Origin of the sequence: Arachnia rubra, from assembly GCF_019973735.1 — a bacterium.
Lineage (GTDB): Bacteria > Actinomycetota > Actinomycetes > Propionibacteriales > Propionibacteriaceae > Arachnia > Arachnia rubra.
On the sequence record NZ_AP024463.1, the window covers coordinates 1,992,264 to 2,047,788 of the forward strand.

Here is a 55,525-nt window from a genome sequence, read left to right on the forward strand (position 1 = left end):
GAGCAGGTCGCCTATCAAGTCAATGTCGTGACTTTCGTCGTCGGCAAGGGAAATGGCCAGGTTCCTCTGGATCGCTTGGCGGACGAGATCAAGAAGCTCCCGAAGGTCCTGAGCGCGGCGAAGATCACAGATCTGGAGGCCCGTTTGAAGGCCCTCGACGCAATGCGTCCGAAACTGCCCATGCCGAAGGGGCCCATGCCCACGGGCAAAGGCGGCATGAAGGGTGCCCGGCAGGCAATCCGGGGGCGTTGACCGGCAACTCGCTGTCATGTGCTGCGGACGACCCGAGCGGGATTGCCCACCGCGACCATACTGGCAGGGATGTCGCGAGTGACTACTGAGCCTGCGCCGATCACGGTGTGGTCGCCGATGGTGACACCAGGGCAGACAATCACTCCCCCACCCAGCCACACGTTCTCACCCAGGGTGACGGGTTTTGCCGCTTCCAGTTTGTCGCGGCGAGGCTGGGGGTCTATGGGGTGCGTGGGTGTCAGGAGTTGCACGTTCGGCCCTATCTGACAGTCATCCCCAATGGTGATCCGGGCGACATCGAGGGCGGTGAGTCCGCTGTTGATGAAAGTCCTTGCTCCGATGTGGATGTTCTCGCCATAGTCCACTGAGATTGGAGGCTTGATCCAGGTTCCCTCGCCCAGGCTTCCCAGCAGCTGTCTCAGGATCTCATGCGAGCGGGACTTGTCATCTGCGATCACGGCCTGGTGATACTCGTGGCACAGTCTCATGGCTGACTTGGCGATCCTCGCGTTCTCTGGGTCGTCGGCGATGTACAAGTCCCCTGCCAGCATGCGTTCCCGGTCCGTGCGAGAATCGCCTGCGAAGTAGTCCGTCCTCATGCCCCGGATCCTACGTTTCACTGGTAACTTTCCGGGCGTGGCACATCTGGTCAACCTGGAATCGGTCCTGCACGCATTCGGCGCCCATGCCCTGCCGGATGGTCCGTGCCTCCTGGGCCCACCCCCGCGAGGATGCGCATCACAGCTTCCCCAGGGCTCTAGACCACAGGGCCTTTCCTTGCCAGCACATAGCTGGGGTGTGCTGCGGCGCATGAGAGGCGGCTGCTGATGGCCACGCCGCTGCTCGGTGCTGAGTCGCTACACCTGGAATACCCAACCCGGGTGGTGTTCGACTCCGTGAGCCTGGGGATCGAGGAGGGTGACCGGATCGGCATCGTTGGCCGTAACGGCGATGGGAAGTCGAGCCTGCTGGGGATGCTCACCGGCATGATCGAGCCACAGAAAGGCCGGATCACGCGGCGCGGGAATGTGCGCTTCGGCGCCTTGACGCAGCACGATGACCTGGATGATGCTGCGACGGTGGGCTTCTCGATCGTGGGGGATCGTCCTGACCATGAGTGGGCAGGGGATCCGAGGACCCGCGATGTGATCGGCGGTCTGGTCGCTGATGTTGCCTGGGACGCAGGGATCGGTGAGTTGTCGGGCGGCCAGCGGCGCCGTGTCGCTCTTGCCGCGCTGCTGATCGGCGACTGGGAGTTGCTGGCGTTGGATGAGCCTACGAACCATCTCGATGTGGAGGGAATCGCATGGCTTGCGAGGCACCTGAACTCACGCTGGACGAAGAATTCTGGCGGCTTGATGGTCGTCACGCATGATCGCTGGTTCCTCGACGAGGTCTGCACCGAGACCTGGGAGGTCCACGACGGCATCGTCGAGCCGTTCGAGGGCGGCTACGCGGCCTATGTGCTGCAGCGGGTCGAACGGGACCGGATGGCTGCAGCGGCAGAGGCGAAACGCCAGAACCTGATGCGCAAGGAGCTGGCGTGGCTGCGCCGGGGCGCTCCGGCCCGGACATCGAAGCCGAAGTTCCGTATCGACGCGGCGAATCAGCTGATCTCGGATGTGCCTCCGGTGCGGAACCCGATCGAGCTGCAGGCGATGGCGGTTGCCCGGTTGGGCAAGGACGTCGTCGACCTGGAAGACGCCAGCGTCTCCTACGGCGAGAACCAGGTGCTGCGTGGTGTGACATGGCGGATCGCACCAGGGGAACGTACCGGAATCTTAGGGGCGAACGGAACCGGCAAGTCCACTTTGCTCGGCCTCATCTCCGGTGACATCACTCCCTCCTCGGGACGGGTGAAGCGAGGCAAGACAGTGCAGCTGGGGGTGCTGGATCAGCAGTTCTCCCAACTCGCGGACATCGGCGAGGACAGGGTTCGTGAGGTCCTGGCCAGGACCAAGACAACATTCATGGTCGACGGGAGGGAGCTGACCCCAGCACAGTTACTGGAGCGGCTGGGTTTCGCCCGTGAACACCTATCGGCTCGTGTCGGTGACCTCTCCGGAGGGCAGAAACGCCGTCTCCAGCTACTGCTGATGTTGCTGAGCGAACCCAATCTGATCTGCCTGGACGAGCCCACAAACGACGTCGACTCTGACATGCTGGCCGCCTTGGAGGATCTGCTGGATTCTTGGCCGGGAACCCTGATCGTGGTCTCCCATGACCGATATCTGCTGGAACGGATCACTGATCAGCAGTACGCCATCATGAGCGGTCAGCTGCGACATCTTCCAGGTGGGGTTGACGAGTATCTTGCCCTGGCGGCGGGACGGAAAACCAGCAAGGCTGACTCACCCTTGGCCGCCACAGGGAGGGGTGCTGCGAAGATGTCATTGCTGGGTGGTGCGCAGGAGCGGGCACTACGCAAGGAACTCGCTTCTGTCGAGCGGCGCCTGGACAAGCAGGCGGATGTGATCAAGAAGATCCACGAGAAGATGGCTACCCACGATCAGACTGACTACGCCGGCCTCCAGAGGCTGACAGAAGAGCTCCAGAATGCGGAGTCGGAGAACCAGGCCCTGGAGGAGAGCTGGTTGGAGCTTTCTGAGCAGCTTGGTTGACAACAGGCTAGGTCCGCCGCCACTTCGCGTGAAAGAACAAAACGCCACACATCAGCCAGGGCATAGGTATGGGAAAACCTGACACGATAGGGTACCTGGAGGCTTATTCATAGACTGTAGGCGAAGATGAGTCCTGTGACGGCTTGTATTGTGGTTTCGAAGGTGTTGTAGGGGCGGCGGTAATCGGTGTGTAGAACACGCCAGGTTTTGACGTTCGCGATGACACGTTCGATGAGGTAGCGGACGCGGTTGATGGTCGTGTTGTTTCTTTTGTCGCTGTCGGTGAGTTCACCATGGGCGGGTTTCTTCGCGGGGGTGATCATCCCCAATCCGATGTAGCCTTTGTCTCCAATATGACTTTGACTGTCGAGGGCTGCGAGGAAGCCGGATTCCTTGATGGCCTTTGCATCATGCACACTACCCGGCAGGGGCGGGGAGATCCAGGCGAGCTGTCCGGCCAGGGTGCAGGCCACTTGCAGGTTCACCCCCGTCGTGTGGTGCTTGCCTGAGTACAGCTCGGGACGGTCGTGCCACGACCAGCAGGACACCAGAGTACCGTCGATGATGTACTGACGGTCCGGGTCGAGGTCCCCCACACTGGGCACCCAGTTCTGGAGGGCTTCGGCGATCAGGGGAGTGTAGACCGCCACCACTCGTGAGATGGTGGCTTGGGAGACTGTGTGGATGTCGGCCAGCAACTCCTGGGTGAGATTGTGCCGCAATATCAACACAGTGACCTGGATACAGCGGAACAAGCCCAGGACACGGGACCCTGCCGGGGGAAGGTTTCCGGAACGGGATGTGTGGATCAGTTCGCACAGGTTGAGGATCTGGTCACGGTCAAGGCTTGTGGTAGTATTCACGGCGGCGGCTTGTCTTTCATCTGAGGGTTTTCTTTCTGCATTTTGAATTATCTCAGATCGGGCAAGCCGCCCTCACATCCCCCTCGGGTAAAGTGTTAGCTGGGGAAAGCCAAAACACCCCTATGAATAAGCCTCCTGATGTGAGAATAATGCTATGCTAGCCTCAAACATATCTTTATGACTTCGCTGGCTCCAAGCTCAATCGACTACTTCTGGAACATCTTGCAAATATCGGTAGTCAATGCCTCGCCATAACCCCCCTGCGCGGAGAGGACTGGCGGCAGGGGCGAGAAGCGCTCTTCGAAGACCTGATCATCCTGGGGATCTCCGGGATAAGGGAAGAGGTGGGCTGTGTCATGTTCGACTACAACGACGTCGCGGTGAATGCTATCGCCTGGGAAGGAATCCGTAGCCGCATTGAACAATCCATCATCGCGTGGCATCCCGACGTCATCATCGTCTCCGACGAGAACTCCGCCTTACTCTCGGCGGCTCTCGGGAAAGGAGTCCCGGTAGTCCACGTCACCCACGCCCTCCTATTCCTCCCATTCGGCCCTCTCAGTGATTTCCCAAGCGAAAAAGAGCACGATTTATTGCGGCACGTTGACCTATCGCTGACCGTCAGCAATTTCGCGGCAAACTACATGAAAAGACATGGCGGACTGAACACCGAGGTCCTTGGCTTCCCCGCCTTCGGACACGGACCCTGGCCGGTATATGACAACTTCAGGGACGGCTATATCACTCTCTTCAACCCCTCAGCCATGAAGGGTATCGGGGTATTCATTGACCTTGCACACCAACTACCAGGAAGACGGTTTGCAGCTGTCCCGACGTGGGCCACGACACAGACTGACCTTGACGCTCTGACGGATATTCCAAACGTCGATCTACTCCCACCCTCACGCAATGTCGACGACCTGCTAGCCAAGACCTCTGTCCTCCTGATGCCATCATTGATCGAAAGCATGTCGGTCCTAACAATCGAGGCAATGCTCCGCGGCATCCCGGTGGTCGCTAGTAGGACGGGGGGACTCCCCGAAGCGAAACTGGGAGTCGAATATCTCATTGAACCTGACGGGAATCCGGAATTCAGGCGCGCGAACCATCGACTGGAGGTCATCGCACCGCCACAGAACATCGATCCGTGGGTCAACGTGATCGAACCGCTGTTCACTGACAAAAAGCTCTACAAAGACATCTCCCACCGGTCCTGGCAGAAAGCAGTCACTTACAGCTCTAAAGATTTCACGGGCGCCTGGTTATCGAGGATAACAGACTTGATTGACCGGAAATAAAAAGAAAGACAACTGCCCAGAGAACGGATGCTAAGAAGATTATTCATAGCCACAAGCAATTCTGCATTAACAAGGATATTTGCCAAGATAAAATCTCGTGGTAAGTAAGAGGCTTATTCACGAGGACTTCAGTCAGACAAACACCCTGCCAACGCGGGGTTGCTCGTAGTCATGAATAACCTCCTAAGTCCCTAAACCCTCAGGGTTGTGCAATGCAAGCTGGCCTGTGATGTACGCGCCGAACTTCCACCCAAGCCCAGGTCGCTGCGTAGAGACTCGTTTTTCAGTAGCACCCGCACCATCGTCCTTCCTCAATCAGGGGATGTAAGCATGGGACTGCTCGCACCTTCCCCAGCTCGTCTCGGATGATCTGGGCGCAGGTACCCGGGCCATCACTCCCCTCGAACAGCCGCGCCATGCTGGCAGCGGCCTTACGCATGGCCTCGTTGGCGAGCAGATGGGTAACGAGTTGAGCCCAGTCCACGCGCCCGGCCTGCCTCCGGCTGATGAGCTGCGCGTTGCCGAATTCCACACACCGGGTCACGTTGTACCGCTGTTCGAGCTGTAGCGGTATGCCGATGAAGGGCCACCCGCTGGCGCAGCTAGTCTGGACGGTGCCCTCGCCGCCATGGGTGATAGCCACGTCCACAAGGTTCCCGAGCCTGTGCACTGGGATCCAACCGGTGACGTGGACGTTGCCGGGCAACGCGGCCCGGTCTGCCTGCGACAGGTACAAGGCACTGGGAGAGACGATCTCGACATCCGCACGGGCCGCGCTGTGCAGCACGTCGAGAACCAAGCTACGGCTGGCGGAGCTGCCCATTGCGACCAGTACCACCGGACGCCCCCGCTTCCGCAGCAGCGCGAAGTCCTCTGGGATGGACGCGTCAAGCTGCGCATACACCGGGCCGACCGCTCGGTAGTTTCCGGGCAGCCGGCACCAGTCGGGGATCAGCCTGGGTGGGGAGGCCACCAGGTTCATGTCCGCCTCGATGAATCCCACCAGGGTGTGAGGTATCTGGACCCCGCACTCCCTGGCAACCTGACGGAATCCTTTGGGAACGGGAATGGCCTTGGCCAGCACGGTCCGGGAAAGCCACGCCACGCCTTTGTCAATGGTGCGCTGCGCAGGGGTTGCGGTGGGAAGGAAGCCGGTGCGGCGCATCTGTGTCATGTGCGGCGCGGAATAGGCGAAGGGCTTCACATAAAACAGTGGCACACGCTCGGCCCGCGCGGAGATCAGTTGGCTGAGGGTGGTGCCGATCACAACGGCTGCTGCGTCCAGCTCACGAATGAGCGCCCGCTCGCTAATGACACGTTGCCGCACCATGCCAGCAGTGAAGGGATGGCGGATACTTCTGCCTTGGTCGAAGGCGATGGCCATCTTCCCCTCAGCATCTGTGAGCACTGGTTTGAGGGACCGATATTCAAACCCGGCTTCTCTGATGGGTGAGGTGAAGCGCTCAGAGAACCCGGCGAAGACACACCGGATCCCAGGGAGTCTGCGAGCCACTTCAATGCAACGGGTGACCTCTGCGAAATTGAAGGTTTCCGGCGCGAACAACAGGGTTTTGAACATCAGCGGACTCCATCCACGAGACGAGAACCCCATCTTCTCGCACCAGTCTGAAGGAATCAGCCGTTTCGCCTTCCGGTGACGATGGCATAGAGTGAACCGCGGTTGATGAGAGGAGGTGCCTTCATGCTGCGAACCGCTGCCGGCCCGCAAGTCATTATGGGCATCCTCCTGACTGCGCGCCTGCATGTCGATCTGCTTCGTATCGCCGCCATGGCCTGTCATTCCTGACTTATACGGCCGACCCCGGCCACATCCATCACATCCCCAAGCTCAGGAATACTCATGTCTGTTTTCTTTTCCCATGCCTCAGGTCTGTTACTCGGTGCCTTGCTCGGCTTCGTGCTGCAGCGTGGACGCTTCTGCGTCACGGGTGCCCTCCGAGACGTCTGGACCTCTGGCCGCACCCGCTGGCTCACAGCTTTTCTGATCGCCATCGCGATCAGTTCGGTCGGTTTCTTCAGCCTGCTAGAACTCGGGCTGGTCAATCACTCGGCCGAACCCCTCACTCCCCTGGCGACCATCACCGGAGCGCTCATATTCGGCGCTGGGATCGTGCTTGCCGGAGGCTGCGCCACTGGCACCTACTACCGGGCGGGTGAGGGCCTGATCGGTTCCTGGCTCGCCCTGATCACCTATGCCGGCTCGGCGGCCGCCATGAAGAAGGGCATTCTCAAGCCCCTCAACGAAGGGGTACAGGACCTCAACAACACCGGCCTGACGACGGTGTACGACACCCTCGGTGTGTCTGCGTGGCCTCTGGTCGTCCTGATGGCTGCCGGAATTGGCTGGCTGGCCTGGCGTCATCTCCGGGCCGAGCGCGGTTTGAAGGTCGCCACTCTGCCTCCCGCACGGACCGGCCTGGCCCATCTGCTTTTCGAACGCCCGTGGCACCCATTCTTCACCGCGGTACTGGTGGGCCTCATCGCCATCGCCGCCTACCCATTGAGCTACGCGGCGGGCCGCACGTCGGGACTGGGAATCACGGGCCCGTCATCGAACCTGGCCTACGGCATCATCGCCGGAGACGTGACGGCCATCACCAACTGGGGTTCCCTCATGGTGGTGGGGATCATCATCGGCTCCTACATCGCAGCTAAGGCCTCCGGCGAGTTCCGGCTGCGGGTTCCCGACGCACCCACCATGGTCAAGTCGCTGATCGGCGGCATCGCGATGGGGGTCGGCGCCAGCCTGGCGGGAGGCTGCACTATCGGCAACGCCCTGGTGGGTTCTGCGGAGTTGAGTCTCAACGGGATTCTCGCCTTCGCAGGGTTCTTCCTAGGCGTCGGGGCAGCGGCCAAGATCTTCCTACGGCCCCAGTCGAAGAAACTGACCACCACCCAGACCACCATTACCACCGCCGTCTGAATGCCTCAGCAAGACGAGGAGTCCATCATGCCCACAACTCACATTCTCGAAACCGCCGGCGAAGTCTGCCCCTTCCCTCTCAACGAGGCAAAGGCGGCCATCGCCACCATTCCCAGCGGGGACCTGCTGCGCATCGATTTCGACTGCACGCAGGCCACCGAGGCCATTCCCCGCTGGGCGGCGGAGAACGGCTATCCGGTTACCGCCTTCGAACGAGTAGGGGATGCCGGCTGGACGATCACCGTCGCCAAGCCCTGATATCACAGATACCCCGCCAATGGGGGCCGTTTCCCACGGCGGCCAATTCCCCCAGGAAGGCCGCCGTGGGAAACACGGCCGCTGAGGAGACCGCTTCTGTCCAACCCCAGCTAAGATCCCTCGTGTGTCCTCAGAGCCGTCCCCCAAATACCTGACGATGCGGGAACGGCTACGTCAAAGAATTCTCGAACTGCCGATCGGCGCGGCAATCAGTTCTGAACGCGACCTAGCCCTGGAATATGGGGTCTCCCGGATGACGGCGCGGCGCGCTGTCATCGAGCTGACACGGGAAGGCCTGCTGGACCGCCATGTCGGACGGGGAACGTTCGTCTCCCAGCCACGCATCGAGCTGCGGCTGTCCCTGAACTCATTCAGCGAGGACATGCGCGCCAGGGGAAAGGAGCCGGGTGCGATCGTGCTCGATTTCAGCAGCAAGACCGCCGGCCAAGAGGACCCCTTTGCCCCCGGCACCCCGCTGATCACGATGACCAGGATCCGCACCGGCGACGGCACTGCGCTGGCGATCGAGGAAACCCACCTGGATGCCTCGCTGGTGCCAGGTTACTGCGCCGACGACGCCAGGAACTCCCTCTATGAGACGCTCAGCAAGCGTTATGGCTTGCGGCTGGACTCCGGTGAGCAGCGGATCATAGCCGTCGAATGCCCCGCTGAGATCGCGGCCTCACTAGGCACCAGGGCGAGTTCCCCGGTGATCTGCATGGACCGCAAGACCCTTGTCCAGGATCGTCTCGTCGAGCACACGATCTCCTGGTACCGGGCGGACTCCTACCAATTCACCGCGCGTCTGCTTCCCGCCCAAGAGTGACGGGTCACAGTTCCGGAATCCGGCTCCGCAGCTGCTCGGTCAGACTCTGATTGAAACCGTCGTTGCCGTCCTGGTTCGCGCTGCGCCACAGCGGCATCGTGGGGTCGAGCTCCACCACGGCGGCGAGGATCTCCGTCCACAGCGCACAGCAGCTGAGCGTCGACAACGGACTGGTGACCGGCTCCCCGGGCGGCCGGGAAACATCCCCGACGGGCGTCCAGGTGTCCAGGATGATGTCCGCCACTTCATAGAGCCGCCGCGTCGCCCGGGGATCGCTCTGTCTGCTGGCCTCAACACTCGTGAAGGCGATGACGGCCGCTCCATGTCTCCGTGATTCCTCCGCGATTTCGACGGGATACGGATTGCGCCCTGAATTCGAGAAGACGATGACCGAGTCTCGTGGTTCTGGGCCGGCTGCGGTAACCAGCCCCCTGCCTATCCCCACTTCTCGTTCTACCTCCGTCGCCCTCAAAGCCCCGTTCAAGGGCAGTAATTCAGGCCGGAACAGAGGCTTGACGATAGCCAGGCCGCCGGCACGAAAGAAAGTCTCCATCACCATAGCCAGGGAATGCCCTGAACCTGCCGTATAGATGAGACCTCCAGCCTGGTGGGTCTCAGCCAGCCGGGCAGCTGTTGCCTCGATTGGCCCCCGGTTATGGGTTATGACCCCGTCGATCCAGGAACCGGCTGAGCTCATCTCCTCGCCACCTCCGCCAGCAGCCCGGGCAGCTCCTCCGGCGCAGCCTCTCGGAGCCTGGTCTCCAATCCATCGGCCATGGCCAGTGCGAATGCCCTGAGCCCAGCCATATGAGCCTCATTGTCCGGGGATGCGAGGCAGAACACCAGATCCACCGGGTCGTTGGTGTCATGACCGAAGGCGACCGGTTTCTCCAATCGGAGCAACGAAAGCCCTGCAGCCTGGCACATGTCGTCGGCACGGGCATGAGCCAGGGCGATCCCGGGACTGAGCACAAAGTAGGGACCCAGCTCCTCAGCCGACTGGACACAACGTGGGCCATATTCCCGGCTGGTTGCTCCAGACTGCCCCAGCAGCGCCGCCGCCTGGAGAATCGCAGTCCGCCAATCTGTCGCAACACCGGTCGCGGCTGCCGTCAGCATCCTGACCACCCGGCCTCGGCAAATCCCGCCCGCAGTTTCTGCTCAACAGCACCGTCGTCCAGGAAGTCGTCCACTGCCACGATGACAGGCGCAATTCCCTCCAGTTCCTCAGTGTGCATGCCCTGTCCCACCACGACGTCAGGCCCCATGCTGCGCGCTGAGGAGAGGTCGGTGTGGTCGATCTCAGCTTCCAACCCCATCCGGTTAACAGCAGTCTCGACTGTCATGTGAAGGATCAGGGAGGTTCCCATTCCCAAACCACAGACGCACAGGATCTTCATCGGTTCTGGCATAGTCATTTATCCGCCACTTTCTGTTCAACATCCCCAGCGGGAGCCTTGGTCTTTTTATTGATGAGTAGTAGGACAGCTGCCGTGATGATCAGCGTCACAACACCTAGGGCCCACAGGCCACCTGAGCCGAGGTGTCCGAATGCTTTACCGCAGCCGAGGAAAAGCCATCCGACGGCATACCAGTCAGGATCGGCCAACGTGGCCAGTTCAGGGGCGGTGGAGCTGTAAAACCCCCAGCCGATCCACTGCCCGAGTGCCAGGATCAGACCATTCAGAGCACCGCCGAACACTGCGCCGCGCCAACCCGCGGTGGCATTGCCGAAGACGCCGCCCGCTCCGCCACCGAAGAACAGCATGATCATGGGCGGGACAAGCGCAAACCATCCGGCCGCGGCGAAGATTCCCATGCAGATCAGGAACACACTGATCGAGGCCAGGAAACCGATCATGACCGCTGTTGGCGCCTTCGGGAAAACCGTCGGGATATCCAGGGCAGGGCGGGAACCTGGCAGCAGTTTCTGTGAGATCCCGCGGAAAGCCGGAACGATCTCGGCCAAGAACATGCGGACGCCGTAGAGCAAGATGGCTATGCCGCCCGCAAATCGCAGTGCCTGGACGAATCCCCACATCATCGGAGCCATGTTGCTGTCACCAAGCTGCTTCACCACAACGCTGTCCTCAGCAAACAGGATCGCAACAATCATGATGACACCGATGACAAAAACCGTGGAGACATTGATGTCTTTGAAAAATGCCACTGCTTTCGGCATGCGGATCTTCTCCGTGTCGTGTTTCCCGGGGTCTCCGAGCCGCAGGACCTTGGCGCCATATCCGGACAAGAGCGCGAGTGACGATGTGGTGTGCCCCAGCCCAAAGTTATCCCCGCCGACTGCCCGCTTCATCAATGGCTCCATCCACAACGGCTGCAGTGTCCAGTAGCAGGCCACGACTATTGCTGCTACCACGATCAATGCGACTCGGTCCACACCGGGGACCGCCTCCACCAGGGTGGCCACCAGGACCAGGGACATCCAGTACATGAGATGTCCGGTCAGATAGACATAGCGTGCTGCCTTGAACACCGACACCAAGACCAGATGGATGAGAAAACCCAATGCGATCACCAAAGGGACCACTGCACCGCTACCCTCCAGGAACGTCTTCATGGTGCTAGCACTGGTTGGTGGTGTGATCCGGAAAGCACTGGAGACAATGGCCTGGAAAGCGACCAGTCCAGCGACGAAGATGTCGACGCCAATATTTAGGATCACGACACCAAGGGTGGCTCGGACAGCGCCACCTATCACCTGTTCAAAAGGTTTGCGCTGGAGCAGCAGACCGATCAGGGCAATCAGTCCGATCAGGATGGCCACCTGCGAGAAGAGGTTATTCGCCAGTGCTGCGGCGATATTGGCTAAGGATTCCACGGGTCCCTCCGAGTGATGTTTCAGGCTGGTTCAGCCAGGCGTGAGCGAAGGAAATGGCAGGCCGGGGCAGCTGTGCTCCCCGGCCTAGCGGGTCAGCGGGGTATGTACAGCTGCACGTCGTCGATGCTTGCTGTCCCCTCATAGAAGTTCATGTGGGGAATTCCCATCATGAAATAGTCGGGATAGGCCGATCCAGCCGGCCAGATGTCCGGGTCCACGAAGGTACGCTCACCTGCCGTGTAGGTCCAGTCCTGGTTGTAGCGGCCGTCGTACTCATCGGCGCTCTGGTTGTAGTGATAGATCGGATGTTTACCGTCGTCGAAGGGCTGGCTGTAGCGGTAGGTCGCCCATCCGACATTGCGGAAGTTACCTGAGACCTCAAGTGTATAGTGTCCATCCAGCCGTTCGATGGCGAAGGTGTAGGTGAGCTCAGGCATCATCTCGGGAATCAGATCAGCTTGGCTCACGATGGCGCCACCGTATTCAGTGCCGCACTCGGACTGCATGAAGTATTGGGTTCCCGGTGAGCTTCTGTACCGGCGTTCCGGTGTCATAAAGAGCATGTTCACACCATTACCACTGCCCCACTCATAGGGCTGGAACCCGCCACTGCCCGGATCGCAGTAGCGTAACCCGGTACCGGTGTACTGGTAGCGGTTGTAGCCGTCCATCACGACCTTGCGACGCTGGTGCACGAAGACGTTGTTGTGAGGAGCCGCCGGGTAGTCCATGATCGACAGGAAGTAGTAGCCATTGGAGTCCGTGGTCACATCGAACCAGTCACACTCCGCTGGCCTGTAGTCGGCATCCGGCGAACCGGGCCACGGGTAGATAGTCTTACAACCGTCAGGCCTGTAGCCGTTGGTCTTGCCGTCATAGTCCCAGGTTCCGTTGCGCTGGCCGCCGAAATCGATGGCGCGCAATGTGACCTCGATGCGGTACTCCGCGGGCAGAGGATCCGTGGAGCGCAGCACGACCGCCGAGTTGTGGTCCGGGACGTTGAACGTGCCGACAGAGCCCAAAGCCCGCGATCTGGTTCTCCGGAAGGATGGGACGTTGTCGGGCCTGCCATCACCATCACGGTCACGCGCGGCGAGTTCAACCGTCAGCCAGCCCTTCTTCCCCACGGTGTAGGAACGCCGGTAAAGACCCAGACCCGCCAGATGTTCCCGGAAGGCATCGCCGCCGAAGGTCTGGAAGAACTCCCCGTCGTTGTCATAGGCGTCCACGTCATAGCCGGTGCCCTTCTCGTCCTTGTTGGGAAACCAGCCTGTGTCATTCCCGGCCCTCATAGGCCGGTTGAATTTCTCAGATCGAATGAGCCGCCAGGCATCGTGTAGGCCGTCCCCATCCCAGCCACTCCCCTGGGCTCGCTGACTGCTCGGCGGCGCCCCAACTGCCACACCCGCGCCGAGGACCAGGGAAGTCAGCACCGCGATGACCATCGCGGTCTTTCTGTGAGACATCCGCATCTCCTCTCCGCTCCTCCTTGAGCGACTATCAAATGGTATAGACCATTCTAAAGCGCAGACTGAGAGAAGGTCAATACCAATAGGCATCAGATGCGAGATGGCCAACCAGCGACAAGCGTCTGGGCAAGACTGTCCTGGAATCCCGGGCGGCACCGGTCCGGGGCACACCGCCAGGACCGGCGGCCAGTCAGACAAGAATCGGGAGCAGCACAGTTGCAGGAGAGGGGTCTGTGACCAGCCGCCCGTAGGTCAGCACGTCGACTCTTTCCCCAGCGACTAGGAATTTATCCCGCTCGACGCCCTCCTGGATGAACCCCGCCGCCAGCGCCACACCGCGCGAGGCGGGGTTGTTCACGCGGTGCCCTAGCTCAAGACGGTGTAGACCAGCAGCATTCAATGCCCAGTCCGCGACTGTCGCGGCGGCCCGGCTGGTCCATCCGCGGCCTCGCCCTTGGGGATGGGTCCAGTACCAGAACCAGGCATTGCGGTTGGCAGTATCAATGCTCAGAGCCACGATCCCGAGCAGCTGGTCCTTCTCACCCACCATCGCAAAGGCGCGGTGAGGACCAGTCACGTCGATCAGCCGGGAAACATAGGCCTCCGCCTCCTCAAAGGTTGTCACCTCGCCCTGACGAGTCATGCCAGATCCGGCGGCGAAGGCATCAAGGACCCGCGGAGCGTCAGACAAACCCAGGGGGCGCAGCCGGGGCCCGTTCACAACCTTGCCTCCAGGAATCCCAAGGTCTCAAACACGAACAACAACTCCTATCTCGGCTTTCAGATCGGCATGGCAATGCTATGGGCAGGCCAGCATCAATTCACTGCCTCGCGACTGCAGCCACGGCCCGCAGACTAGACAGTCTTCCTTCTCTGATCTGTCTTCTCTGATCTGTCTGACCACGCGTAACCGCGAGTATAATTCACCATATGATGAAATCATCAAGCGATGGAAGTTCTGTGGATGTCGATCAGCTGGTCGTTAGGCGCGGCCGCAATGAGGTGCTCCATGGGCTCTCACTGTCTCTGCCACCTGGCTCGGTGACAGGTCTCCTGGGCCCTTCGGGATGCGGAAAGACGACTCTGATGCGTGCCCTGATGGGAGTGCAGCGCATCGCTTCAGGATCCGTCAGGCTGTTGGGCCTACCTGCGGGAAATCCCAGACTGCGCCGGGCGGTGGCATACACATCGCAGGCTGTCAGCATCTACACCGACGCGTCCCTGTGGGCCAATGTCACCTATTTTTCCCGCCTACTGGGCGCCGGAGGCGACTCCGCGCGCCAGGCCATCGAGAGGGTGCAGCTGAAAGGCTTCGAACGCCGGAGAATCGATCAGCTCTCTGGCGGCCAGGCGAGCCGGGCCTCGCTGGCCTGCGCCCTGGTCGGCCAACCCCAGGTGCTGATCCTCGACGAACCCACGGTGGGTCTTGATCCGCTGACCCGGCAGGCCCTATGGGAGTTGTTCCGCGATTTGGCAGGGCAGGGGACGACTCTTCTGGTCTCCAGTCACGTCATGGATGAGGCTGCCCGCTGCGATTCCGTACTGTTCATGCGGGATGGCTCTTTTCTTGCCCACGAGCCCGTGGCCTATATCCAGCAACGCACCGGAACCAGCACCCCAGAGGATGCTTTCCTTGCCCTGATCAAGGAGCAGAAATGATGGAGCAGAGTCATCAGACCACTGTGAAAAACCGTCAGTACCCATTCGCGACGACGGCCCGGATCGCTGCCCAGCTGAAAGGCGACCCACGAGCCATCGCCCTCATCCTGGCGGTCCCTCCCCTGCTGCTGACACTGCTCTACTACGTCTTCCACGACGTGCCGGTGCCACCGGGACAACCTCATGTCTTCGACACCACCGGACCGATCATGCTGGCGGTGCTGCCGATGTTCATGATGTTCATCGTCACCTCGGTGATCATGCTCCGCGAGCGAGCCTCCGGGACCTTGGAGCGGATCCTCACCACACCACTGACCCGTTGGAACCTGCTGGCCTCCTACGCTGTGGTCTTCGGCCTGCTGGCTGTCCTACAGAGCGGTATCCTCGTCGTCCTGCTGCTTGGTCCCCTGGGCATTGAGCTCGAGGGTCCTGCCTGGGCGTTGCTCCTGCTGGCCTTCCTCGACGCGGTCATCGGGGTTGCTCTCGGGCTGCTGGCCTCAGCCTTCGCTAGGACTGAGTTCCAGGCAGTGCAGTTCATACCGGTCTTCATCGCGCCTCAGGTGTTTCTCTGTGGCTTGCTCGTCCCGAAGGAGCAACTCCCAGACATACTGGAGGCCATAGCTGACTGGCTCCCGATGACCTGGGCAGTCGACGTCGTTCGTGATGTGCTGGCCAACTCGGACCTGAGTTCAGACAGCTGGTGGCGTCTCGCTGCCCTGGTCGGAGTGGTCATTGCCGCTTTGTCCATCGCCGCGGCTTCCATGCCGAGGAAAACGAGGTGACCGAACGTGCCAGGAGAATCAAAGTCAGGGCGCACCAAAATGCGTCTCCTACAGGCGGCCGCCGGATTGTTTGCGTCCCGTTCGTTCGAGACGGTGAGCACGCGTGCGATTGCGAAGGAGGCTGGGGTGGATGCGGCGTTGATCCACCACTATTTCGGCTCGAAGGAGGGGCTGTTCCAGGCAGTGCTGAAATCGATCATTAGACCCGAGGACATCGAGGCAGAGATCTCCATCAGCTCACGAAACAGCTGGGGCCGGGAGCTGGTGCATGCAGTCGACAGGCTCTGGGCCTCACCTGCCGCTCCAGCGATGAAAGCCCTGTTACGGCGGTCGCTGGCGGGACACAGCGATTTGATCCGCGACTTCGTCACAACGACCATTCTCAACCGAATCATCCCCCATCTCGACTGCTCGGAACCAGAACGCCATCTCCGGGCATCCCTGGCAGGATCGCAGCTTTCAGGGTTGGTGGTCGCCCGCCACATCGTCGGTGTAGAGCCCCTCGCCAGCCTGCCCAGCGAAGAGGTGACAGAACTGATCGGCCCGGTGATCCAGCACTACCTGACGGGACCACTACGAGTTCGGGATGTCCTGAAAATCGCTGAGACAACATCTTCCATCACTGAGTCATCAGGCAAACGACCATCGAATCAACCACACACGTTGTAACACCGCCGTTACGATGGCGGAAGATGTGGGCAATCTGGGACCCATAGAGTGGTCCCAGATAACAAAGACAACTGGAGGGTTCATGTTCCAAAGCGCCGAGGAGCTCCTGGGCTTCGTCAAGGAGGAGGGTGTTGAGACGATCGACTGCCGCTTCTGCGACCTACCGGGTGTAATGCAGCACTTCACCGTTCCGGCCGGCTCCTTCGGCCCCGAGGTCTTCACCGAGGGATTGAGTTTTGATGGCTCCTCGATCGCGGGATTCCAGAAGATCCATGAGTCCGACATGGCTCTGATGCCAGATCCGGCCAGCGCCTTCATCGATCCCTTCCGCAAGTCGAAGACCCTGAACGTGAACTTCTTCGTCCACGATCCCTTGACCAAGGAGCCCTATTCGCGCGATCCGCGGAACATCGCGCGCAAGGCTGAGGCCTATCTGGTCTCAACGGGTATAGCGGAGACGGCCTTTTTCGCGCCAGAGGCAGAGTTTTACGTCTTCGACGACATCCGCTTCGACTCCACCCCGAACGCCTCCTATTACCACATCGACTCTGAGGCGGGAGCCTGGAACTCTGGTCGCGTTGAGGACGGCGGCAACCGGGGTTACAAGGTCAAGTACAAGGGCGGCTATTTCCCCGTCGCCCCTGTCGACCACTTCGGTGATCTCCGCGATGACATCGTACGGCACATGGAGAACGCTGGGCTCGTGGTTGAGCGCGCACACCACGAGGTGGGCACAGCTGGGCAAGCCGAGATCAACTGGCGTTTCGACACCATGCTGAAGGCTGCCGATGATGTGATGAAATTCAAGTACCTGGTGAAAAACACTGCCTGGGAAGCGGGCAAGACCGCCACCTTCATGCCAAAGCCGATCTTCGGCGACAACGGGTCCGGTATGCATGTCCACTCGTCGTTGTGGAGCGGCGACAAACCGCTGTTCTACGACGAGAACGGTTACGCGGGACTCTCAGACATGGCCCGCTGGTACATAGGAGGTGTGCTCAGGCACGCCCCGGCGCTGCTCGCTTTCACCAATCCGAGTGTCAACTCCTTCCACCGCCTGGTCCCCGGGTTCGAGGCGCCCGTGAATCTCGTGTACTCGCAACGCAACCGGTCGGCCTGCATCCGTATCCCGATCACGGGATCCAATCCCAAAGCCAAGCGCATCGAGTTCCGCTGCCCGGATCCATCGAGCAACCCCTACCTGGCCTTCGCAGCCATCCTGCTGGCAGGGCTCGATGGCGTACAGAACCGGATCGAGCCCCCGGCTCCCATCGACAAGGATCTCTACGAGCTGCCCCCCGAGGAGCACGCCGAAGTCCCCACCGTGCCTGCCAGCCTGAGCGCGGTATTGGAAGCCCTGGAGACAGATCATGAGTTCCTGCTGGCAGGAGACGTGTTCACACCCGACCTGATCGCCACTTGGGTTGATCTGAAACGCACGGAGATCCAGGCCATCGCGGTCCGCCCGCATCCCCACGAGTTCGAGCTCTACTACGCGCTCTAATTCTCCTATGCAGGCGAGGGAAACGAGCCTAGGCTCTTTCCCATGAAAACCCGAGCAGCCCGCGCACTGACACCGATCGCGCTGATCCTGGCATGGCTCCTGGTAGGCGCGATCGGCGGGCCCTATTTCGGCAGGGTGAGCGAGGTTGCGCGCAATGACCAGGGAAGCTTCCTGCCCACCAGCGCAGAGGCAACGACGGTCGGGCAGCGCTACCGCGACTTCGTCGGGAACGACCAGGTCCCGGCCATCATCGTATTCACCACGCAGCAGGCACTGGCAGACTCCCAGCGCCAGGCTATGACGACTACCGCCCAGAGCCTTGGGGCACTGGAGGGGATAGCCACCGTCTCCCCGCCGATCAACTCCGAGGATGGCCTAGCAGCCCGGGTTTTCATCGGTATCGACACGACAGCGAACGTCTCTAAGACGGTCTCCTCCGTCAGAGAGCACATCGCGAGTCAGGACCTGGGAGGCCTGGAGTTCCATGTGACCGGTCCAGCTGGTTTCGCCAGCGACCTGTCGAAGGCTTTCAGCGGAATCGATGGGCTTCTGCTGCTGGTTGCCCTCGGTTTGGTGCTGGTGATCCTGCTGATCGTCTACAGAGCCGTGATCCTGCCCTTGGCTGTGCTGCTGACCAGCGTCTTTGCGCTGGCGGTGGCTCTTCTGGCCAATTGGTGGCTGGCCAAGTGGGGGGTACTGACGATCACAGGCCAAACCCAGGGAATCCTGTTCATCCTGGTGATAGGGGCTGCCACGGACTACTCGCTGCTCTACACAGCCCGCTACTTCGAGGAGCTGCGGAGGCACGAGTCGAAGGCAGAGGCCACCCGGGCCGCGCTGCGCGGTGTCCTGGAGCCGGTCCTGGCCTCCGGGGGAACCGTGATAGCAGGGCTGCTGTGCCTGCTGGTGAGCGATCTGGGTTCCAACCGTTCGCTGGGGCCGGTGGCTGCCATTGGGATCGCCTTTGCCATGCTGGCTTCGCTGACCCTGCTGCCGAGCCTGACCTATCTGATGGGGCGGGCATCCTATTGGCCGCGCGTGCCTCAGTTCGATCCTCAACGCACTGATGAGGAGCAGGCCCACACCGGTGTCTACGCGAGGGCTGGAGCCTTGGTGGCACAGCGCCCACGCCAGGTCTGGATCAGCTGCATCATCCTACTGGCCCTGGGCGCCGCCTTCGTCCCGACCCTCAAAGCGGACGGAGTGCCCTTGAGTAGTTTCGTGCTGGGAGCCTCTGATGCGCGCACAGGCCAGGAAGTGCTCTCGGAGCATTTCCCAGGTGGGGCAGGATCTCCGGTGTATGTGCTGACGGCTGAGACCAGCCTGCAGACAGTGGCCAACCGGCTGTTGAGCAACAGCGGCGTCGCATCCGTCAGCGTCGTCTCCAAGGATTCCCCATCTGGTTCAGCTCCTGTCACAGCATCAGGGGTGCAGTCGTCCGGAAGGCCCGGAACACCACCTCCGGCACCCACGGTGGATGATGGCGAGGTCATGCTTCTCGCCACCCTGACCTCGACGGCGGACAGCGATGAGGCAATCAGCACCGTGCGTGATCTGCGAACTGAGTTGTCGGGAACGGCTCAGCTTGGCGGGACCACAGCCACAGATCTGGACACCCGGACCACCACGGAGCATGACCGGGCTCTGATCATCCCGCTGGTCCTCGCGGTGATCCTGGCAATCCTGGTGCTGTTACTACGCAGCATCCTCGCTCCCCTACTGCTGGTGGCGACGACGGCCCTCAGCTTCGGCACTGCGATGGGAACGGCAGCGATCGTCTTCAACCATGTCCTGAACCTTCCCGGCGCGGATCCGTCAGTTCCGCTCTATGGGTTTGTCTTCCTGGTGGCACTCGGCATCGACTACAACATCTTCCTAATGACCCGGGTACGAGAAGAGACGCTAACGCACGGCACCCACGAGGGCATGCTACGCGGGCTCGCCGTAACCGGCGGCGTGATCACCTCCGCAGGCCTGGTGCTGGCAGCAACCTTTGCGGCGCTCGCTGTCCTTCCGATCCTGTTCCTACTCCAGATCGCTTTCATCGTCGCTTTCGGCGTACTGCTAGACACCTTCGTGGTTCGCACCTTGCTGGTGCCGGCCCTAGTACATGACATCGGGCCAGCGGTGTGGTGGCCATCCCGGCTAGGACAAAAAAGGTCCTGAAGGGCGTGCATCAGGCTGGGCGCATCATCCTGATCGGCTCAGGCACCACCACCCTTTCCATGGCCCGGCTGCTGCCCACCGATCTGAGGCTCGCAGTGGTCACCAACTCGATTGCGATAGCCGCTGTGCTCTCCAATCACGAGGACATCCAGCTGCATCGGCTCGACGGGAAGATCCGGAAAGCACCGGGGCTGGAGTGGGGTCTTAGGTAAAGTGAGCCTTTGAGGAGACGTGCATCGATGTGGCTTTCCTGGGCACCAATGGCTTCAGTCTGGACCGGGGTATGACAACACCGGATCTGGCGGAGGCCAACGTCAAACGGGCCATGGTTAAGTCCTCCCGGCGCCGGATTGTGCTGGCGGACTCCAGCAAGGCTGATCTCAGCCATTTCCAGCATTTCACCGGCATCGATGAGATCGCCCTCCTGATTACGGATTCAGGCCTTGATGAGGAAATCTCCGAGGCGCTCGACAACGCAGGGATGGAAGTGCTCAGGACATGATCGTCACCCTCACACCGAATCCAAGCATCGACCGGACTGTGCTGGTCGAGGATCTTCTGCCTGGGGAGGTGAACCGGGCTTCCAGCAGCCGTATAGACCCCGGCGGCAAGGGCGTGAACGTGGTCCGTGCCTTGGTGCGCAACAGTCATCCGGCCCGCGCGGTGCTTCCGCTCGGCGGGCCGGATGGAGAGCTGCTGAAGCGGCTGCTCGATGATTCCGGGGTTCCCTTCGACGCGGTCCCGGTCGCTGGGACGACACGCACCAATATCGCCATCGTCGACCCCGCCGGGAACACCACCAAGATCAACGAACCCGGGCCGTCGCTCACTGGGGACGAGACCCAAGCCATGCTGGATGCCGTGCCTGGGGACGCAGAGCTGGTGGCGCTGTGCGGCAGCCTCCCCCGGGGGGTTGACGAGTCCTTCTTCGCGAAAGTGATCAGGCATCATCCGGGCCGGGTGGTAGTTGATACCTCAGGGGCAGCATTGGCCACCGCTGTGGCCGCGAAACCATGGCTCATCAAACCAAACCGGGAGGAGCTGGCCGAACTGGCCGGGCGGAAGCTTCCGGCCCTCCGGGACGTCGTGGACACTGCTCGCAAGCTGATCAGCTCCGGAGTGGGTATCGTCGTGGTCAGTCTCGGCGCTGATGGCGCGCTGTGGGTGGATTCCGAGATGGTCCACCACGCCCGCGCCACCGTCGAAGGGCCGCGGTCCACCGTCGGGGCGGGCGACTGTCTCCTGGCTGGGGTCCTCAGCGCTCTAGTTGAAGGCCACGGCCCGGCAACTGCCCTGGAACATGGAGTCGCCTGGGGAGCGGCCGCGGTGTCCCTGCCTGGCAGCGCCGTCCCAGGCCCAGCAGAAATCGATGCTGTCAGGGTCACTAGCATCTCCACACCAGACCTGGACACCAGGCTGAGCAGTTAGCAGCGCCTACTCGTCGTTCTCAACCGCGGACACCATCGAAGGCAGGCTCGGTATCGTAGACAGCACGGTCGAGAATGCCCTCCCGTTTCGCGACGACAGCCGGCACCAGTGCCTGCCCTGTCACATTCAGTGCGGTACGTCCCATGTCGACTATGGGCTCGATGGCTAGCAGCAGTCCGACTCCCGCCAGTGGCAAGCCCAGGGTGGAGAGGGTAAGGGTCAGCATGACGGTTGCCCCCGTGGTGCCGGCCGTTGCCGCGGACCCGAGGACAGAGACGGCGATGATAAGCAGGTACTGACCCCATTCGAGTTCCACACCATAGAACTGGGCCACGAAGATGGCCGCTAGGGCGGGGAACACCGCAGCGCAGCCGTCCATCTTGGTGGTCGCGCCGAGAGGCACTGCAAAGGCCGCATAGCTGCGTGGTACGCCAAGATTACGTTCTGTGACCTGCTCGGTGACCGGCATCACACCCATAGAGGAACGAGTGACGAACCCCAGTGTGATGACCGGCCAGATGTTCCGGTAGAACTGGGCGACAGGCAGGCCGTTGAACTTGAGCACCGCCGGATAGACAACCACCCACACCAGGAGCAGCCCCGCGTAGAGCGCCACGACGAAAACCCCAAGGGATGCGAGTGAGGCCCAGCCGTACGAGACAATCGCCTTGCCGATCAGGGCCGCTGTCCCGATGGGAGCCAACCGGATCACCCACCACAACACTTTCTGCACAACGGCTAGGGCTGACTCAACGAAACTCACGAATCCATCGGCTGCTTTACCCACCTTGAGCGCGGCGATTCCAAGCGCGATGGAAAGCACCAGGATCTGCAGCACATTGAAACCAGGGGTAGCGGTCACCGCATCCCCCTTCGCGGTGAGATCGACCTCAAGGCCAAGGAAGTTGCTGGGAATCAGCCCTGTGAGGAAAGCCGTCCAGGAACCGACCCGGCCCGGTTCAGCGGCCGCCTCGCCGCTCACCCCGGCGGCAAGCCAGGGCCGCGAGAGCACACCGACCAGAATGCCGATCACCACAGACGCGAAGGCGGTGATGGCAAACCAGACCAGGGTGCTGACCGCCAGCCTGGCCGCATTGGTAACCTCCCGTAGCCGGGCAATGGATGAGATGACAGCGGTGAAGACCAGCGGAACCACCAACAGTTTCAGCAACCCGACATAGGAGTTCCCGATCTGAGTCAAGGTGGCTGTCAGCCAGTTCGGTTCTGTTCCATTCGTGCCGATGGTGATGGCAACTCCGCCGAGCACTACGCCCGCAAGCAGGCCCAGGACGATCTGGAAACCGAACCGGGACAGTAGCCCCTGCGTTTTCGGCGTATCAGTATCGGGGGTGGATTCAGAGATTGTCTGTGACAAGGTTCACTCCTGGGAAATGTCGTCAGGAAACCGGCAGAAGACGCAGAAAACCGCAGAGCCGGCGGCCGGGAAATGGACTGGACTGGAGCGTACGGGCTCAACAGACACAGCTTGCCTGCAGGCGCAGATCAACCCAGACGCGGGCGAAAAGCGGCAGGAACATGCCGAACAGAGTGCCACAGAGTGAACCAGAAGCCAAAACAGGAGTCTCTGGCATGCTGTTCAGCCAGAGACCCTAATCCACGTTCAGAATCATGGCTGCGGGGGCGGCCTCGATAATCTTCGTCCGGGTGAGGAATTCACCCATGCGTGTGAAATTCTCCTGGTCGGCCTTGATAGACACTTTCCCATCACCCGCCGTCCAGAACTTGGTAGTCGCTTCCAGCACCGCCTCAGCCTGCTTGCGCTGGGCCTCATCGGCGAGCGTCGGAACATAGTTCTCGGTGGCCTTCAAAGCCAATGCGGGATCCTGCAGAATCCGGTTCTCGGCTTCGAGAATGGCGTTGGTGACCGAGTTGAGCTGCTCAGCCGGTACTGCATCCTGGAGGGTGATCAGTCCAGGACCTACGAGATCCGGGGCTGCAGCGTCAACCACCTCGAACTGTTGATAAGAGAAGCCGGAGGTGGCCAGCTGGATGGCTTCATTGTTGCTGAACCCCACAACGGCATCTGCCTTGCCTGCGGTGAGCGCAGCCACCTGCGTCCAGCCGATCTCCGTGATCTGCACCTGACTCTCGTCAAGTCCGGCGCGGTCGAGGGCAGCCTTTGTCGTGAACCAACCCGAGCCATAGCGCCCCTGGACTCCGAGGGTGTGTCCTGCGAGCCCTGCGAGGTCGGTGACTGCGGCAGATCCCAGCACGACCCCTGGATATCTCTGGTAGCAGGTCGCGAAGGTACGCAACCCGGACATGCCCCCAGCAGCGGCGACAACCGCCTCGTCGCTAGACGCGAAAACCACCTGCTCATCGCCTGCTGTGAGTGCGGTGAACAGCCCCTCCTGGGTGCCATGATGCCGGAGTGAGAGCGTGAGCCCGGCATCTTTGAACAGTCCCTCGGACTCAGCGACGTAGAAGGGACTGAACTGGATGTTGGGGATATAGGTCAGTCCGACCGTCATGGCTGGCCCAGTTGACGTCGCCTGTCCCGTTGTCTGTCCCGCACAGCCTCCGAGGGTCATCCCGCCGAGGGCCGCGGCACCGAGCAGGAGTGACCGGCGGTTCAGGTTCATGAGTGTTCTCCTTGTAAATTACGGTTGGCCGCGCGCTCAGCCACTCCCAGCAGAGAGACGAGGACGGCCGCGATGAGCGCGAGAAAAGCCAAGACGGCGAAGACCCCGATTGTGTCGGCCGCTTCCCGGGACAAAGTCAGCAGCGTCCCGAGACCCTGCCCACCCATGACGAATTCGCCCACGATCGCCCCCGTCATAGACAACACGACCCCTCCACGCACCCCTGCCAGGACGGCGGGGGCCACCATCGGGGCCTCAATGTGGATGAGTCGTTGCCAGGCCCCTGCGCCGTCAAGCCAAGCGGTCTCGATGACCCGCATGTCCAGGCTGCGCAAACCCACGATGGTGGTGGTGACCATGGGAAAGAACGCGATGACAGCACATAGGAGCGCGATCGGGAAGGTCCCGTAGCCGACCCACAGTACGAGGAGAGGGGCGATGGCTACTAGCGGGACTGTCTGGGAGAAGGCAATGAAGGGTTCGGCGACGGCTGCCAGCAGCCGTGAGTGAGCGACCATGACTCCGAGAGGCAGCGCGACGGCTACGGCCAGGCCGGAGCCCAGCAGGGCTGCGGCCAGGGTTGGCCAGGCATAACGCCAAGCGACACCGGATCCCAGCCAGCGAATGACCCGGGCGAGCACATCGACCGGGTCAGGCAGCAGAACGGTGGGGGTGATCGTGGTCAAGGACCACCAGATGAGCACGAGGAGAGTTGCAGCCACGAGTGGAGGCAGGATGCGCGCGGCCAGGGAAACCGGCCGGGTGCGGGCGGGATACGCAGACCAGATTCCTGCGCGGGCCGCGAGACGGCCTCGTCGCGTTTGGTGCTCGGTCAAAACCCCGGTCCTTCCTCAGCCCGGGGTGCACGCACAGCACTCACGCTCGTAGCCGCGTGAGCCGTCGACGCGCTCCTCCCATCCAGACTTTCACTGTCGGCACCGGAATTCCACCGGATCAACCTGTTGGCCACTTTTCTGGGCCGCGAGGGTCGCGGGCTGTCACCGCCGGTTCGGACTTTCACCGACCCCGGATGCGTCAGAACCACCCTAGCGTATTGCCTCGTGCCAGTAGTGACCGGAGGAGTCAGGACCCTACCTGGCGGCCGTCGGTGGTGGCGTCCTCCCAGAAAATCTGATTCACCACTCGCAAGGCATGACGCATGACTTTGATAGTGTCCTCAACCAGCTGAGAGTGCTGGCCAGGGCCGTAACCAGCCAGCTCGGCGACGGCCGCCTGCTCCTGATAGTCGATGGGTAGGACGTCGCTCGGACGGCCTCTGACGAGCATGATGGCATTCCGGACGCGACTGACGTGCAGCCAGGCCTGCCGTAGGCTGGCAGCCTGTTCACCGGTGAGCAGTTCCAGACCCTCCACCACGTCAATGGCCTTCAGCGTGGATGGGGTGCGCAGCGCGGGTGAGTTGCCGGCATGCTGCAGTTGAAGCAGCTGAATAGTCCACTCGATGTCTGACAGGCCGCCGGGCCCCAGTTTCAGATGGCGTTCCTTGTCCGTTCCCCGGGGAATCCGTTCCGTCGCCATGCGCAGTTTCAGCCTCCGGATCTCTGCGATCTGGGTGGCATCCACGCCCGCCTGCGGGTAGCGCAGGCCTGCCAGTTCGTCCAGCACGGCGGCAGCCAGCTCCTGTGCACCTGCTGCTGGCCTGGCACGCAGCAGGGCTTGGGCTTCCCATGCGGAGGCCCACTTCGCGTAGTAGGTAAGGTAGGAGGACTTAGTCCGCACGAGCGGGCCGCCCTTTCCCTCTGGGCGCAGATCAGCATCGACCACCATCGCAGGATCGGGCCCAGGCCTGCCGACCAGGTCGCAGGCCAGGCGGACGAGCCTGGCCGCGGCTACCTGACCATCCGGGCCAGAATCATCCGGGATGACGAACATGGCATCGACATCGGAGGCATAGCCCAGTTCACAGCCACTCCACCGGCCCATGCCGATCACTCCAACCTGGGGTGCGTCCACTTCGTGCCGCGCAATCTCCAGTGCAGCGTCCAGAGTGGCTCCCGCCAGATCACTGAGCGCCAGACCGACCGTGGTGACATCGGCGGATCCCAACACATCGGCCAGCGCCACCCGGCACAGTTCGGAACGCCGCAGTGCCCGCACCGATGCCACGGCTGAGGCCTGGTCAGATGCGCGCCCGATATCTCTTTTCATGGAGTGTGATAGCAACTCGCGGGGACGAGGCTCCAGCCCCTCACGGTTGGCGAGCATCTGGACCATCTGGGGAGCTCGCATCAACAGGTTCACCACATAGCGGCTGGATGATGCGATGCGGGCCAGCCGTTGGGCCATCCAGCCTTCATCACGCAGCGCCCGCAGATACCAGGAGCTGGCTCCGAGTGCCTCCGAAAGCTGCCGAAAGGCCAGCAGCCCGAAGTCGGGGTTCGGACCTTCAGCGAACCATCCCAGCATGACGGGCATGAGCTGGCGCTGGATCTCGACAGCACGCGAGGAGCCGTTTGTCAGAGCCTGGATATGTCCCAGCGCGGCGCGGGCATCCTCGAAGCCGAGTACCCGGAGCCGTTCCTGGGCAGCGTCCGCGGACAGCCGCAGTTCAGCTGTGGGAATGGCAGAGACGGCGTCGAGCAGGGGCGAGAAGAAGATTCGCTGTTGAAGCCGCTCCACCGCGCGGGTGCTGGAACGCCACAGCCCCTTGACCTCGTCAGTGGTGCGCCCGGTGCTACGAGCCAGGTAGGCCCAGCCTGAATCGTCATCCGGCACAAGATGGGTACGCCGCAGGCGCCGGAGCTGTACCCGGTGTTCCAGGACCCGCTGTGTGCGGTAGGCCTCGGCCATAGCTGCACCATCGACACGGCCGATGTAGCTGAAGGCGATCAGAGCACGCAGAGCGTCGAAGGTTCCGCGGGCCCTGACCCGCTCGTCACCGCGGCCGTGAACGAGCTGCAGAAGCTGCACCGTGAACTCGGTGTCCCGTAGTCCCCCGGCCCCAAGCTTTATCTCCCGGCCAGCCTCCTTGGCGGGAATCAGCGATATCACCCGGTTCCTCATGGCCCGCACCTCTGAAAGGAAACCCGGACGCTGGGCGGCTTCCCAGACGAGCGGGGAAACAAGATCGCAGAAAGCCTGTCCCAGCTCCTTGTCCCCCGCCGCCGGACGTGCCTTCAGAAGGGCCTGGAACTCCCAGTTCTTCGCCCACTGCCTGTAGTAGGCGGCGCAGGACTCAAGACTGCGCACCAGAGGCCCGGCGTTACCCTCAGGCCGGAGTGCCGCATCTACCGGCCAGATAGTCCCCTCTGCGGTATGGGCGGAACAGATCCGCGCCACCGCTGCCGCCACCTTCGCTCCGGCGCACATCGCCTCCTCATGCCCGGCGTCTCCGGCAGGCTCAGCAACATAAATCACGTCAACATCCGAGATGTAATTGAGCTCTCGCGCTCCGGTCTTGCCCATCGCGATAACGGCAAGCCGCACCGAAGTAGACTCAGGCACGCTGGCACGAGCACAGTCGAGGGCACATTCAAGGATGGCATCGGCGAGGTGGCTCAGTTCCGCGGCGATGTCGTCAACCAGGGCGATGGGATCGTCACAGGCAAGATCCCTGGCAGCAATCTCCACCAAAGCAGCGTGATTGGCGCGCCGGAGCCGGTCCGCATCGGCCTGCCCTGCCTCATCGACTACCCGTAACCGGATGTATTCCAGCCAGTTGCCTCTGCGTGGTTCCGGCTCCGAGGCCAGGACTCTAAGTTCTTCGGGGTTCTTGACCAGGAAGCGCGCGAGTACCGAGGACCCTCCCATGACAAGCAGTACCCGCTCCAGCCAGTCTGGGGTGGCTGCGATCCGCGACAACAACGCCGGATCCCTCTTCCCGATGTTCGCCAGGCACTCCAGGGCTTGGTCCCGGTCGGCGGCACGGGTAAATGCCTGCAATGGCACGGGAGGGTCCCCACCGAGCTGCGCACACCAGTCCTGCCATACCCTCGCCGCGCTGCTGGGGAACTCAAAACCACGCCGCGCGAACTCACCCGCAGCGGTGCTGACCCTGTTCACGTCTCCACCCTAACGAGCACAACGCCAGTCTCCCGTCTACACGCTGAGCCTCTAAGATTGCCGCATGTTCAGCGCTGACGAGAAGACCATCGCGGAGTTGCGGAACCTATTTACATGCCTGGCCGCCATCGATCCCGCAGGAGCCGCAGCGCTGGGTATGGCCCTAGAAGGGAAGCTCGCAAGGCGGAACCCAGACCTGACCAGGGTGCTGTGGGATGCCGCAAGTTCCGCGGGGAAACATGAGCTGGATTTGGGCCGCACCCTCACGGCGGCCTGCTGCCGTGCCTTCTGCGCCAGGCTGGGTGAGCTTCACCCGGGGTCCGCGATCGAGGTTCGTGTCCCGCCTTGGGCAGCCGTTCAGGTTGGCTTTGGCGACGGCCCGAGACACACCCGTGGCACACCGCCCAATGTCGTGGAGATGTCACCAACCGCGTTCCTGGGGCTGGTCACAGGGCAGCTGTGCTGGGGCGATGCAGAAATGAAGATATCCGGTGCACAGGCTGAGCGGCTGGCGGCTGCCTTCCCAATCAGAGAACCTTGATGTGGCGTTCGACCTCCCACGGGGTGACCTGCTGCTGATAGGACTCGAACTCAGCCCGTTTGTTCCTCATGAAGTATTCGAACACATGCTCGCCGAGAGTCTCAGCGGCGAGTTCAGAGTTCTCCATCAGGCGCAGCGCCTCATCAAGACTGCTAGGTAATGACTTGATGCCCAATGCACGGCGCTCCCGCTCACTCAGCTGCCAGACCGCGTCCTCAGCCTCCTCCTGAAGCGGGTATTCATTCTCAATCCCGGCCAGCCCCGCATTGAGTATCAACGCGAAGGTGAGGTAGGGGTTGCAAGCCGAGTCCGGGGCGCGGTATTCGATGCGGGCTGAACTCGCCTTGCCGGGCGAGAACTGGGGTATACGGATCAGCGCGGAACGGTTGGCCCGGCCCCACGAGGCGAAGGTGGGGGCTTCAGCTCCACCCATGAGACGCTTGTAGGAGTTGACCCACTGATTGGTGACCGCAGTGATCTCGGGGGCGTGCCGCAGCAACCCGGCCACGAATTGCCGGGCTGTCTTCGACAAGCGGTATTCGTCTGCGGCGTCATGAAAGACGTTGGTGTCCCCCTCGAACAGCGACATATGGGTGTGCATACCGGACCCCGGGTGCTGGGAAAATGGTTTCGGCATGAACGTGGCGTGAATACCCTGGGATACCGCCACCTCCCGGATCACGACCCTGAAAGTCATAACGTTGTCCGCCATGTTCAGCGCATCGGCGTAACGCAGATCGATCTCATGCTGGCCGGGGCCAGCCTCGTGGTGGCTGAATTCCACGGAAATACCCATCTGTTCCAGCATCGTGATGGCGTCGCGCCTGAAATCCGTGCCGTTCCCCAAGGTGGTGTGATCGAAGTAGCCACCCTCATCGAGAGGCACCGGGGGGTTGAGATGGCTGAGCACGAAGAACTCAATCTCCGGGTGGATGTAGAAGGTGAAGCCCATGTCAGCTGCCTTCTTGAGAGCTCTTTTCAGCACGTGCCGCGGGTCCGCGAAACTCGGGGAGCCGTCGGGAAGCTGGATATCGCACAACATGCGGGCAGTGCCTCGCTCGGTGTGCCGCCAAGGCAACACCTGGAAGGTCGAGGGGTCGGGGTGGACGACCATGTCCGACTCGTAGACCCGCGCAAACCCCTCGATGGCAGAGCCGTCGAAGCCGACACCCTCCGCTATGGCCCCCTCCACCTCAGCCGGGGCGATCGCCACCGATTTCAAAGACCCCAGCACATCGGTGAACCAGAGGCGCACGAACCGGATGTCTCGTTCCTCCATCGAGCGCAGCACGAACTCTGTCTGCCTGTCCATGGCACTAGTGTGCCGCAGTCCGCACGGATCCAGCAGCAGGCCTTGCCAAGAACCCTCATCCGGATGGTCCGCACATCAGCTCATAATGGGGTTCATGGCTAAACCCGGCTGGTATCCCGACCCCGACGGCTCCGGCACTCCCCGTTACTGGAACGGCGAACGCTGGGAGGACCCCGTCGACGGGAACCGGCCCCGCCGGAAAGGACCGTGGGCTCTTGGCACAGGCCTGCTCACATTGATACTGGTGGTCGCCGTGATCCTCTGGCAGCCCTGGAAGAACAATCCGTGGTCCCTGCCCACGGACGGCAATTCATCTCGTCCCACCGGATCCCAGTGGGACGAGACCGAACCCACGAACACCCCGACCTCGCCCGGTCCGTCTGACGGTGGGGGCCGCCCTGTGGCATGCCCCATCGTCCCGGAGGGCGCCGGTCCCCAGTCCCAGAATGGCTGGTTCTCCTCCGGGGGGATGAAGTACCAGGGGGTTCCCGGCTGGCGGGAGAACAGCGGTCATTTCATCGACTTCGCCTCGGAGAGATCAGGGCAGGATGATCACGTGGCCGGCTCGTGGGTTGCCGTGACAGCCATCGGCCAGCTGTCCAAGAAGGACTATAGCCCCGACCCGAGGACAGCAGCCCAGCAACTCGTCAGTTGCCTGTCCACCTCCTACTATTACAGTCATCTGAGCCGGGTTGAGGTGCTGGAGGACAAATCCTTTCGCACCAGCGATGGGGTCAGCGGCTGGCTGATCCGGGCCAATTTCTGGAACGAGCCCGGCTACTACGAGGTCCTCGGCGACGAGGCGGTGGTGGTCATCGTGGATCAGGGAGCCGGTGACACCGTCACCTTGTTCCACACGCAGGCACCCATCAATGACTCAGATCGCCAGGCGCTGGTGAAGGCGAGCCTGGACAGTCTGGGACGGGCATGAGAGTTTCCGCGGCGTCACGTCGACCTTTGCGACGACACCGGCTATCTTAGAGACCTCTAATGCCCGATACCTAGCATGGAACTCATGGCTGCTCCTCCCGGTTGGTACCCAGATCCTCAGAACCCCCATCGCAAACGCTACTGGGATGGGGCTCAATGGACGATTCATGTACAGAATCCCCCCGCCCACCAGGTCCCCACCACTCCCGCTGAGCCCCAGCAGGGCGGCTACCCCACTCCCTCTCCAGAGCAATACGACTCCCTGAAGGAGAGCAGGGATTCACGGCCCGGCGGACCACGCCACGTCGTGTTGTGGATAGCGATCGGCATGGTCGTCACCATGCTCGCCGGAGGCGGCCTGCTGCTAGCGCTGAACCCCTCTCGCCCTCCCGCGGAACAGCAGAGCAGCCAGGGTTCCCAGAACGCATCCCCTTCCCCCACCGCCGCGGACAGCCCGGGCTCATCCAATGCGGGAATCAAGGTGGGGGACGTGCTTCGGGGTGAGGACAACTGTCCCACTACTGCGAAAGATGCCCAAGGAGTGGTCGGTGCTGATGGCCGCGTCACCTCTGCCGGTGGGTTGAGCTATCCTGTCATCCCGGACTTCGTTGCGTCACCGATCGACTACGGGTTCATCCATCAGTCGAACTCCACAACCAAGGCTTACCAGGGCCAGGAGGGGCAGGCCGCCGTCACCGTCGGAACCTTGAAGTCCGAAGACGGCTTCAAGGACCCGCTTCCCAGCACGGTCCGGGTCGTACAGTGCGTGATAGCCAATCCGAGGTTCTACAACTCCAAGCCAACCGCCGAGGTGACCCAGGTCGCCGTGAACGAGAACGATGGAACGGTTGTGCTTCAGGTCCATGTTCCAGCTGAGGGCAGGCCAGGAGGCCAGGGCGACAGGCTCGCTGTCGCGGTCTATTCAGGAGGATCCCGCAGCAAGCAGGTGGTCGTCTCCCTCGCACCCCAGAACGACTCCGCGACCTTAGATGCGGTCAACACGGCCTTGGCAGGTCTGCGCCTGAATACATGAACACGCGTGCAACCTTGGAAGTGACAACGGCCTGGGCTCTACGATGAAAGGCATGTCAGCACCAGGTTGGTATCCAGACCCGCACAATGATGGCCAGAAACGCTTCTGGGATGGGAGTCAGTGGACAACGCAGGTTGAGACCCAGCCAGAACCCGGTGAGCAGCCCGCAAAGATTGAGGCGGCTCCCTCCGAAGCCCTGCTTCCCCCACCGGCCAAACAAAACAATGCCCTTCTTTGGGGAGTGGTGGTGCTCGTGCTTGCCCTCATGCTCGGGGGCGGCTGGTGGCTGTCGGTGAACAACGGCTCAACCAGTTCAGCACAGGCAACAGCGGGATTCCCTGTGGGGGGCGGCAGGCACCATAAGCCCTCCCAAGCAGCCAGCCAGGTTCCCTCACCTACCGGTCCCGACGTGGAGGGCATAAGGGTGGGCAGTCTCATCAGTGGCACCGCTGACTGCCCGCGAACTGCGACCGACGCCATCGGCGAGATCGGCGAGGACGGTCGCATCACTTCCCCGGGAGGCCTCAGTATTCCCGCCGTCGACGGCTTCCAGCCTGAGCCGGCCGCCGCGATGCACCTTGGTTTCATGCACCAGGCCAACAGCGCCGTTAAAACCTTCAGCGATATTAACTGGGCGGCATCGATTGCGGTGGGGACCCTGGATCCTGCCGAGGGTTTCACAGAGGTGGTGCCCGCAGCCAGGCGGGTCGTGAGCTGCATGCTTGGCAACCCCGAACTCTACCCGGAGGGTGCTCCCACCGCGGAGATCACCGGCGTCGAATACCGCCCCGATGCCCAGGCAGCCTGGCTGGGTGTCTGGATTCCACTCAGCGGAAGTCATAAGGTGCAGGCAGACTACTTCTCAGTGACCACGATCAAACGCGGCGATGTCATCCACGTGCTGCTCGTGACCACACCAGACCGTAGCGACAACGTCGACAACAACTATGACGATCTCTGGGCCGCAGTCGAGAAGACCGAGCTGCATTAACGATCCAAGCGGAATCCCGCCGATCCGGCCTGGCCACTACACTGTGACCGCGTGAGCCCAGTACAACCGTTCCAGGTCACCCCGCGCCGGGAGGTCCCGGCGGGAATCGCACGGCCAGCGTATGTCGGTAAGCGAGCCCCGAAAGAATACGTGGGTGATGACGTCCAATCCCCGGAGATCATCGAGGCGATGCGCGAGGCAGGGGCCATTGCCTGCGAGGCTATGCATGAGGCGGGAAGGGCCGTCCGCCCCGGGGTCACCACCGACGAGCTGGACCGCATAGTCCACACCTACATCCTGGACCACGGTGCTTACCCATCGACCCTCGGTTACCGGGGCTTCCCGAAGTCGTGCTGCACATCCGTGAACGAGGTGATCTGTCACGGCATCCCGGACCTTCGCCCCTTGGAGGACGGAGACGTGGTGAAGATCGACGTCACCGCCTTCAAGAACGGGGTTCACGGAGACAACTGCTACACCTTCTTCTGCGGTGACGTGGATGAGCAGTCGCGGCGTCTCACGGAACGTACCCAGGAGGCCATGAACCGAGCCATCAAGGCTGTCTTGCCGGGCCGTTCAACCTCGGTCATCGGCCGTGTCATCGAGTCCTATGCGAAGCGTTTCGGTTATGGCGTGGTCCGCGAGTACACCGGGCACGGAGTACACACCGCCTTTCATTCGGGCCTAGTGATCCTCCACTACGACGAGCCCCGGTACTCGGCCAAAATCCGTCCTGGCATGACCTTCACGATCGAGCCGATGCTGACCCTCGGCTCCCCGGAATCGGAGGTCTGGAAGGACGGCTGGACCGTCGTGACTCTCGATGGCTCCCGTTGCGCTCAATTCGAACAAACCATTGTGGTCACCGATACCGGAGCTGAAATCATCACCGCACCCCGCAGCTGAAATCCATGCTGGGAATGAGCCGGCCTGTAAGCCGGATTCTGTCTAACGATGATCATCCATCTGAGGCCCGCCGTCGCCGGCGGGCTCCTGCGACCTACCCGGAAACCTCGCACGAGCAGCGCTCAGGTGGTTTCCGCGGCTAGCAAGGCTAGCCTTCTTGGTCTTGCTCCAGGTGGGGTTTACCAAGCCACACCGGTCACCCGGTGCGCTGGTGGTCTCTTACACCACCGTTTCACCCTTACCCGGCAATGCCGGGCGGTCTGTTCTCTGTGGCACTTTCCCGCGGGTCACCCCGGGTGGGCGTTACCCACCACCCTGCTCTGCGGAGTCCGGACTTTCCTCAGCCTGGTTTCTCAGGCCGCGATCACCCGGCCGGCTCATCCGGGAGATGATTCTACCTCAGCCGGACTGCCGGAACCGACACCGCACCCAGGAGGCCACACGGAAAGTCCGGGCCGTCTCGCCACTCCAGGACTCGACGCCGGTCACTTGACCGCGGCTGGACCTCAAAGCCCCGAATCTGCCGTCCGCACGAGGATGCGGTCGCACTCGACGCACCGGAGCACCTCATTCTCAGGAGCCTTGCGGTAGCTGTCCAAGTCCGAGACCGTGATCTCCAGCTGGCATCCGGTGCAGCGTCCGCGATGCAGCTTAACCGCTCCCAGGCCACTGTGTTCGCGGAGCCTCTCATACAACCCCAACAGCGGGGCAGGAACCTTCTTCGCCTCGCTGGCCCTGGAGGAGGAGATGATCTTCGCCTCGCTGCTCAGCTTACCCACCTGGGTATCGCGCGCCGCCACGTCAGCACGCAATTTGTCCTCGATGTCGGTCTTGCTGGCGGCCAGCTCATCACGCTCAACCACGGCAGACTCAAGCTGCCCCATGAGGTCGAGCTCGGCATCCTCGAGCTCGTTTATCCGCCGCTGGATACGCTCCACCTCTTCCATGAGCCCACGCAGCACCTTCGGATCGGTGACGGAGCCATCCTCCACGCGTCTGCGTTCCCGCTCTAGGCGAGCCCGCACAGGCACCAGGTCGGATTCAGCCCTGCGCACAGCGAGTTCCAAGTCACCCACCCTGGTGGTGGCCGCCACCAGATCATCGGTGACAGCCTGCCGGGACTTCATGAGCTCTGCGATGGTGGCGTGCTGCGGCAGGCTTCTCGCGGCGTGCTGCAGCCGCCCGAGCTCGGAGTCAAGTTCAGCCAGGGTGAGCAGGCGTAGCTGGTCAGCGGGGTCGGCAAGCATGCGATTCCTTCCAACGTTCTGGAAAGCAAATCTACCGGGGAATTAGACTCTTAGCCCATGAGCACAGAGCAGGTAGAAAGCCACGAGGCGAAGGATCGCACTGACAACCGGAAAACCCCCTACTCCGAGGCATTCAAGAAGTTCATCGTCTCGGGCTGGGCTCCCTATTCGGAAGTCCCACCCGCACGCTTGGCGGCAGCCGACTGGACCCCGGCTCGCTGGGCGGCCCTCCGGGAGGCTTTCCCCGGTGCCACTCTCGTGATTCCTGCCGGACCGTTCAAAGTACGTTCCAACGACTGCGACTACCGATTCCGCCCCCACTCCACCTTCGCGTGGATCACGGGACTGGGAGAGGACAGGGAACCCGACGCAGTCGTGGTGGTCTCCCCCACCGAGGTGTGTCTCTACTTCCGTCCCCGCTGTCCCCGCACCGACGAGGAGTTTTACGCCTCAAGCAGATACGGAGAGATGTGGGTCGGCCAGCGGGACTCGCTGGAGGAGATGACCGCCAGGATCGGTCTGCCCTGCCGCGACCTACGCCAGTTGAAGGACGACCTGTCAGGAGCTGTCGGGCTACGTGTGGTCCGCGAAACTGACCCCGCGATCACCGCTCTCGTCGACGAGTTGCGTGGTGGCCAGGCGCAGGACGCCGACGCGGAGCTATTCCAGGCGTTGGCTGAGCTACGCCTGGTAAAGGATGATTTCGAACTCGATGAGCTGCGCCGGGCCTGCGACGCCACCCGGGTGGGTTTCGAGGCAGTCGCCCGGGAGCTACCGAACGCAATCGCGAACGGGCGCGGTGAGCGCTGGGTCGAGGGCGTCTTCAGCTTGCACGCTCGCCACCTGGGCAACGGAGTCGGCTATGACACGATCTCAGCGGGCGGAGACCACGCCAACACCCTTCACTGGATCCGCGATGACGGCGACGTCCTAGACGGCGACCTGCTGCTGCTGGATGCCGGAGTCGAGGTGAATTCGCTCTACACGGCGGATGTGACACGCACGCTGCCGATCAACGGTCACTACACCGATGCGCAGCGGCGCGTATACGAGGTGGTTCTGGCAGCCCAGGAGGCTGGCATCGCAGCCTGCCGGGCCGGCAATGGTTTCCTAGATCCGCATCGTGCCGCCATCCGGGTCATCGCCGAGTTCCTGGCTGAGATAGGGGTACTGCCCTGCTCGGTCGAAGAGACCCTGGCTGAGGACGGTGGCTACCACCGGCGCTGGATGGTGCACGGCACATCGCACCATCTGGGACTGGATGTCCACGACTGTGCGGCCGCGCGGCGGGAACGCTACCGCGACGCCGAGCTAGTGCCGGGCATGGTCATCACGGTCGAACCGGGACTCTACTTCAAGTCGACCGACCTGCTCGTGCCTGAAGAATACCGCGGGATCGGGGTGCGCATTGAGGATGACATCCTGATCACCGATGGCGATCCTGAGAACCTGTCAGCCTCGCTACCCCGCAAGAGCGAGGATGTGGAGGCCTGGCTGGCCCAGTTGCAGGGCTAGGCCAGACCCACCCAGACCTTGCCATCCTCTCAGTCGTCAGGAAGTCCTGAACGCACAGGGCGGGCTACTCGGTCGATGAAGGCGCGTAGCAGATTTGCCGTGGTGTCCGGGGCGGCCACTGTGACCTGGTGGGCCGCCTCAGGGATTACGGAGAGCTGCGCTCCCGGCACAGTCTCCGCGACGAGCTCCTGGTTCACGATGGGAGTGGAGGTGTCACGCTCCCCTGCTATGAGGAGCAGCGGGCAGCGGATATCCGCCAGGTCGGCACGCATGTCGTGATGCGCCAGGCAACGGCACAGCTGCGCATAGGAATGGTCATCAGCCGCCGCGAGCCCTTCCATGATGGTGGCGGTCACCTTCGGATTGGCGGCCTTGAAGGATGGTGTGAACCAGCGTTTTGAGGTTTCCTCCACCAGCTGCTGGGTACCGGAGGCCTCCACCTGTTCCGCTCTTTCCAGCCATCGTCGCGATTCACCAACCGTGGCAGCCGAGCAGAGCACTGCCACGCCTGATAGCTCGTCAGCGTGATCCCGGGCCAGGTGGAGCCCGGTGGCACCGCCGATCGAAAGGCCGGCGAACACCACGGGCAAATCACCCAGCTGTTTCCGCATCTTGCGGATCACGTCGACGATGGCAGCGGCAACCACGTCCAGCGTCGGCTCGTCTGTGTCCTCCCAGACCCCGTTTAACGCGTGTCCGGGATAGTCGACGAACACCACGCGGGCATCATCGGTCAGGAGCTCAGCCACTTTGGCCCACTGGTGCGAACAGTTGCCACCAAGGCTGGGTGCCACCACGAGGATGCGGTCGGCACGGCTGGCGGGGTTGTATAGATCCCAGGTCAAGTCCATGTCTAAACCCTACTCAGTGAGGTTCGGCTACCTTGGCTGCGGCACGGTTGGCAAGCAGTTCGCGTGCCTCGGCCGCCACCTTATGCTCACACAGGACCTCATACCCAGTTGCCACCACCTGCTGCATTGACTCGAAGTCACGCCGGCCACCACTCAGCGCATAGGCCAGTGCAGATGACAGCATCCCGAACGTGACGCCGAGCCCGAGACCCGACAGGATCAGCGTGAGAAAGGTGTTCTCGCTTTGAAGAAACATGTAGAACATCAACCCCACGACCACGCCAGTCCCAAAACCTGAGACTGCCCCCTGGAGCAGGACAGACCCCCAGGTACGCCTCCCTGTCACACGTTCAACGGACCTCAGGTTGGTTCCCACGATCATGAGATTCGCCACCGCGAACCTCGAGTCCGAGAGGAAGTCAACCGCCTCCTGGGCCTCGTCATAGGTCGCATAGGAACCGACGAGTTGAGGGTAGTCAAGCTCGAACAGCCGGCTGGCGGCAGCGGAATGGGGAAGTCTCCTGATGGATACAGAAGGGGGCATCTCGGCTCCTGATCGGTGTCCAGCAAGCGCTCACGCGCTGCTCAAGTGTAAATTCGTGCCCATGAGCGCCAAAGACTCCGCGGTTTTCATCTCCCGGTTGATCGGCCTTCCCGTAGTCGACGCCGCCGGCGATCAGGTAGGCCGCGTGAAGGACGTGGTCTTCCACTTACGCACAGGAAACCTCGCTCCCCGAGTTCGAGGGCTGGTAGTCGAGCTTTTTGCACGACAACGAATCTTCGTGCCCATGATCCGGGTACATAACATAACAGTCAACCAGGTGGCCATTCTCGGACAGGTCGACACCCGCCGGTTCAGCAAGCGAGACACGGAGTGGCTGGTGGCCAAGGACCTGTTCGACCGCGCTGTGCCGCGCGACGTGCCCACCCACATCTACGACGTGTCGATGGTGCAGGTGCGCAACCGTGAGTGGGAGCTGTTCCAGATCGCCATCACGAGCCGCACCAGGGTGAGCCGCTTCGGCTTCGGAGGACGCCGCACCACCGACATCGTCCAGTGGGACCAGGTCCCAGACCTGGTCCTGGCCAAGGGCCGTTCCCCAGAACATCTGGTGGCCAAGTTCTCGGACATGAAGCCAGCTGACATCGCCCAGGAGCTCCACGACCTGGACCCGGACCGCCTGGTCGAGGTCATCGAGGCCCTCGACGACGAAACCCTGGCTGAGGCACTCGAGGAGTTGCCCGGGGACGAGCAGATCCACCTGATCTCGAAACTCGACACGGAGAGGGCAGCCGATGTCCTCGGAGAGATGGATCCGGACGACGCCGCCGACCTGATCAAGGACCTGCCCGAGGCCGTTGCGGAGGATCTCCTCGAACACATGGAGCCCAAGGACGCCTCCGACGTGCGGCGGCTGTTGGTCTACGGCGAGTTCACCGCCGGCGGCATGATGACCCCGGAGCCAGTGGTGCTGGGGACGGACGCGACAGTCGCGGAGGCCCTGGCGCATATCCGTGAGGAACACCTGACCCCGGCGCTGGCGTCCATGGTCTTCGTGGCCCGCCCCCCGCTGGAGACCCCGTCCGGGCGCTACGTGGGCGCGGTGCACTTCCAGCAGCTGCTGCGCGCCGCTCCCACCCTGATGGTGGCGACGATGCTGGACCACAACCTTGAACCCCTGAGCCCGGAGTCGCCCCTAGCTCAGGTCTCGAGGTTCTTCGCGACCTACAATCTGGTGGTGGCCCCGGTCGTGGACTCCGACGGGGCGCTCGTCGGGGCGGTGACGGTGGATGATGTGCTAGACCACATGCTGCCCGATGACTGGCGCGGCACCCAGATGGACGAACCGGTGGAGGTGAGCCATGGCTGAGCGTGAATCCTTGTCCGAACCGCGGTCGCGGCGGCGGCGCCTGCTGCCCAAGGTAAGCCTTGACTCGGAGGCCTTCGGCGAGTTCGCTGAGGCCGCCGCCCGGTTCATGGGCACGGGCAAGTTCATCGCCTACATGACGGTCTTCGTCGGAGCCTGGGTGATCTTCAACGTCGTGGGGATCTACGGTTTCACCTGGGATACGTACCCGTTCATCCTCCTGAACCTGTTCTTCTCCACGCAGGCCTCCTACTCGGCTCCACTGATCCTCCTCGCGCAGAACCGCCAGGAGGTGCGGGATAAGCTGAGCCTCGACGAGGACCGCCGCCTGGCGGCCCAGTCACGCGCTGACATGGATTTCCTGGCACGTGAGATCGCCGCCATCCGGATGCATCTGGGCGAGCTGGCCACTCGCGACTTCGTTCGTTCCGAATTGCGTTCCGAGCTACGGGAGCTAACAGAACGCCTAGAGCAGGCCGTCACCGAGAAACGGGAGGAACCATGAGCGAACCTCAACCGATCAGCTGGTACGCCCTGGTGATGCTGGCAGGGCACCTCGTCATGGCGGGGACGGCGACCTGGTCGCTGTGGGTGATCGGCTCGGGCCTTTGGGCCGGGGCTGCGGCAGCGCTACTGCTGCTGATCGCCTACGCAAGCCTGTGGCGGCTGCGGCTGGCTCCGGCGGCCCAAAAACGTTTCTCGTACCAGCAGCGCGTGACGCTCCATCTGGTGCTCGGGCTTGCCATCGTGGCACTGGCCGTGCTGACCTCCACGTGGCTGCCCGCTTCGGTTGGGATCAGTATGGCGCTGCTGGGAGACGCCCTTGCATCCAGGAGCAGCTCAGAAGGGCTGGAAACCAGCTGAACAGTGCGGGAGTATGGAGGGGTGACGAATGAGAATCCGCTCCTACCTCTGGTCCGTGCTGCTCTGCACAAGGTCGAAGACCCTGAGATTCGCCGCCCCATCACCGAGTTGGGAATGGTCGATGAGCTGACTGCCAATGACGAGGGACAGATTTTCATCAAGGTTTTGCTGACCGTGCCTGGGTGCCCGATGCGCACTGAGATCTCCCATCGCGTCACCGAGGCCGTTGAGGCCGTCGAAGGCGTCAGGGGCGTGCACGTCGAACTGGGTGTGATGAACGACGAGCAGCGGTCCGCAATGCGGCAGGTGCTGCGCGGCGGCCAGCCAGAACGCAAGATCCCATTCGCTGAGCCAGGCAATCTGACGAAGGTGATCGCGGTGGCCTCCGGGAAGGGTGGGGTCGGTAAGTCCTCCGTCACGGTGAACCTGGCCGTAGCACTCGCAAAGGCGGGGCGGAGCGTCGCAATTCTTGATGCGGACATCTACGGCCACTCCATACCCGACCTGCTGGGCCTGGGTGACGCCCGGCCGACGGTCGTCGACGACATGATCCTGCCCGTCCCGGCAGCAGAGGGCCTGAAGGTGATCTCCGTGGGAATGCTGAAACCCTCCCGAGACCAGGTCGTGGCGTGGCGCGGTCCCATCCTCGACCGGGCACTGACCCAACTGCTGGCTGACGTCTTCTGGGGCGACCTGGATTTCCTGCTGCTCGACCTGCCGCCTGGGACAGGCGATGTGGCGATGAGCCTTGGCCAGAAGATCCCGAACTCCGAGGTTCTAGTCGTCACCACCCCGCAGCTCGCTGCCTCGGAGGTCGCGGAGCGGGCTGGAACCATGGCCCATCTGCTCAAGCAGAGAGTGCTCGGGGTGGTGGAGAACATGAGCTGGCTGGAGTTCGTCGCCCCAGACACCGGTAAGGAATACCGGATCGAGTTGTTCGGATCAGGTGGCGGGGCACTGGTGGCGGAGGCGCTGAGCGAGCGGCTCGGCTATGAGGTCCCGCTGCTATCCCAGGTGCCCTTCGACGAGGAACTCCTAGCGGGGGGCGACAGAGGGGATCCGATTGTACTGGCGGCGCCCGACCACCCTGCCTCGCAAGCCCTGCTGCAGCTGGGGCAGGACCTCGCGGCCCGTGGCCGGGATCTACTGGGACGGATACTGCCAGTCAGCCCAGTGTGATCAGGTGGCCTCCGGGTCGTAGGGAGCGCTGACCGGCGGGGCTGGTGGCGAGGCATCCACGATGTCATGCTTGACCGCTGCGGCAGTCCCCGTCGCGGCTGTGGCCGCCTTCGCAGCGCTACTCGCCGTGGAGATCTCACGCTTGGCATCCTCAATGGCGGCTATCTCATCCCGCATGTGCTTGGCGACGAAGGATTTCGGGTTCAGATCCTGGATCTTCAAGTCGGCGTACTCGGGGCCGAGTTCTTGACGCAGCTGAGTCTGAGCATTGTTCGCGATATCCCGGACAGCAACGAACACCCGGGCTGCCTTCCGGGCGAAGCCAGGAAGTTTCTCGGGCCCGAACATGACGACGCCGAGTACCAGAAGGAGGATCAGCTCGGTGGCGTCGATATTGAACACAGGATCAGGCTACCCGCGGCGGAGCATTCAACCAATCCCAACGAGCCGCCCAAACCCGCTGCTCAGCCGCTCCCACAAGCCAAAGCCCTTCTCATGTACGCCTGGAAGTTCATGACACGCTGTCGCGAGCAGCGCTCGCGACCCTCCGGTGGCCACAGAAATCACGCCATCGCCCGCCTGCCAGGCAGACACGTGAGGTAGACCCAGGGAGTCGTCTGAGACACGAGGACCGTTCACCAGTGTTCCCGGCGTCCAGGTGACACTGATAGTGCGCACCCCATCGGAATAGACCAGCTTCTGGAACGACGTCTCTTCCCCCCCCTGTCCTGGCGTGGGCCACCAGGGGAAGACCAGCCAGTTGCAGCGGGCATTCCGGCAAACCGATGCACCATCCAGCGGTGCTCGCAGTGGACGTGGAAACAGATTCCATGGGATAGGGCACAGTTGAGTTCGTCGCCAGCTGGGCCCTTCCAATATCTATGCTCTGGAATCCGGAAACCAGCGTCGGACGCCCTGTCGTGTCGTAACGCTCCATCCAGAGCGGCAGTCCTGTGTCGGTGTCGAGCCACCACCGGGTCACGACGTACCCGTCTCCGCGCGCCTCCAGCACAGAGGCGGCACGTCCAGCGACCAAGTCCGTGTCCTGGTACGCGTAGAACTGCCATCCGGTCTCCACCACAGGCGAGCAGCACCCCATTGTGGGGACGAACCAGGAAAGGAAACGCGCTCCTGTGGCGTCCAGGACCGTCAGGCTCGTCCCCTCCCCCGCAACCACATCTATCTCCACGTCGTTCGAACGGTGGGCCCCATCCCCGTCCATCAGCCACACCCGCTGAAGTCCGGAGTAGGTGATGTCCCGGCCGTTGGAGCTGAGCCTGGCCATGGCGGTGCTCTCATCGATTGGTGTGCTCTCGCCCAAGTCAATGGCACGAGGACTGACCTGTGTGGCCTCTCCTGGGCGGGCGCCTCTTTCCCTTGCCCACTGCACCGCTCCCACACCCTGGTTCACATTGATGGTGGTCAAGGCCAGGGAGTACTGCTCCCGGGCAGACCTGACCGGATCGGCCACCGCAGCAGGCTCCTTCCCCAAAGCCAGGGAGAGCATCACCAGTGTTGCCAGGGCGAGCGTCACCGCCATCCCACCGCGCATCAGGCGTCCCCCCACCCCATGGCAGTCCGAGCTGTCTCTGACGGTCACATAGAGCGGCTGGTCGCATTCTCCCCCGGCAATGCTCTGAAGCCGCTCCGCCAAGGAACTGGGCAAAGGGGCGATTCCCTGGCAAGAGTTCAGCCGGGAGCGCACCCTGCGTAGCTCTTCGACGCTGGCAGCGCATTTCGGGCACCGCACCAGGTGCTCGCTGACCTGGTCAACACGGCGAGCGGGCAGGGTCTGGTCGACGAACCCAGAAAGATCGTCCTCGTAACGGCGACAGTTGTTGCCCTGCGCCACCTATGACACCCCGAGGTAGCGAGCATGGTCCTCGCTCGGTGCACGATGGGCGAGCGCATCGCGCAGTTGAGCACGTCCCCGGGCAATCCGGCTGCGGACAGTGCCGAGCTTGATACCAAGGACCTCTGAGATCTCCTCGTAGCTCATGCCCTCGACGTCACACAGCACCACGGCAACTCGCTGCTCGGGTTTCAGAGCCGCCAGCGCCTCGGCCACGTCAGCGTCCAAGGCACCGTCCGCGTGAAGTTCTTCAGGGCTGCGGTCCTGACCCCAGACATGTTCGGGCGCTGAGCTGAGCGCATCCATGCGGATGCGCTGCTTGCGCCGCGCAGAGTCCAGGAACAGGTTGGTGGTGATGCGATGCAGCCAGCCCTCCAGGGTTCCCGGCTGGAAATTGTGAATCGACTTGAAGACCCGGACGAAAACATCCTGGGTGAGATCCTCGGCGTCGTGCTGGTTGCCTGTCAGGCGATATGCCAGACGGTAAACCTGTGCCGAGTGGTTCTGCACCAATTCAGCCCAGGTAGGGGCAACCCAGTCCGACTTGCTCAGCTTCGCCTTGCTGCGGAACATGCCTGACCTCTCCATGCGGAACACTCTGGCACCTCATCCTGTGAGGAACCTGTGGACGGGATCCCTCAAACGCCCACACCTATCTCAACGCGGGCTGGAAACGATTTGTTCCCAGCGTCTGATCGCTCAGAGTTGGGTGTCCAGAATCCGTAGGAACCGCTCCAGGACATCCGGTGCCACAGCGCCCATGGGAGGACGGCAGTCTCCCACAGAAAAACCTCGGCGATTCAGTGCAGCTTTGACCATCATCGCCCCCTGAGTGGCGAACACGCCCCGGAACACCGGCAGCAACTGGGCGTTGAGTTGCCTCGCCAGGGCGAGGTCTCCCGCGGTGTAGGCGTCAATAACCGAACGGACCTGCAGGCCGGAGAAATGCGTGGAGGTGCCTACCACGCCGACGCCGCCAACGGCCAGCAGCGGCAGCAGATAGGCGTCGTCGCCCGCATAGTAGGAAAGCGTCGTGCCGGCTATGACGACCGAGGACGAGCAAATATCCCCCTTCGCGTCCTTGACTGCCGCGATCCGGGGATGATCAGCCAGGCGTATCAATGAGGTCTCTGGAATCGGTATTCCCGCACGGTGCGGGATGTCATAGAGCATGATGGGCAGTTCCGTGGCCTCCGCCACAGAGAGGAAGTGTGTCTCGAGCGCATCAATGGGGGGGCGGGAGTAATAGGGGGTGACGACAAGCAGCCCGTCCGCACCGGCATCGGTGGCCTGCCCGGCCAGTTCAATCGTGTGCCTGGTGTCGAAGGTGCCGACTCCCGCCACAACCGAAGCACGATCCCCCACAGCCTCTACCACCGTGGCGATCAGATCGCGTTTCTCGGCATCGCTCGTGGTGGGCGACTCGCCCGTGGTGCCATTGACCACCAGCCCGTCGTGGCCCAGCTCGTCAACCAGATGCCGGGCCAGCCGGGCAGCCTCGGCAAGATTCACGCTCCCATCCGGATTGAAGGGGGTGATCATCGCGGTCAACAGCCGTCCGAAAATGGGCTGCTCCGAAGTTGAAGACATGATTCAGGCCTCCTCAAAGATGACGAGCGGATCCCCGTCATGCACGACTTCCCACCGAGCCGATTCCATCAGAACCAGGTGGAATCCCAGCAAGTTAGCGACGCCGGGGCACGCTACACGCCGGCCACCCACAGTGGACACCTGACGCGTGTCGCCCACATCCACGGCACTCACCACATGACTCATGCGGTTCAGGATAGAGCTTCCCCGGATAAAGACATGGGACTGGGTAGAGTTGCCACGTGACCTACGTAGCAGATTCCCCTATCCCGGCGCCGACGGCGGAGAGCTGGGACTTTGCCGAGGGACACGCCCCCGTGACCGAAGGCCTTCACCAGGCACGTCTGGAGGCCGTGGGGGCCGGGCTCACTCCGGTCAGTCCGGGCGTGGCCTCCACCCTCACCGTACTGGCGAAGGCCGTCAACGCGCGAACCGTGGTCGAGATCGGGACAGCGCTGGGCACCTCCGCGCTGCCACTGATGGCGGGGATGACATCTGACGGTGTGCTGACCAGCATCGACTCCGAGGCAGACAACCAGCTGCCAGCACGGACTTTCCTCAACGCTGCCGGCTATCCGCCGTCACGGTGCCGCCTGATCGCAGGTGCTCCTCTGGAGATCCTCCCGAAGCTGCGTGACGGCGCCTACGACATCGTCTTCATCAATGGCGACAAACTGGAATACGTTGAGTACGTGGCTGCCGCCCTGCGGCTGCTACGATCTGGCGGGCTACTGATCATCCACGATGTGCTGTGGTACAACACCGTCGCCGACCCAGGCCGTCAGGGCGATGAGACCATCATCATCCGTGAGGCCCTGGACGCCGTGAAAGCCGCAGAGAGCTATACGACCACCCTGCTGACGACCGGAAACGGGCTACTGGTGGCGGTCAAGGACTGACTGCCAGCCAGATTCCTCCATAAAGAAACACCCGGCCCAGGCCGATCCTGCCCAGGCAGTTTGCTCGTCGCAGTGATCTCAATCGCGGGGAACGACGGTGTCTTTGCCCACCACGACCACGCCGTTCGCCGAGACGTGGAACCCACGGGCACGGTCATGGTCATGGTCGACTCCGATCTGTGCCCCATCGGTGACGATCACATGCTTGTCGAGGATGGCGTTACGCACCACGGCATCACGGCCGACGCTCGCACCATCCATCAGGACGGAATCCGATACCTGCGACCACTTCTCGATGCGGACATTCGGGCCGAGAACTGTGCGATCCACCTCACCACCGGAGATGATGCATCCGGGGTTCACGATGGAGTCCTCGGCCTTGCCGCGGATGACGAACTTTGCACCGGGGGCCTGGGACTGATTCGTCAGCAGCGGCCAGTCACTGTTGTAGAGATTGAACTCCGGCTCGACGGAGACCAAATCCATGTGGGCCTCATGGTAGGCGTCGATGGTACCGACATCCCGCCAGTAGTTGAGGTCCTTGTCCGTGGCTCCGGGAACGACGTTGTCCTTGAAGTCATAGACCTGCGACTGCCCCTGGGCTGTGAACCACGGAACAATGTCACCGCCCATATCGTGCTTCGCCGTCGGGTTCTCCGCATCGGCCCTGAGCGCCTCCACCAGGGCGTGGCGGGAGAAGATGTAGTTTCCCATCGAGGCGAACGACTCATCAGGTGAGTCGGGCAGCCCGGGCGGGTCGGCTGGCTTCTCAAGGAAACTCTTGATGCGCTTGTCCTCGTTCGCGTCGATGATGCCGAAAGCGCTGGCTTCGTTTCGAGGAACACGAATGCCTGCCACGGTGCAGCCGAGCCCCGAGTCAATGTGGGCATCGACCATCTGTTCGATGTCCATCCGGTAGATGTTGTCCGCGCCAAACACGACGACGTAGTCAGGGTTGGCGTCACGGATCAGGTTGAGCGACTGATAGATGGCGTCTGCGGACCCTTGGTACCAGCGGGGTCCCAGGCGCTGCTGAGCGGGGACGGGCGTCACGTAGGCACCCATCAGGGTGGAGAACCGCCACGTCATGGAGATATGCCGGTCCAGGGAATGGGATTTGTACTGGGTCAGTACCGCGACCTGGGTCAGCCCCGAGTTCGCGAGATTGGACAGGACGAAGTCGATCAGCCGGTAGCTGCCCCCGAAAGGCACCGCAGGTTTGGCGCGATCGGAGGTCAGCGGCATCAACCTCTTCCCCTCGCCACCAGCGAGGACGATTGACAGGATCTTCGGGCGTGCCACCATGCTTGAAACCTAGCGCTTTGCGGGGGTCCTCACAACACGTTTGGAAAGATATCATTGCGAAGCATGAAACTGTCGCTGTTGACTCGCGAGTACCCTCCAACCATCTACGGCGGTGCCGGGGTCCATGTGGCCCAGCTCGTCCCTCAGCTTCAGAAGTTCATCGACGTCGACGTGCACTGCATGGGCGAACCCCGCGACGGCGCCGTCGCACACCCGGAGTCCTGGCCCGCGGAGGCGAACGCCGCCCTGCGAGTGCTGGGAGCTGACCTGTCCATGACGGCCGCGGTCTCTGCCGACACCGACGTGCTGCACTCCCACACCTGGTACGCGAACATGGGTGGCCACCTGGCCGGGCTGATGCTGGATCGCGCCCATGTGGTGACCTCACATTCCCTCGAACCACACCGTCCCTGGAAGGCGGAGCAGCTGGGTGGCGGCTACCGGGTCTCGTCCTGGGCTGAGAAGACGGCATTCGAGGCCGCAGATGCCGTCATATCGGTCTCAGCAGGAATGCGTAAAGATGTGCTGGAGTCCTACCCCCGTCTTGACCCCGACCGGGTGTTCGTGGTCAAGAACGGTATCGATACCGATGAGTTCAAACCGGACCATGGCACCGATGTGGTCAACGGTCTCGGCATGGACCTGGACTACCCAACCGTGGTCTTCGTCGGACGCATCACCCGGCAGAAGGGACTTGTTCACCTCGTGAGGGCAGCCCAGCAGTTCGATCCCGAGACCCAGGTGGTCCTCCTAGCCGGGGCACCCGACACCCCGGAAATCGCCGCTGAGTTCGAGGGAGCCTTCGCAGAGCTTCAGGCCAAGCGAAAGTCCCCCGTGATCTGGGTGCAGGAGATGATGCCCCGGGCCGCTGTCAGGCAGGTGCTCACGCACGCCACGTTGTTCGCCTGCCCCAGTGTCTACGAACCGCTGGGCATCGTGAACCTCGAGGCCATGGCCTGTGAGACAGCCGTGGTGGCTTCAGCAGTGGGCGGAATCCCCGAGGTGGTGGTCGACGAGACCACAGGCCTGCTGGTTCCCTACGATCCCGCCAGGGCTGGCGACCCAGAGTTCGTCGCCACCTTCGAGACCGACTTCGCGGCCAAAGTGAACCGGCTCACCCGTGACACGGCACTCGCCGAGAAGTTCGGCAAGGCTGGACGGCAGCGCTGCATCGACGAGTTCTCGTGGGAGCAGATCGCCAGGGAGACCATCGCGGTCTACGAGAAAGCAATGGCTTTCCACGAATCACGCTGAACCGCAGACCGCCCGGGAGAAAATCTCCCGGGCGATTTCCGTCTCCAGAATCGGCTGCTCAGCCAACGACCCCCTTGAGGGCATTCAGCAGATCAGTCGCCTCAGTAGCGTTCATCTCGACCACCAGTCGTCCCCCGCCATCGACAGGGACGCGCATCACAATGCCACGCCCCTCCTTGGTGACCTCCATCGGTCCGTCTCCCGTACGGGGTTTCATCGCTGCCATGTGCCAACCTCAATCCTTGGAGTCCAAGTGAACTCCTCTATTATTCCGCATCCGCGAAGGCTCTGATGCACCGGCTGGTCCCGGCGCGGCCGGGACGGCTGCTTCAAACGATACCTGCCCGCCAGGGACAGACTGCACCGGCCGCAGACCAAAAGTATCGGCGATGCGACCGATCACGACATCGACGGCTTGCATGTCATAACCACCCGCGGCAATGTCGAACAGAGGCGGTGACGCAGGCACCTGACGCTGCGCGTCCTGCAGGAACTCATCAACCTGCCTCCTCTCGTACCCGACAGAGACCACGGGAAGGCGTAGCTGTGACATGAAGTCGGATCCGAACAGCAGGTCAGGAACGAAGGCCTTAGGCCGGTCATTGATAGGCTCCGACATCTCGCCAAGCCGTCCCGTTGCCGCCCAAGCCGCCAAGGCGAGCACAACCACGAACGCGACACCGCACACCCACACCATGAGGTCACAGCCTAACGCCCGAGGGGATTTTCACGATCACCGGACGTACCCATGGCAGTCACGGCCTCATCGACGTCATCGGTGAGGATGATCAGGTCACGATCACCCGGGCTGATGAAACCACCGGCCTCGACCGTCTGCCTTATCCAGTCGAGCAGCGGCCCCCAGAAGTGACTCCCAAACAGCACGACGGGGAAATGAGCCACCTTGCCTGTCTGGATCAGAGTCAACGATTCGAACAACTCATCGAGGGTCCCGAAGCCACCCGGCATCGCGATGAGGCCCCGGGAGTACTTGAGGAACATCGTCTTGCGGGCGAAGAAGTACCGGAAGTTGATGCCAAGCCCCACGTATGGGTTTAGCCCCTGCTCCTGGGGAAGCTCGATGCCCAGGCCCACGGACAGCCCACCGGCCTGGCTGGCCCCCTTGTTGCCGGCCTCCATGATGCCAGGACCACCCCCGGTGATCACAGCAAACCCACGCTCTGCCAGGCCGTGGGCGATCCTCTCGGAGGCCTGGTACATCGGATCCTCCGGGGCGGTCCGGGCTGAGCCGAAGATGCTGACGGCGGCAGGGAGCCCGTGCAGGGTGTCGAATCCCTCCACGAACTCTGCCTGGATACGCAGTACCCGCCACGGGTCCTTGCTGGCCCATTCATCATCGTCTATGCCAAGCAACGCCTCGTCGGCGGTGATTGCCTGGCCGTTGCGTGTCACAGTTCTCTGGTGATGTCCGGTCATGGTTCTTCTCCTAGAGGTTCCGCCAGTGGAGATCGGCTGATGGGCAGCACCCACGCACCATCCTGGCCTCGTTGTTCATCATGGACGCAATCGCAGCACGATCCAGTGCGCCCTCCTGGCGGCTGGCACAACACCTGGATGCGGCTCACCTCGCCACCGCGTCCCCCGGCAAGCCCTCTGAGGTGAGCCAGCGGCGGAGGCCATCGGCGCAGCTTGTCAGGTGCCCGGCGGGGCAGTGTTCATCATCCCGGTGCGCGAGGCAGGAGTCCCCGGGGCCATAGTTGACCGCGGGGATACCGAGTTCAGCGAAACGGGAGACGTCAGTCCAGCCGTATTTGGGAAGCGCCTTCCCACCCACCGCAGTGATGAATTCCCTCGCCAAGGGCGTGTCAAGCCCAGGACGGGCCGCTGGTGACAGGTCCGTCGCCTCAAGCTGGTATCCGTCGAAGACCTCACCCAGATGGCTCAGTGCCTGGTCAATCGTCTTGTCGGGGGCGAATCGGTAGTTGACCTCCACCCAAGCCTCGGGCGGGACAACGTTGCCGGCCACTCCCCCACCGATCCGGACGGCATTGAGGCCTTCCCGGTACTCCAGACCGTCGACCTCGATCCGTCTCGGCTCGTAGGCAGCAAGCCTGCCAAGCACCTCTCCCAGGCCGTGGATGGCGTTATGCCCCATCCAGGCCCGGGCACTGTGAGCGGCTTTGCCTTTGACGGGGATCCGAACCCGGATAGTGCCCTGACAGCCCCCCTCCACCTGAGCGCTGGTCGGTTCCATGAGTATGGCGAAGTCTGCGCTGAGCTGCTCAGGAAACTTGCGGGCGAAACGCCCCAGTCCGTTGAGGGAGGCGTCCACCTCCTCATGGTCGTAGAACACCCAGGTGACATCGAAACGAGGCTGGGTGAGTTCGCACGCCAGCTTCAGAGCGACCGCGACCCCCCCCTTCATGTCCACTGTGCCCCGCCCGTGGATGACGACGCCCGCGGGGGTCTGCTCAAGCGAACTCGGCAGGTTTCCCGCCACTGGCACAGTGTCGAGATGCCCCGCGATGACGACCCGCTGAGCGCGGCCGAGCCGGGTCCGGGCCACCACGCAGTCGCCGTCGCGCGTGACGTCGAGATGTTCCTGCCCACGGAGTAGCTCCTCGACGAGATCGGCAAGCTGTCCCTCGTTCCCGGAGACGCTCTCGACATCGACGACAGAGCGCAGCAGGGTCACGAGGTCAGCGCCGGGGTCAAGACTCATGGCTGCGAGCCTACAGCCGCCTTCCACATTCTCTGGCTTCTCTGCCCCCAACCGTTCACTACACTGGCCCGCATGACTGACGCTCACCGCCAGGGCTGGGGCTGGGGCCTAGCCACCGTTCACACTTCCGGTTCCGTTCTCGACGTCTACTACCCGGATCCGAAACTGGGTGACGTCACCACTGACGAGGCCCCCGAGTCACTGTCGAAGGCACAGCACGATGACAGTCTGCGCCAGGTCATGACAAAGCTGCTTCGTGTGATCATCGATCTCGATGCCGCTCCCGAGAGCACCGAGGATGCCTACCTTCGGCTGCACCTGCTGAGCCACCGTCTGGTCCAGCCCCATGGGCTCAACCTGGATGGCATCTTCGGCAAACTGCCGAACAACGCCTGGACCAGCCTCGGCCCGGTCAGGGTGGAGGACGTGCCCGGCATCCGCACAGCTTTGCGGGCACGGGGAGAGGCCCTCCAGGTGTCCAGCATCGACAAGTTCCCCCGCATGACCGACTACGTCACACCAGCCGGGGTACGAATCGGCGACGCAGACCGCGTACGCCTGGGGGCTCACCTGGCTTCCGGTACGACCGTAATGCATGAGGGTTTCGTCAACTTCAATGCCGGCACTCTGGGGGCCTCCATGGTCGAGGGGCGCGTCTCAGCCGGGGTGGTTGTCGGCGATGGATCCGACATCGGAGGTGGCGCCTCCATTATGGGAACCCTCTCTGGGGGCGGTCGGGAAGTCGTTCGTATTGGTGAGCGGTGCCTGCTGGGGGCTGAGTCTGGAATCGGCATCTCACTGGGTGATGATTGCGTTGTGGAGGCTGGTCTATACGTGACAGCCGGGACAAAGGTCGAACTGCCTGATGGCCGCGTGGTCAAGGCGCGTGAGCTCTCGGGTGTCTCAGGGCTCCTGTTCCTGCGAGACTCACAGTCCGGGAAGGTGGTGGCAAAACCACGCAACAACCGCTCCGTGGAACTCAACGACGAACTACACGCCAATTGACATGCGTAAAAGAACAGTAATCACACTGGCCATTGTGCTGGCGCTTCTCGGCGGCCTCGGCTTCGGGGCATGGAAGGGCTACGAATGGCTGGAGACCCGTATGAATCCCGATGGCTGCTATCTGCAGGTGGACGGCGCCGACGAACCGCTACGGCTCACCAGTGAGCAGGCCATGAATGCCTCCATCATCGCCGCCGAGTCCTACAACCGCGACCTGCCCGAACAGGCTGCAGTCATCGCCCTCGCGACTGCCTGGCAGGAGTCCGGGTTAAGGAACCTGGGCTATGGGGACCGCGACTCCCTCGGCCTGTTCCAGCAGCGTCCCTCATATGACTGGGGCACCAAGGAACAGATCATGGATCCCTGGTACAGTTCCGGCCGGTTCTATGAGGAGCTGGTCAAGTTCGACAACTGGGAGAGCATCGACGTCAACGACATCGCCCAGAAGGTGCAGCGTTCCGGGCATCCCGAGGCCTACCGGAAGCATGAAACCAATGCACGTGCCCTGGCCGGAGCGTTCCGCGGCTCCAAAGAGGGGGTTCTCGCCTGCCTGAACCGGGAGGGCACCGGAACCGACCGGAGCGGCCTGGACAAGGTCGTCGCCACGGTGCCCGGGGTCGAGATCCAGGGCAGCGGATCCGAGACGACGCTGACGGCAAGCAGTCCCAGCGCAGCGTGGTCGGTGGCGCAGCTGGCCATCGCCAACTCAGCGGATGCTGGGCTCACCAAAGTCGCAGTCGGGGACAACGAATGGCGCCAGGACGTTCGCTCGTGGAAAGATCTCCAGCCCCTCTCCGGCGAGGCCACAAAGGTGACACTGAACTTCACATCCTGACCTACCCAGGCAGCGAGGAAGGCTTGACCCCCTGGGCGTGAAGAATTGGGAGCGGATAATGCCACGACCGGGAGGGAACCAATGAAGTGGAAGCGCCGGACCACCATTTTCACATGCCTCGCCGCCGCCGTGGCTGGGTGCTCCGCTGGGCCGAGGGTTGAATCCTTGACGGGAAGCGAGGCGTACATCGCCCAGGACCCAGACGATCCCCTCGCCAAGGTGGCGGCTGCCGCCTGCCAGCAGATCGGCTGGCATCTACTGCGCCAAGGAGATGCCATGACTAACCAGGTGCTGTCCCCCGCCTCGCTTGGCTCGGCCCTGGCTCTGGTGGGGCTGGGGGCCAGTGATACTTCCGCCACCAGCTTGGATGAACTTTTCGGTATGAAGGCCGAGGACCGGGCCGCCGGCATCAATGCGCTGCGAGCAGGCCTGGTGAATTATGATTCCCTGCCGGGCAGCATCGATATGAATGAACCGCCTGAGCATCCGATTGTTCATCTGGCCTCTCGCCTGCTGATCTGCGACGACAACGATCCGAAGAAGCCTTTCCTCGATGCCATCAAAAGGCACTTCGACGCCTCAGTGGAGCGTGTGAGGAAATCAGATGCCCAAGCAAGCCTCGATACCTGGGCCAAGAAACACACCGCCGGACTCATCGAGAAGTCCGGGATCAAGGTGACCCCGGAGACCCTGCTCATCGTGCAGGATGTCCTGCTATTCGCGGCCCGGTGGAAAAACCAGTTCAAGCACAGTGACGCATCCCTGATCTTCACCACCGGAGGCGGCGACAAAGTCAACATCAAGGCGTTGAGGGACACGCTGCCAGCCAAGGCGGCGGCAGGGCAGGGCTGGGAGGCAGTCCGTCTTGCCTACGACGACTATCTGGCCATGGACATTCTGCTTCCGGAACGCGGCACCCACCCGCTGAGCTGGAGCCCAGATGTGCTGCAGGAAACCCACGAGGCATTGAGCAGTGCACCCAGGCAACAGGTCAAGGTGACGATGCCTCCAGCTGATCTGACAGCAAACTTCAACCTGAAGACTCTGCTGAGCGCACTGGGCGTGACCTTGGATCATTTCGACGGCGTCTATGGCGGCGCGGAGATCGAGCAGGCTGTCCAACAGGTGCGACTCCGGGTAAACGCAAAGGGAACCGTCGGGGCGGCTCTCACCGAAGGCACTTTTCTTGCGAGCGCCCTTGTAGCCCAGGCTGTGCTGACAGTGGACCATCCCTATGTGATGCGGGTGCTGGATGTCCGCACCGGCTGGCCTCTATTCCTGGCTGTTGTTTCGACTCCTGCCCAGTAGATCAGCTGGCCAGGCGCGCCGCGGCGGATGTGATCCGCTCGTCTGTGGCGGTGAGCGCGATGCGCACATGAGATGCGCCGGCTTCGCCATAGAAGTCCCCGGGCGCTGCGAGGATGCCTCGCTCAGCGAGCCAGGCGATGGTGTCGCGGCAGGGCTCGCCGCGGGTGGCCCACAGATACAGCGACCCCTCGGAGTCGTCCACCCTAAAATCCGCGGCCTCCAATGCCGGCCGCAGCACAGCACGCCGGGCCAGGTACCGCTGGCGCTGCTCCTCGACGTGCTCCTGGTCCCCCAGCATCGCGATCAAGGCTGCCTGGACCGGGCCTGGGACCATCATGCCGAGATGTTTACGGGCCTGGACCAGGTCCTGTACCAGTGCTGGATCGCCGGCGACGAAGCCCGCTCGGTATCCAGCGGCATTGGAGCGTTTGGACACCGAGTGCACCGCGAGCAGGCCTGTCAGATCGCCGTCGTTGACCCGTGGATCAAGGATGCTGATGGCCTCTGCCTCCCAGGCGAACTCGCCATAGCATTCGTCACTGGCCAGCACCGCTCCCACCTGGTGTGCTGCCGCCACCCAGGCACGCAACTGGTTGCGCGAGAAAATACGACCCGACGGGTTTGAAGGCGAATTGATCCACACCAGCCTGGTACCGGCCGGGATGGCACCGGGATTGTCGCAGGCGACAGGCTGGGCGCCGGCGACCTGGGCTCCCACCTCGTAGGTGGGATAGGCGATCTCAGGGTAAACCACCACATCGCCACGTCCCAGGCCAAGAAGTGTGGGCAGCCAGCCGACTAGTTCCTTGGTGCCAACCACCGGCAACACCGACTCGTGCGTCAGGCCGGAGGCTTTCCAGCGGCGCTCAAGGTACCCGACGATCGCCTCACGCACCTCTGGGCTGCCCCACACCGTCGGGTAGCCGTGGGCATCTGAGGCAGCTGCCAAGGCTTCCCTAGCCACCTGCGGTGTGGGGTCAACCGGGGGTACCAACAGAAAGATCCACGATCCCCTCCGGGTGCTCGCCCGCCACACGTCTCGCCTCTGCCAAGGAGTCCCAGGGAAAACTGGGTAGACGATCAGTGAGGGACATCACTCCCCCTGCGGGGGGAGCTGCTCCACCGTCGGGTGGTCGTAGTCAACGGGACCAAGACGGGCTGCGCCGCCGGGAGATCCCAGGTTTTCGAAGAACTGGGCGTTGATATCGTAGTATTCCGCCTGGTCTTCAGGCAGATCATCCTCGTAGTAGATGGCCTCCACGGGACAGACGGGCTCGCATGCCCCGCAGTCCACGCATTCCTCGGGGTGGATGTAGAGCATCCGATTGCCCTCATAAATGCAATCGACGGGAC

At 62.5% G+C, this 55,525-nt stretch carries 57 protein-coding genes, 1 other RNA gene, 1 pseudogene and 1 riboswitch (2 of these 60 only partly in view); of the genes and pseudogenes, 29 read left to right on the top strand and 30 right to left on the bottom strand.

Features of this window, described 5'->3' with window-relative positions; genetic code table 11:
- Positions 1 to 252, top strand: partial view of a DUF4191 domain-containing protein gene (locus SK1NUM_RS09120; protein ID WP_396020909.1) — the final stretch only. Its footprint begins 555 nt before the window's first position; 252 of the gene's 807 nt are visible here — the last part of the coding sequence; the start codon falls outside the window, past its left edge; it ends in the stop codon at positions 250 to 252.
- Positions 253 to 266: 14 nt separating this feature from the next.
- On the opposite strand, the gene SK1NUM_RS09125 is transcribed toward SK1NUM_RS09120, so the two are convergent.
- Positions 267 to 851 carry a sugar O-acetyltransferase gene (locus SK1NUM_RS09125; protein ID WP_212321347.1) on the bottom strand — a complete coding sequence of 195 codons (585 nt, stop codon included), beginning with the start codon at positions 849 to 851 and terminating at the stop codon, positions 267 to 269.
- Between the two features lie 228 nt (positions 852 to 1,079).
- Between SK1NUM_RS09125 and SK1NUM_RS09130 the strand changes: the two genes are divergently transcribed.
- Positions 1,080 to 2,873: an ABC-F family ATP-binding cassette domain-containing protein gene (locus SK1NUM_RS09130; protein ID WP_212321349.1), complete on the top strand. Its 1,794-nt coding sequence runs from the start codon at positions 1,080 to 1,082 to the stop codon at positions 2,871 to 2,873.
- A gap of 107 nt (positions 2,874 to 2,980) precedes the next feature.
- Here SK1NUM_RS09130 and SK1NUM_RS09135 read toward each other — a convergent pair whose 3' ends face one another.
- Positions 2,981 to 3,736 (bottom strand): transposase family protein, encoded by a 756-nt coding sequence (locus tag SK1NUM_RS09135; protein WP_212321357.1) that lies wholly within the window; start codon positions 3,734 to 3,736, stop codon positions 2,981 to 2,983.
- Between the two features lie 212 nt (positions 3,737 to 3,948).
- On the opposite strand from SK1NUM_RS09135, the gene SK1NUM_RS09140 reads away from it, so the two are divergent.
- Positions 3,949 to 5,034 (top strand): glycosyltransferase family 4 protein, encoded by a 1,086-nt coding sequence (locus SK1NUM_RS09140; protein WP_223927984.1) that lies wholly within the window; start codon positions 3,949 to 3,951, stop codon positions 5,032 to 5,034.
- A 283-nt stretch (positions 5,035 to 5,317) separates the two neighbouring features.
- On the opposite strand, the gene SK1NUM_RS09145 is transcribed toward SK1NUM_RS09140, so the two are convergent.
- On the bottom strand, positions 5,318 to 6,613 hold the full coding sequence (locus SK1NUM_RS09145) for a glycosyltransferase (RefSeq protein WP_212321359.1): 1,296 nt from the start codon (positions 6,611 to 6,613) through the stop codon (positions 5,318 to 5,320).
- Between the two features lie 282 nt (positions 6,614 to 6,895).
- Here SK1NUM_RS09145 and SK1NUM_RS09150 point away from each other — a divergent pair, with 282 nt between their 5' ends.
- From SK1NUM_RS09150 to SK1NUM_RS09160, 3 genes are all read left to right on the top strand, one after another.
- The gene (locus SK1NUM_RS09150) at positions 6,896 to 7,978 is read left to right on the top strand and encodes a YeeE/YedE family protein (protein ID WP_212321360.1); all 1,083 of its coding nucleotides are present in this window, start codon (positions 6,896 to 6,898) and stop codon (positions 7,976 to 7,978) included.
- Between the two features lie 27 nt (positions 7,979 to 8,005).
- A complete protein-coding gene (locus tag SK1NUM_RS09155) occupies positions 8,006 to 8,236 on the top strand; it encodes a sulfurtransferase TusA family protein (protein ID WP_212321361.1) in 231 nt (76 codons plus the stop codon).
- Positions 8,237 to 8,360: 124 nt separating this feature from the next.
- On the top strand, positions 8,361 to 9,062 hold the full coding sequence (locus SK1NUM_RS09160; RefSeq protein ID WP_212321362.1) for a GntR family transcriptional regulator: 702 nt from the start codon (positions 8,361 to 8,363) through the stop codon (positions 9,060 to 9,062).
- Positions 9,063 to 9,066: 4 nt separating this feature from the next.
- Here SK1NUM_RS09160 and SK1NUM_RS09165 read toward each other — a convergent pair whose 3' ends face one another.
- From SK1NUM_RS09165 to SK1NUM_RS09190, 6 genes are all read right to left on the bottom strand, one after another.
- Positions 9,067 to 9,759 carry a sugar isomerase domain-containing protein gene (locus SK1NUM_RS09165; protein ID WP_212321363.1) on the bottom strand — a complete coding sequence of 231 codons (693 nt, stop codon included), beginning with the start codon at positions 9,757 to 9,759 and terminating at the stop codon, positions 9,067 to 9,069.
- On the bottom strand, positions 9,756 to 10,181 hold the full coding sequence (locus SK1NUM_RS09170) for a PTS sugar transporter subunit IIA (RefSeq protein WP_212321364.1): 426 nt from the start codon (positions 10,179 to 10,181) through the stop codon (positions 9,756 to 9,758). Before SK1NUM_RS09170 ends, SK1NUM_RS09165 begins: the two co-directional genes overlap by 4 nt.
- The gene (locus tag SK1NUM_RS09175) at positions 10,175 to 10,480 is read right to left on the bottom strand and encodes a PTS sugar transporter subunit IIB (protein ID WP_212321366.1); all 306 of its coding nucleotides are present in this window, start codon (positions 10,478 to 10,480) and stop codon (positions 10,175 to 10,177) included. The genes SK1NUM_RS09170 and SK1NUM_RS09175 overlap by 7 nt, the downstream gene beginning before the upstream one ends.
- Complete coding sequence (locus tag SK1NUM_RS09180; protein WP_223927468.1) at positions 10,477 to 11,901, bottom strand: PTS ascorbate transporter subunit IIC; 1,425 nt, start codon at positions 11,899 to 11,901, stop codon at positions 10,477 to 10,479. Before SK1NUM_RS09180 ends, SK1NUM_RS09175 begins: the two co-directional genes overlap by 4 nt.
- Before the next feature lie 92 nt (positions 11,902 to 11,993).
- Complete coding sequence (locus SK1NUM_RS09185) at positions 11,994 to 13,367, bottom strand: hypothetical protein (protein WP_212321372.1); 1,374 nt, start codon at positions 13,365 to 13,367, stop codon at positions 11,994 to 11,996.
- Positions 13,368 to 13,560: 193 nt separating this feature from the next.
- Positions 13,561 to 14,091, bottom strand: a complete 531-nt coding sequence (locus SK1NUM_RS09190; RefSeq protein WP_212321374.1) for a GNAT family N-acetyltransferase — start codon at positions 14,089 to 14,091, stop codon at positions 13,561 to 13,563.
- 212 nt (positions 14,092 to 14,303) lie between these two features.
- Between SK1NUM_RS09190 and SK1NUM_RS09195 the strand changes: the two genes are divergently transcribed.
- The 8 genes from SK1NUM_RS09195 (at position 14,304) to pfkB (ending at position 21,578) form a co-directional block, all read left to right on the top strand.
- On the top strand, positions 14,304 to 15,029 hold the full coding sequence (locus SK1NUM_RS09195) for an ABC transporter ATP-binding protein (protein WP_223927986.1): 726 nt from the start codon (positions 14,304 to 14,306) through the stop codon (positions 15,027 to 15,029).
- Positions 15,026 to 15,811 (top strand): ABC transporter permease, encoded by a 786-nt coding sequence (locus tag SK1NUM_RS09200; protein WP_223927469.1) that lies wholly within the window; start codon positions 15,026 to 15,028, stop codon positions 15,809 to 15,811. Before SK1NUM_RS09195 ends, SK1NUM_RS09200 begins: the two co-directional genes overlap by 4 nt.
- A gap of 39 nt (positions 15,812 to 15,850) precedes the next feature.
- The gene (locus SK1NUM_RS09205) at positions 15,851 to 16,480 is read left to right on the top strand and encodes a TetR/AcrR family transcriptional regulator (protein ID WP_212321378.1); all 630 of its coding nucleotides are present in this window, start codon (positions 15,851 to 15,853) and stop codon (positions 16,478 to 16,480) included.
- An 82-nt stretch (positions 16,481 to 16,562) separates the two neighbouring features.
- Positions 16,563 to 17,984 carry a type I glutamate--ammonia ligase gene (gene glnA, locus SK1NUM_RS09210; RefSeq protein ID WP_212321380.1) on the top strand — a complete coding sequence of 474 codons (1,422 nt, stop codon included), beginning with the start codon at positions 16,563 to 16,565 and terminating at the stop codon, positions 17,982 to 17,984.
- Positions 17,985 to 18,026: 42 nt separating this feature from the next.
- Positions 18,027 to 20,150: an MMPL family transporter gene (locus SK1NUM_RS09215; protein WP_212321382.1), complete on the top strand. Its 2,124-nt coding sequence runs from the start codon at positions 18,027 to 18,029 to the stop codon at positions 20,148 to 20,150.
- 5 nt (positions 20,151 to 20,155) lie between these two features.
- Positions 20,156 to 20,362, top strand: coding sequence for a DeoR/GlpR family DNA-binding transcription regulator (locus SK1NUM_RS15230; protein WP_212321384.1), 207 nt, complete (start codon positions 20,156 to 20,158; stop codon positions 20,360 to 20,362).
- Between the two features lie 71 nt (positions 20,363 to 20,433).
- On the top strand, positions 20,434 to 20,652 hold the full coding sequence (locus SK1NUM_RS15235) for a DeoR/GlpR family DNA-binding transcription regulator (RefSeq protein WP_263407051.1): 219 nt from the start codon (positions 20,434 to 20,436) through the stop codon (positions 20,650 to 20,652).
- Positions 20,649 to 21,578, top strand: coding sequence for a 1-phosphofructokinase (gene pfkB, locus SK1NUM_RS09225; RefSeq protein WP_212321388.1), 930 nt, complete (start codon positions 20,649 to 20,651; stop codon positions 21,576 to 21,578). The genes SK1NUM_RS15235 and pfkB overlap by 4 nt, the downstream gene beginning before the upstream one ends.
- A 19-nt stretch (positions 21,579 to 21,597) precedes the next feature.
- Here the strand turns inward: pfkB and SK1NUM_RS09230 are convergent, their stop codons facing one another.
- From SK1NUM_RS09230 to SK1NUM_RS09245, 4 genes are all read right to left on the bottom strand, one after another.
- Positions 21,598 to 22,953, bottom strand: coding sequence for a dicarboxylate/amino acid:cation symporter (locus SK1NUM_RS09230; RefSeq protein WP_223927470.1), 1,356 nt, complete (start codon positions 22,951 to 22,953; stop codon positions 21,598 to 21,600).
- Positions 22,954 to 23,188: 235 nt separating this feature from the next.
- A complete protein-coding gene (locus SK1NUM_RS09235) occupies positions 23,189 to 24,181 on the bottom strand; it encodes an ABC transporter substrate-binding protein (RefSeq protein WP_212321390.1) in 993 nt (330 codons plus the stop codon).
- Entirely contained in the window at positions 24,178 to 25,017 is an 840-nt protein-coding gene (locus SK1NUM_RS09240; RefSeq protein WP_212321392.1) for an ABC transporter permease, read from the bottom strand. Before SK1NUM_RS09240 ends, SK1NUM_RS09235 begins: the two co-directional genes overlap by 4 nt.
- Positions 25,018 to 25,083: 66 nt before the next feature.
- A riboswitch (FMN riboswitch) is annotated at positions 25,084 to 25,220 on the bottom strand.
- A gap of 44 nt (positions 25,221 to 25,264) precedes the next feature.
- On the bottom strand, positions 25,265 to 28,204 hold the full coding sequence (locus SK1NUM_RS09245) for a bifunctional [glutamine synthetase] adenylyltransferase/[glutamine synthetase]-adenylyl-L-tyrosine phosphorylase (RefSeq protein WP_212321394.1): 2,940 nt from the start codon (positions 28,202 to 28,204) through the stop codon (positions 25,265 to 25,267).
- A gap of 64 nt (positions 28,205 to 28,268) precedes the next feature.
- On the opposite strand from SK1NUM_RS09245, the gene SK1NUM_RS09250 reads away from it, so the two are divergent.
- Positions 28,269 to 28,745: a sterol carrier family protein gene (locus tag SK1NUM_RS09250; protein WP_212321395.1), complete on the top strand. Its 477-nt coding sequence runs from the start codon at positions 28,269 to 28,271 to the stop codon at positions 28,743 to 28,745.
- Here the strand turns inward: SK1NUM_RS09250 and SK1NUM_RS09255 are convergent.
- Positions 28,732 to 30,024 carry a glutamine synthetase family protein gene (locus SK1NUM_RS09255; RefSeq protein WP_212327664.1) on the bottom strand — a complete coding sequence of 431 codons (1,293 nt, stop codon included), beginning with the start codon at positions 30,022 to 30,024 and terminating at the stop codon, positions 28,732 to 28,734. The two genes, SK1NUM_RS09250 and SK1NUM_RS09255, sit on opposite strands and share 14 nt — an antisense overlap.
- Before the next feature lie 127 nt (positions 30,025 to 30,151).
- On the opposite strand from SK1NUM_RS09255, the gene SK1NUM_RS09260 reads away from it, so the two are divergent.
- The 4 genes from SK1NUM_RS09260 to map all read left to right on the top strand — a co-directional run bounded on the left by SK1NUM_RS09260 (position 30,152) and on the right by map (position 33,917).
- A complete protein-coding gene (locus SK1NUM_RS09260; RefSeq protein WP_212321397.1) occupies positions 30,152 to 30,988 on the top strand; it encodes a DUF2510 domain-containing protein in 837 nt (278 codons plus the stop codon).
- A gap of 84 nt (positions 30,989 to 31,072) precedes the next feature.
- The gene (locus tag SK1NUM_RS09265; RefSeq protein WP_223927471.1) at positions 31,073 to 32,020 is read left to right on the top strand and encodes a DUF2510 domain-containing protein; all 948 of its coding nucleotides are present in this window, start codon (positions 31,073 to 31,075) and stop codon (positions 32,018 to 32,020) included.
- Between the two features lie 52 nt (positions 32,021 to 32,072).
- Positions 32,073 to 33,011, top strand: coding sequence for a DUF2510 domain-containing protein (locus SK1NUM_RS09270; RefSeq protein ID WP_212321402.1), 939 nt, complete (start codon positions 32,073 to 32,075; stop codon positions 33,009 to 33,011).
- A gap of 51 nt (positions 33,012 to 33,062) precedes the next feature.
- The gene (gene map / locus SK1NUM_RS09275) at positions 33,063 to 33,917 is read left to right on the top strand and encodes a type I methionyl aminopeptidase (RefSeq protein ID WP_212321404.1); all 855 of its coding nucleotides are present in this window, start codon (positions 33,063 to 33,065) and stop codon (positions 33,915 to 33,917) included.
- A gap of 11 nt (positions 33,918 to 33,928) precedes the next feature.
- Here map and rnpB read toward each other — a convergent pair.
- Together rnpB and SK1NUM_RS09285 are read right to left on the bottom strand one after the other, a co-directional pair.
- Positions 33,929 to 34,297: RNase P RNA component class A (rnpB, locus tag SK1NUM_RS09280), an RNA gene on the bottom strand.
- Positions 34,298 to 34,423: 126 nt separating this feature from the next.
- Entirely contained in the window at positions 34,424 to 35,164 is a 741-nt protein-coding gene (locus SK1NUM_RS09285; RefSeq protein WP_212321406.1) for a zinc ribbon domain-containing protein, read from the bottom strand.
- Between the two features lie 57 nt (positions 35,165 to 35,221).
- Between SK1NUM_RS09285 and SK1NUM_RS09290 the strand changes: the two genes are divergently transcribed.
- A complete protein-coding gene (locus tag SK1NUM_RS09290; protein ID WP_212321408.1) occupies positions 35,222 to 36,679 on the top strand; it encodes an aminopeptidase P family protein in 1,458 nt (485 codons plus the stop codon).
- A 29-nt stretch (positions 36,680 to 36,708) separates the two neighbouring features.
- Here SK1NUM_RS09290 and SK1NUM_RS09295 read toward each other — a convergent pair whose 3' ends face one another.
- Both SK1NUM_RS09295 and SK1NUM_RS09300 read right to left on the bottom strand, forming a co-directional pair.
- On the bottom strand, positions 36,709 to 37,530 hold the full coding sequence (locus tag SK1NUM_RS09295; RefSeq protein WP_212321410.1) for an alpha/beta fold hydrolase: 822 nt from the start codon (positions 37,528 to 37,530) through the stop codon (positions 36,709 to 36,711).
- 13 nt (positions 37,531 to 37,543) lie between these two features.
- The gene (locus tag SK1NUM_RS09300) at positions 37,544 to 38,074 is read right to left on the bottom strand and encodes a general stress protein (protein WP_212321411.1); all 531 of its coding nucleotides are present in this window, start codon (positions 38,072 to 38,074) and stop codon (positions 37,544 to 37,546) included.
- A 61-nt stretch (positions 38,075 to 38,135) separates the two neighbouring features.
- On the opposite strand from SK1NUM_RS09300, the gene SK1NUM_RS09305 reads away from it, so the two are divergent.
- From SK1NUM_RS09305 to SK1NUM_RS09320, 4 genes are read left to right on the top strand one after another with little or no spacing between them, the layout of a single operon-like run.
- Complete coding sequence (locus SK1NUM_RS09305; RefSeq protein ID WP_212321412.1) at positions 38,136 to 39,401, top strand: magnesium transporter MgtE N-terminal domain-containing protein; 1,266 nt, start codon at positions 38,136 to 38,138, stop codon at positions 39,399 to 39,401.
- Positions 39,394 to 39,903, top strand: coding sequence for a DUF1003 domain-containing protein (locus SK1NUM_RS09310; RefSeq protein WP_212321413.1), 510 nt, complete (start codon positions 39,394 to 39,396; stop codon positions 39,901 to 39,903). Before SK1NUM_RS09305 ends, SK1NUM_RS09310 begins: the two co-directional genes overlap by 8 nt.
- Positions 39,900 to 40,262, top strand: a complete 363-nt coding sequence (locus SK1NUM_RS09315) for a hypothetical protein (protein ID WP_212321414.1) — start codon at positions 39,900 to 39,902, stop codon at positions 40,260 to 40,262. Before SK1NUM_RS09310 ends, SK1NUM_RS09315 begins: the two co-directional genes overlap by 4 nt.
- Positions 40,263 to 40,283: 21 nt before the next feature.
- Positions 40,284 to 41,441: an Mrp/NBP35 family ATP-binding protein gene (locus SK1NUM_RS09320; RefSeq protein WP_212321415.1), complete on the top strand. Its 1,158-nt coding sequence runs from the start codon at positions 40,284 to 40,286 to the stop codon at positions 41,439 to 41,441.
- Here the strand turns inward: SK1NUM_RS09320 and SK1NUM_RS09325 are convergent, their stop codons facing one another.
- From SK1NUM_RS09325 to SK1NUM_RS09345, 5 genes are all read right to left on the bottom strand, one after another.
- Positions 41,442 to 41,843 (bottom strand): sec-independent translocase, encoded by a 402-nt coding sequence (locus SK1NUM_RS09325; RefSeq protein WP_212321416.1) that lies wholly within the window; start codon positions 41,841 to 41,843, stop codon positions 41,442 to 41,444.
- Between the two features lie 109 nt (positions 41,844 to 41,952).
- A complete protein-coding gene (locus SK1NUM_RS09330; RefSeq protein ID WP_223927472.1) occupies positions 41,953 to 43,293 on the bottom strand; it encodes a zf-HC2 domain-containing protein in 1,341 nt (446 codons plus the stop codon).
- On the bottom strand, positions 43,294 to 43,881 hold the full coding sequence (gene sigE, locus SK1NUM_RS09335) for an RNA polymerase sigma factor SigE (RefSeq protein WP_223927473.1): 588 nt from the start codon (positions 43,879 to 43,881) through the stop codon (positions 43,294 to 43,296).
- A 111-nt stretch (positions 43,882 to 43,992) separates the two neighbouring features.
- Entirely contained in the window at positions 43,993 to 44,883 is an 891-nt protein-coding gene (dapA, locus tag SK1NUM_RS09340; RefSeq protein WP_212321420.1) for a 4-hydroxy-tetrahydrodipicolinate synthase, read from the bottom strand.
- A gap of 3 nt (positions 44,884 to 44,886) precedes the next feature.
- Positions 44,887 to 45,069 (bottom strand): hypothetical protein, encoded by a 183-nt coding sequence (locus tag SK1NUM_RS09345; RefSeq protein WP_212321428.1) that lies wholly within the window; start codon positions 45,067 to 45,069, stop codon positions 44,887 to 44,889.
- 56 nt (positions 45,070 to 45,125) lie between these two features.
- On the opposite strand from SK1NUM_RS09345, the gene SK1NUM_RS09350 reads away from it, so the two are divergent.
- A complete protein-coding gene (locus SK1NUM_RS09350) occupies positions 45,126 to 45,782 on the top strand; it encodes an O-methyltransferase (protein ID WP_212321430.1) in 657 nt (218 codons plus the stop codon).
- Positions 45,783 to 45,860: 78 nt separating this feature from the next.
- Here the strand turns inward: SK1NUM_RS09350 and glgC are convergent, their stop codons facing one another.
- A complete protein-coding gene (gene glgC, locus SK1NUM_RS09355; RefSeq protein WP_212321432.1) occupies positions 45,861 to 47,087 on the bottom strand; it encodes a glucose-1-phosphate adenylyltransferase in 1,227 nt (408 codons plus the stop codon).
- A 63-nt stretch (positions 47,088 to 47,150) separates the two neighbouring features.
- Between glgC and glgA the strand changes: the two genes are divergently transcribed.
- A complete protein-coding gene (gene glgA / locus SK1NUM_RS09360; RefSeq protein ID WP_212321434.1) occupies positions 47,151 to 48,341 on the top strand; it encodes a glycogen synthase in 1,191 nt (396 codons plus the stop codon).
- A 58-nt stretch (positions 48,342 to 48,399) separates the two neighbouring features.
- On the opposite strand, the gene SK1NUM_RS09365 is transcribed toward glgA, so the two are convergent.
- The 4 genes from SK1NUM_RS09365 to dapE form a co-directional block, all read right to left on the bottom strand.
- Entirely contained in the window at positions 48,400 to 48,567 is a 168-nt protein-coding gene (locus SK1NUM_RS09365) for a DUF3117 domain-containing protein (protein ID WP_077342854.1), read from the bottom strand.
- Positions 48,568 to 48,576: 9 nt separating this feature from the next.
- Positions 48,577 to 49,038 carry a hypothetical protein gene (locus SK1NUM_RS09370; RefSeq protein WP_212321436.1) on the bottom strand — a complete coding sequence of 154 codons (462 nt, stop codon included), beginning with the start codon at positions 49,036 to 49,038 and terminating at the stop codon, positions 48,577 to 48,579.
- A gap of 11 nt (positions 49,039 to 49,049) precedes the next feature.
- A complete protein-coding gene (locus SK1NUM_RS09375; RefSeq protein ID WP_212321438.1) occupies positions 49,050 to 49,778 on the bottom strand; it encodes an LOG family protein in 729 nt (242 codons plus the stop codon).
- A gap of 145 nt (positions 49,779 to 49,923) precedes the next feature.
- Complete coding sequence (gene dapE, locus SK1NUM_RS09380; protein WP_212321440.1) at positions 49,924 to 51,024, bottom strand: succinyl-diaminopimelate desuccinylase; 1,101 nt, start codon at positions 51,022 to 51,024, stop codon at positions 49,924 to 49,926.
- A 72-nt stretch (positions 51,025 to 51,096) separates the two neighbouring features.
- Here dapE and dapD point away from each other — a divergent pair, with 72 nt between their 5' ends.
- From dapD to SK1NUM_RS09395, 3 genes are all read left to right on the top strand, one after another.
- Positions 51,097 to 52,029, top strand: coding sequence for a 2,3,4,5-tetrahydropyridine-2,6-dicarboxylate N-succinyltransferase (dapD, locus tag SK1NUM_RS09385; protein WP_212321442.1), 933 nt, complete (start codon positions 51,097 to 51,099; stop codon positions 52,027 to 52,029).
- 1 nt (position 52,030) lies between these two features.
- Positions 52,031 to 52,864 carry a hypothetical protein gene (locus SK1NUM_RS15305; protein WP_212321444.1) on the top strand — a complete coding sequence of 278 codons (834 nt, stop codon included), beginning with the start codon at positions 52,031 to 52,033 and terminating at the stop codon, positions 52,862 to 52,864.
- Between the two features lie 165 nt (positions 52,865 to 53,029).
- Positions 53,030 to 54,172, top strand: coding sequence for a serpin family protein (locus SK1NUM_RS09395; RefSeq protein ID WP_212321446.1), 1,143 nt, complete (start codon positions 53,030 to 53,032; stop codon positions 54,170 to 54,172).
- 1 nt (position 54,173) lies between these two features.
- On the opposite strand, the pseudogene dapC reads toward SK1NUM_RS09395, so the two are convergent.
- Both dapC and fdxA read right to left on the bottom strand, forming a co-directional pair.
- Positions 54,174 to 55,266, bottom strand: a pseudogene (dapC, locus tag SK1NUM_RS09400) (succinyldiaminopimelate transaminase).
- On the bottom strand, positions 55,266 to 55,525 hold the 3' portion of the coding sequence (gene fdxA / locus SK1NUM_RS09405) for a ferredoxin (RefSeq protein WP_212321449.1). 61 nt of this gene lie beyond the right edge of the window; the window shows 260 of its 321 coding nt (coding positions 62–321); its start codon lies beyond the right edge, outside the window — the gene reads right to left on this strand; the stop codon is at positions 55,266 to 55,268. Before fdxA ends, dapC begins: the two are co-directional and overlap by 1 nt.

What these genes read in the sequence shown, in the direction of transcription:
- SK1NUM_RS09125 (WP_212321347.1), bottom strand. Translation starts at nt 851, where the DNA reads ATGAGGACGGACTACTTCGCAGGCGATTCTCGCACGGACCGGGAACGC.
- SK1NUM_RS09130 (WP_212321349.1), top strand. Translation starts at nt 1,080, where the DNA reads ATGGCCACGCCGCTGCTCGGTGCTGAGTCGCTACACCTGGAATACCCA.
- SK1NUM_RS09145 (WP_212321359.1), bottom strand. Translation starts at nt 6,613, where the DNA reads ATGTTCAAAACCCTGTTGTTCGCGCCGGAAACCTTCAATTTCGCAGAG.
- SK1NUM_RS09150 (WP_212321360.1), top strand. Translation starts at nt 6,896, where the DNA reads ATGTCTGTTTTCTTTTCCCATGCCTCAGGTCTGTTACTCGGTGCCTTG.
- SK1NUM_RS09155 (WP_212321361.1), top strand. Translation starts at nt 8,006, where the DNA reads ATGCCCACAACTCACATTCTCGAAACCGCCGGCGAAGTCTGCCCCTTC.
- SK1NUM_RS09165 (WP_212321363.1), bottom strand. Translation starts at nt 9,759, where the DNA reads ATGAGCTCAGCCGGTTCCTGGATCGACGGGGTCATAACCCATAACCGG.
- SK1NUM_RS09170 (WP_212321364.1), bottom strand. Translation starts at nt 10,181, where the DNA reads ATGCTGACGGCAGCCGCGACCGGTGTTGCGACAGATTGGCGGACTGCG.
- SK1NUM_RS09175 (WP_212321366.1), bottom strand. Translation starts at nt 10,480, where the DNA reads ATGACTATGCCAGAACCGATGAAGATCCTGTGCGTCTGTGGTTTGGGA.
- SK1NUM_RS09185 (WP_212321372.1), bottom strand. Translation starts at nt 13,367, where the DNA reads ATGTCTCACAGAAAGACCGCGATGGTCATCGCGGTGCTGACTTCCCTG.
- SK1NUM_RS09195 (WP_223927986.1), top strand. Translation starts at nt 14,304, where the DNA reads ATGAAATCATCAAGCGATGGAAGTTCTGTGGATGTCGATCAGCTGGTC.
- SK1NUM_RS09200 (WP_223927469.1), top strand. Translation starts at nt 15,026, where the DNA reads ATGATGGAGCAGAGTCATCAGACCACTGTGAAAAACCGTCAGTACCCA.
- SK1NUM_RS09205 (WP_212321378.1), top strand. Translation starts at nt 15,851, where the DNA reads ATGCGTCTCCTACAGGCGGCCGCCGGATTGTTTGCGTCCCGTTCGTTC.
- glnA (WP_212321380.1), top strand. Translation starts at nt 16,563, where the DNA reads ATGTTCCAAAGCGCCGAGGAGCTCCTGGGCTTCGTCAAGGAGGAGGGT.
- SK1NUM_RS09215 (WP_212321382.1), top strand. Translation starts at nt 18,027, where the DNA reads ATGAAAACCCGAGCAGCCCGCGCACTGACACCGATCGCGCTGATCCTG.
- SK1NUM_RS15235 (WP_263407051.1), top strand. Translation starts at nt 20,434, where the DNA reads ATGACAACACCGGATCTGGCGGAGGCCAACGTCAAACGGGCCATGGTT.
- pfkB (WP_212321388.1), top strand. Translation starts at nt 20,649, where the DNA reads ATGATCGTCACCCTCACACCGAATCCAAGCATCGACCGGACTGTGCTG.
- SK1NUM_RS09235 (WP_212321390.1), bottom strand. Translation starts at nt 24,181, where the DNA reads ATGAACCTGAACCGCCGGTCACTCCTGCTCGGTGCCGCGGCCCTCGGC.
- SK1NUM_RS09250 (WP_212321395.1), top strand. Translation starts at nt 28,269, where the DNA reads ATGTTCAGCGCTGACGAGAAGACCATCGCGGAGTTGCGGAACCTATTT.
- SK1NUM_RS09255 (WP_212327664.1), bottom strand. Translation starts at nt 30,024, where the DNA reads ATGGAGGAACGAGACATCCGGTTCGTGCGCCTCTGGTTCACCGATGTG.
- SK1NUM_RS09260 (WP_212321397.1), top strand. Translation starts at nt 30,152, where the DNA reads ATGGCTAAACCCGGCTGGTATCCCGACCCCGACGGCTCCGGCACTCCC.
- SK1NUM_RS09265 (WP_223927471.1), top strand. Translation starts at nt 31,073, where the DNA reads ATGGCTGCTCCTCCCGGTTGGTACCCAGATCCTCAGAACCCCCATCGC.
- SK1NUM_RS09270 (WP_212321402.1), top strand. Translation starts at nt 32,073, where the DNA reads ATGTCAGCACCAGGTTGGTATCCAGACCCGCACAATGATGGCCAGAAA.
- SK1NUM_RS09285 (WP_212321406.1), bottom strand. Translation starts at nt 35,164, where the DNA reads ATGCTTGCCGACCCCGCTGACCAGCTACGCCTGCTCACCCTGGCTGAA.
- SK1NUM_RS09290 (WP_212321408.1), top strand. Translation starts at nt 35,222, where the DNA reads ATGAGCACAGAGCAGGTAGAAAGCCACGAGGCGAAGGATCGCACTGAC.
- SK1NUM_RS09295 (WP_212321410.1), bottom strand. Translation starts at nt 37,530, where the DNA reads ATGGACTTGACCTGGGATCTATACAACCCCGCCAGCCGTGCCGACCGC.
- SK1NUM_RS09300 (WP_212321411.1), bottom strand. Translation starts at nt 38,074, where the DNA reads ATGCCCCCTTCTGTATCCATCAGGAGACTTCCCCATTCCGCTGCCGCC.
- SK1NUM_RS09305 (WP_212321412.1), top strand. Translation starts at nt 38,136, where the DNA reads ATGAGCGCCAAAGACTCCGCGGTTTTCATCTCCCGGTTGATCGGCCTT.
- SK1NUM_RS09310 (WP_212321413.1), top strand. Translation starts at nt 39,394, where the DNA reads ATGGCTGAGCGTGAATCCTTGTCCGAACCGCGGTCGCGGCGGCGGCGC.
- SK1NUM_RS09315 (WP_212321414.1), top strand. Translation starts at nt 39,900, where the DNA reads ATGAGCGAACCTCAACCGATCAGCTGGTACGCCCTGGTGATGCTGGCA.
- sigE (WP_223927473.1), bottom strand. Translation starts at nt 43,881, where the DNA reads ATGGAGAGGTCAGGCATGTTCCGCAGCAAGGCGAAGCTGAGCAAGTCG.
- dapA (WP_212321420.1), bottom strand. Translation starts at nt 44,883, where the DNA reads ATGTCTTCAACTTCGGAGCAGCCCATTTTCGGACGGCTGTTGACCGCG.
- SK1NUM_RS09345 (WP_212321428.1), bottom strand. Translation starts at nt 45,069, where the DNA reads ATGAGTCATGTGGTGAGTGCCGTGGATGTGGGCGACACGCGTCAGGTG.
- glgC (WP_212321432.1), bottom strand. Translation starts at nt 47,087, where the DNA reads ATGGTGGCACGCCCGAAGATCCTGTCAATCGTCCTCGCTGGTGGCGAG.
- glgA (WP_212321434.1), top strand. Translation starts at nt 47,151, where the DNA reads ATGAAACTGTCGCTGTTGACTCGCGAGTACCCTCCAACCATCTACGGC.
- SK1NUM_RS09365 (WP_077342854.1), bottom strand. Translation starts at nt 48,567, where the DNA reads ATGGCAGCGATGAAACCCCGTACGGGAGACGGACCGATGGAGGTCACC.
- SK1NUM_RS09370 (WP_212321436.1), bottom strand. Translation starts at nt 49,038, where the DNA reads ATGGTGTGGGTGTGCGGTGTCGCGTTCGTGGTTGTGCTCGCCTTGGCG.
- SK1NUM_RS09375 (WP_212321438.1), bottom strand. Translation starts at nt 49,778, where the DNA reads ATGACCGGACATCACCAGAGAACTGTGACACGCAACGGCCAGGCAATC.
- dapE (WP_212321440.1), bottom strand. Translation starts at nt 51,024, where the DNA reads ATGAGTCTTGACCCCGGCGCTGACCTCGTGACCCTGCTGCGCTCTGTC.
- dapD (WP_212321442.1), top strand. Translation starts at nt 51,097, where the DNA reads ATGACTGACGCTCACCGCCAGGGCTGGGGCTGGGGCCTAGCCACCGTT.
- SK1NUM_RS15305 (WP_212321444.1), top strand. Translation starts at nt 52,031, where the DNA reads ATGCGTAAAAGAACAGTAATCACACTGGCCATTGTGCTGGCGCTTCTC.